This is a genomic window from Shewanella sp., from assembly GCF_013214165.1.
Lineage (GTDB): Bacteria > Pseudomonadota > Gammaproteobacteria > Enterobacterales > Shewanellaceae > Shewanella.
In genome coordinates, this window is the sequence record NZ_JABSSM010000035.1 from 1 (window position 1) to 47,341 (window position 47,341).

At 46.6% G+C, this 47,341-nt stretch carries 35 protein-coding genes and 2 pseudogenes; 27 read left to right on the top strand and 10 right to left on the bottom strand.

Annotation, left to right across the window (positions count from 1 at the left end):
• Nucleotides 1–9: 9 nt before the first annotated feature.
• Nucleotides 10–228 (top strand): ricin-type beta-trefoil lectin domain protein, encoded by a 219-nt coding sequence (locus tag HRU42_RS21170; protein ID WP_367227172.1) that lies wholly within the window; start codon nucleotides 10–12, stop codon nucleotides 226–228.
• 554 nt (nucleotides 229–782) lie between these two features.
• Nucleotides 783–1,649 (top strand): 23S rRNA pseudouridine(2605) synthase RluB, encoded by an 867-nt coding sequence (rluB, locus tag HRU42_RS11765; protein WP_295031355.1) that lies wholly within the window; start codon nucleotides 783–785, stop codon nucleotides 1,647–1,649.
• Nucleotides 1,650–1,736: 87 nt separating this feature from the next.
• Here rluB and HRU42_RS11770 read toward each other — a convergent pair whose 3' ends face one another.
• Nucleotides 1,737–2,474: a YciK family oxidoreductase gene (locus HRU42_RS11770; protein ID WP_295031357.1), complete on the bottom strand. Its 738-nt coding sequence runs from the start codon at nucleotides 2,472–2,474 to the stop codon at nucleotides 1,737–1,739.
• Between the two features lie 265 nt (nucleotides 2,475–2,739).
• Between HRU42_RS11770 and HRU42_RS11775 the strand changes: the two genes are divergently transcribed.
• Together HRU42_RS11775 and sohB are read left to right on the top strand one after the other, a co-directional pair.
• Nucleotides 2,740–5,199 (top strand): VolA/Pla-1 family phospholipase, encoded by a 2,460-nt coding sequence (locus HRU42_RS11775; RefSeq protein ID WP_295031359.1) that lies wholly within the window; start codon nucleotides 2,740–2,742, stop codon nucleotides 5,197–5,199.
• A 146-nt stretch (nucleotides 5,200–5,345) separates the two neighbouring features.
• A complete protein-coding gene (gene sohB, locus HRU42_RS11780) occupies nucleotides 5,346–6,377 on the top strand; it encodes a protease SohB (RefSeq protein ID WP_295031361.1) in 1,032 nt (343 codons plus the stop codon).
• A 334-nt stretch (nucleotides 6,378–6,711) separates the two neighbouring features.
• Here the strand turns inward: sohB and HRU42_RS11785 are convergent, their stop codons facing one another.
• Entirely contained in the window at nucleotides 6,712–7,068 is a 357-nt protein-coding gene (locus HRU42_RS11785) for a TraR/DksA C4-type zinc finger protein (RefSeq protein ID WP_295031363.1), read from the bottom strand.
• A 196-nt stretch (nucleotides 7,069–7,264) separates the two neighbouring features.
• On the bottom strand, nucleotides 7,265–8,197 hold the full coding sequence (gene dusC, locus HRU42_RS11790; protein ID WP_295031365.1) for a tRNA dihydrouridine(16) synthase DusC: 933 nt from the start codon (nucleotides 8,195–8,197) through the stop codon (nucleotides 7,265–7,267).
• A gap of 375 nt (nucleotides 8,198–8,572) precedes the next feature.
• Between dusC and HRU42_RS11795 the strand changes: the two are divergent.
• The 15 genes and pseudogenes from HRU42_RS11795 to HRU42_RS11865 form a co-directional block, all read left to right on the top strand.
• Nucleotides 8,573–8,758 (top strand): annotated as a pseudogene (locus HRU42_RS11795) (hypothetical protein); the annotation flags it as partial.
• A gap of 142 nt (nucleotides 8,759–8,900) precedes the next feature.
• Nucleotides 8,901–9,737 (top strand): DUF692 domain-containing protein, encoded by an 837-nt coding sequence (locus HRU42_RS11800; protein ID WP_295031367.1) that lies wholly within the window; start codon nucleotides 8,901–8,903, stop codon nucleotides 9,735–9,737.
• Nucleotides 9,737–10,480, top strand: a complete 744-nt coding sequence (locus HRU42_RS11805) for a DUF2063 domain-containing protein (protein ID WP_295031369.1) — start codon at nucleotides 9,737–9,739, stop codon at nucleotides 10,478–10,480. Before HRU42_RS11800 ends, HRU42_RS11805 begins: the two co-directional genes overlap by 1 nt.
• A gap of 476 nt (nucleotides 10,481–10,956) precedes the next feature.
• Nucleotides 10,957–11,325, top strand: a complete 369-nt coding sequence (locus HRU42_RS11810) for a YbaN family protein (protein WP_295031371.1) — start codon at nucleotides 10,957–10,959, stop codon at nucleotides 11,323–11,325.
• Nucleotides 11,326–11,526: 201 nt separating this feature from the next.
• Entirely contained in the window at nucleotides 11,527–12,078 is a 552-nt protein-coding gene (gene apt, locus HRU42_RS11815; protein ID WP_295031419.1) for an adenine phosphoribosyltransferase, read from the top strand.
• A 24-nt stretch (nucleotides 12,079–12,102) separates the two neighbouring features.
• Nucleotides 12,103–12,223: pseudogene (locus HRU42_RS11820) on the top strand (adenine phosphoribosyltransferase); the annotation flags it as partial.
• Nucleotides 12,224–12,331: 108 nt separating this feature from the next.
• Nucleotides 12,332–15,025, top strand: a complete 2,694-nt coding sequence (gene dnaX, locus HRU42_RS11825) for a DNA polymerase III subunit gamma/tau (RefSeq protein ID WP_295031373.1) — start codon at nucleotides 12,332–12,334, stop codon at nucleotides 15,023–15,025.
• An 84-nt stretch (nucleotides 15,026–15,109) separates the two neighbouring features.
• Nucleotides 15,110–15,439 carry a YbaB/EbfC family nucleoid-associated protein gene (locus tag HRU42_RS11830; RefSeq protein WP_287949397.1) on the top strand — a complete coding sequence of 110 codons (330 nt, stop codon included), beginning with the start codon at nucleotides 15,110–15,112 and terminating at the stop codon, nucleotides 15,437–15,439.
• 18 nt (nucleotides 15,440–15,457) lie between these two features.
• Nucleotides 15,458–16,057: a recombination mediator RecR gene (gene recR / locus HRU42_RS11835; RefSeq protein ID WP_295031375.1), complete on the top strand. Its 600-nt coding sequence runs from the start codon at nucleotides 15,458–15,460 to the stop codon at nucleotides 16,055–16,057.
• A 220-nt stretch (nucleotides 16,058–16,277) separates the two neighbouring features.
• A complete protein-coding gene (gene htpG, locus HRU42_RS11840; RefSeq protein WP_295031376.1) occupies nucleotides 16,278–18,194 on the top strand; it encodes a molecular chaperone HtpG in 1,917 nt (638 codons plus the stop codon).
• Between the two features lie 162 nt (nucleotides 18,195–18,356).
• Complete coding sequence (locus HRU42_RS11845; RefSeq protein ID WP_295031378.1) at nucleotides 18,357–19,202, top strand: tetratricopeptide repeat protein; 846 nt, start codon at nucleotides 18,357–18,359, stop codon at nucleotides 19,200–19,202.
• A 184-nt stretch (nucleotides 19,203–19,386) separates the two neighbouring features.
• Nucleotides 19,387–20,031: an adenylate kinase gene (gene adk / locus HRU42_RS11850; RefSeq protein ID WP_295031380.1), complete on the top strand. Its 645-nt coding sequence runs from the start codon at nucleotides 19,387–19,389 to the stop codon at nucleotides 20,029–20,031.
• Between the two features lie 125 nt (nucleotides 20,032–20,156).
• Complete coding sequence (gene hemH / locus HRU42_RS11855; RefSeq protein WP_295031382.1) at nucleotides 20,157–21,152, top strand: ferrochelatase; 996 nt, start codon at nucleotides 20,157–20,159, stop codon at nucleotides 21,150–21,152.
• 211 nt (nucleotides 21,153–21,363) lie between these two features.
• The gene (locus tag HRU42_RS11860) at nucleotides 21,364–22,668 is read left to right on the top strand and encodes an inosine/guanosine kinase (protein ID WP_295031384.1); all 1,305 of its coding nucleotides are present in this window, start codon (nucleotides 21,364–21,366) and stop codon (nucleotides 22,666–22,668) included.
• Between the two features lie 350 nt (nucleotides 22,669–23,018).
• On the top strand, nucleotides 23,019–24,665 hold the full coding sequence (locus HRU42_RS11865; RefSeq protein WP_295031386.1) for a methyl-accepting chemotaxis protein: 1,647 nt from the start codon (nucleotides 23,019–23,021) through the stop codon (nucleotides 24,663–24,665).
• Nucleotides 24,666–24,796: 131 nt separating this feature from the next.
• On the opposite strand, the gene HRU42_RS11870 is transcribed toward HRU42_RS11865, so the two are convergent.
• Nucleotides 24,797–26,113 carry a dicarboxylate/amino acid:cation symporter gene (locus tag HRU42_RS11870; protein WP_295031388.1) on the bottom strand — a complete coding sequence of 439 codons (1,317 nt, stop codon included), beginning with the start codon at nucleotides 26,111–26,113 and terminating at the stop codon, nucleotides 24,797–24,799.
• 215 nt (nucleotides 26,114–26,328) lie between these two features.
• Between HRU42_RS11870 and HRU42_RS11875 the strand changes: the two genes are divergently transcribed.
• Nucleotides 26,329–28,743, top strand: coding sequence for a hypothetical protein (locus HRU42_RS11875; RefSeq protein WP_295031390.1), 2,415 nt, complete (start codon nucleotides 26,329–26,331; stop codon nucleotides 28,741–28,743).
• Between the two features lie 96 nt (nucleotides 28,744–28,839).
• On the opposite strand, the gene astB is transcribed toward HRU42_RS11875, so the two are convergent.
• The gene (gene astB, locus HRU42_RS11880) at nucleotides 28,840–30,177 is read right to left on the bottom strand and encodes an N-succinylarginine dihydrolase (RefSeq protein ID WP_295031392.1); all 1,338 of its coding nucleotides are present in this window, start codon (nucleotides 30,175–30,177) and stop codon (nucleotides 28,840–28,842) included.
• A gap of 439 nt (nucleotides 30,178–30,616) precedes the next feature.
• On the opposite strand from astB, the gene topA reads away from it, so the two are divergent.
• Nucleotides 30,617–33,328, top strand: coding sequence for a type I DNA topoisomerase (topA, locus tag HRU42_RS11885; RefSeq protein WP_295031395.1), 2,712 nt, complete (start codon nucleotides 30,617–30,619; stop codon nucleotides 33,326–33,328).
• Between the two features lie 347 nt (nucleotides 33,329–33,675).
• Here the strand turns inward: topA and HRU42_RS11890 are convergent, their stop codons facing one another.
• Nucleotides 33,676–34,449, bottom strand: coding sequence for a hypothetical protein (locus HRU42_RS11890; RefSeq protein WP_295031397.1), 774 nt, complete (start codon nucleotides 34,447–34,449; stop codon nucleotides 33,676–33,678).
• 225 nt (nucleotides 34,450–34,674) lie between these two features.
• On the opposite strand from HRU42_RS11890, the gene cysB reads away from it, so the two are divergent.
• Nucleotides 34,675–35,649, top strand: coding sequence for an HTH-type transcriptional regulator CysB (cysB, locus tag HRU42_RS11895; protein ID WP_295031399.1), 975 nt, complete (start codon nucleotides 34,675–34,677; stop codon nucleotides 35,647–35,649).
• A 99-nt stretch (nucleotides 35,650–35,748) separates the two neighbouring features.
• Here cysB and HRU42_RS11900 read toward each other — a convergent pair whose 3' ends face one another.
• A complete protein-coding gene (locus HRU42_RS11900; protein WP_295031401.1) occupies nucleotides 35,749–37,125 on the bottom strand; it encodes an L-serine ammonia-lyase in 1,377 nt (458 codons plus the stop codon).
• 351 nt (nucleotides 37,126–37,476) lie between these two features.
• Here HRU42_RS11900 and nagZ point away from each other — a divergent pair, with 351 nt between their 5' ends.
• The 3 genes from nagZ to HRU42_RS11915 all read left to right on the top strand — a co-directional run bounded on the left by nagZ (nucleotide 37,477) and on the right by HRU42_RS11915 (nucleotide 39,807).
• Nucleotides 37,477–38,487: a beta-N-acetylhexosaminidase gene (gene nagZ / locus HRU42_RS11905; RefSeq protein ID WP_295031403.1), complete on the top strand. Its 1,011-nt coding sequence runs from the start codon at nucleotides 37,477–37,479 to the stop codon at nucleotides 38,485–38,487.
• Nucleotides 38,488–38,582: 95 nt separating this feature from the next.
• Nucleotides 38,583–39,122 (top strand): alpha/beta hydrolase YcfP, encoded by a 540-nt coding sequence (gene ycfP, locus HRU42_RS11910; protein ID WP_295031405.1) that lies wholly within the window; start codon nucleotides 38,583–38,585, stop codon nucleotides 39,120–39,122.
• 409 nt (nucleotides 39,123–39,531) lie between these two features.
• Entirely contained in the window at nucleotides 39,532–39,807 is a 276-nt protein-coding gene (locus HRU42_RS11915) for an acylphosphatase (RefSeq protein ID WP_295031407.1), read from the top strand.
• Nucleotides 39,808–39,905: 98 nt separating this feature from the next.
• Here the strand turns inward: HRU42_RS11915 and HRU42_RS11920 are convergent, their stop codons facing one another.
• The 3 genes from HRU42_RS11920 to HRU42_RS11930 form a co-directional block, all read right to left on the bottom strand.
• Complete coding sequence (locus HRU42_RS11920; RefSeq protein WP_295031409.1) at nucleotides 39,906–40,847, bottom strand: peptidoglycan binding protein CsiV; 942 nt, start codon at nucleotides 40,845–40,847, stop codon at nucleotides 39,906–39,908.
• A gap of 1 nt (nucleotide 40,848) precedes the next feature.
• Nucleotides 40,849–44,322: a transcription-repair coupling factor gene (mfd, locus tag HRU42_RS11925; RefSeq protein WP_295031411.1), complete on the bottom strand. Its 3,474-nt coding sequence runs from the start codon at nucleotides 44,320–44,322 to the stop codon at nucleotides 40,849–40,851.
• Nucleotides 44,323–44,398: 76 nt separating this feature from the next.
• A complete protein-coding gene (locus tag HRU42_RS11930) occupies nucleotides 44,399–44,992 on the bottom strand; it encodes a hypothetical protein (RefSeq protein ID WP_295031413.1) in 594 nt (197 codons plus the stop codon).
• Nucleotides 44,993–45,089: 97 nt separating this feature from the next.
• Here HRU42_RS11930 and HRU42_RS11935 point away from each other — a divergent pair, with 97 nt between their 5' ends.
• Complete coding sequence (locus tag HRU42_RS11935) at nucleotides 45,090–46,322, top strand: lipoprotein-releasing ABC transporter permease subunit (RefSeq protein ID WP_295031415.1); 1,233 nt, start codon at nucleotides 45,090–45,092, stop codon at nucleotides 46,320–46,322.
• A gap of 115 nt (nucleotides 46,323–46,437) precedes the next feature.
• Nucleotides 46,438–47,148, top strand: coding sequence for a lipoprotein-releasing ABC transporter ATP-binding protein LolD (gene lolD / locus HRU42_RS11940; protein ID WP_295031417.1), 711 nt, complete (start codon nucleotides 46,438–46,440; stop codon nucleotides 47,146–47,148).
• Nucleotides 47,149–47,341 lie beyond the last annotated feature (193 nt).

The following is a 47,341-nucleotide window of genomic DNA, read 5'->3' on the forward strand; positions in this document are numbered from 1 at the left end:
AACCTCTGCGTGGAAGTTTACCACGGCATTAATGCGGATCGCCAAGCTGTACAGACTAATCTCTGTTATTCTGGCGAGAGCAACCAGAAATGGATACTAGATGGTTTGTTGATAAAGTCTGCGCTGCCGGGGACGACTAGGTGCATGGATAGAAACAGTGAAAACCAGATCAATCTATGGACTTGTAATAGATCAAATACAAATCAACACTTCACACATGACCTCTAGCCTCTAAGGTTGAAAGGATAGTGAAACGGACTGTGGTTTGAAAAATATCACCTATAACTGCTAGCCTGTCCTGCTCATTGTCACTGGAATATTCCTCAAGTCAGGGTAACTTGGCTTGGGGCTTTCCTCCAAAGCCTAGATGTTGATTCGACACTCACATGGATAGTTTTATAAAATCAATGGCATGAGTCGAATAGTCGTCCGAGAAATAGTTGTGTTGACGCTAATTCTGCACTTTGTTCGCGTTATTTAGGTTATATCAAGAGTGGGTTCCGCCGTTGCTAGACCAATAATGAATATCATTAAAAAAGGTTAACGGCTAGAAAATAGCAAGGACTTTCCGGTGATCAAAGGGTTCCGTCATCCGTCATTCCCAGAGCAAACTCGCTAATTCCTCTCGGTTTTTGCGTATAGGCTACATTCCCTGTAAACTTGGGCAATTAGAAGAGGTACTTTTATCTGTGCGAGTGAAATTCGTACGCAATTAAAATTCTACCATGTTTTTATCCTTTTAAGTTGTTAAAACTTAAACAAAATCTTTAAAGAGTTTACTAATGAGTGAAAAATTGCAGAAAGTCTTGGCCCGTGCAGGCCATGGCTCCCGTCGTGAGATGGAGGCATGGATTGCTGCAGGTCGAATTAGTATAGATGGTGAAATAGCCAGTCTCGGTGATCGCATCGAAGCCGATGTAAAGATCCGTATCGATGGTCGATCCGTTTCGATTAAATCTGAAGAAGATCTGATCTGTCGAGTGATTGCCTATCACAAGCCTGAGGGCGAAATTTGCAGTCGCAAAGACCCAGAAGGTCGTCCTACTGTGTTCGAGCGTTTGCCAAAGACACGTGATTCACGTTGGGTGGCTGTCGGTCGTCTCGATATCAATACCTCAGGTCTCTTGCTGTTTACCTCCGATGGTGAGCTAGCAAACCGCTTGATGCATCCATCTAATGAAGTGGAACGTGAGTACGCAGTACGCACCTTCGGCGAAGTGAATGATGCCTGTATTCAACGTCTGAGAACCGGCGTTACTTTAGAAGATGGCCCGGCGAGTTTCGATAAAGTGAAAGCGGCTGGCGGTGAAGGCATGAACAAGTGGTGGCATGTGTCGCTCGCTGAAGGCCGTAACCGTGAAGTTCGCCGTTTATGGGAATCTCAAGAAGTACAGGTGAGCCGTCTTATCCGTATTCGTTACGGCAAGATTGAGTTGCCTAAGTCACTGCCTCGTGGTGGTTGGGTTGAGCTAACCATGGAGCAGGTGAATTACCTGAGACAAACGGCTGGCTTAAAGGAAGAGACTCGTACACTTCTAGGTACCGATAAGCACAGTGTCGCTCGCTCGAAGGTGAAGGGCTCTAAGATCCGTCGTGCCGTGCGTAAGCACAAAGCAGTAGCAAGTAAGCCAGCACGTAAGAGAACCTAGTTAAAAAGATGACTAGATCACTAGGATTTAATGCCTAGGAAGCTATCTAGTATGAATTAGAAAAGGCTGCATCTGCAGCCTTTTTTGCTACTGTGCGTTCAGCTGCTGGCCGTTAACTTCTGCAGAATCATCACCCATAAGATAAAGATAAGTCGCCATGATATCTTCCGGCTCTTTGAGTGTGCTTGGGTTTTCAGCCGGGTAAGCATTAGCGCGCATGCCTGTGCGAGTCGCACCAGGGTTTATGCTATTGACTCTCAAACTTGAACCTTCATATTCATCGGCGATAGCTTGCATCATGCCTTCGATTGCAAATTTAGAGATGGCGTATTCGCCCCAGAATGCACGGCCCTGTCGTCCGACGCCGCTAGAGGTAAACACCAGTGATGCCTTAGGCGCCTTCTTCATGATAGGTAACAGTGCCCTGGTCATCATGATTTCGGCGATGACATTGACCTGCATGACCTCTTTCACCGAATCCATTGAAATATGTTCAAATGGGCCTAAAACACCCAGCAGGCTCGCGTTATGCAGGGCCCCATCGAGATGACCAAATTGCGCTTCGATGGTCTCTGCCATGTCGACATAGTTTTGCTCGGTAGCCCCTTTCAAGTCCAGAGGAATAATCGCAGGTTTTGGATAACCTGCTTGCACTATCTGGTCATAAACGGCTTCTAATTTATTCACTGTCTTGCCAAGAAGAATAACGGTGGCGCCATGCTTAGCGAAACTGATGGCAGCGGCGCGTCCGATCCCGTCGCCAGCGCCTGTAATTAGTATCGTTTTGTTAATAAGTAGATCTTTTGCAGCTTGATATTCCAACATGAGTCAATTTTTCCTGTCGGCGGAAAAGCCCGCCACCTCTAGAGTCACTGATGTGATGAACACTTGTTTTAAACAAATGATTAATTATAGTGTGCATAATCATGGGTCGTATGTGACAAAAATGTAGCTAAGTCAATATTTTTACGTTAACTTGAGCTTAGGTAAGGACTGGTAAAAGTCCTACTTTGGTCACACGGTATTGCCTATTGTGACCAAATTTTTTGGGGAAAACAAAAATTATTACAACAAGATTTGGGGAACAAAGATGAAAAGACTCTTTTTGGGTGTTGCGATTGCATCTGCGCTAGGACTCACGGCCTGTAGTGAAGATAGTGTCGATGAGTTAAAAGATAAGGTTGAGCCTCTGATCCCTGAGTCTCATATGGTATTTGATCCTGCCAATGGCGCTGTCCCATTGCCAAACGATCTACTCTTTAGCGGTACGTTAGATGGCACCATCAATATCCCAGGTGAAGCACTCGATGGCTCCAGCGATTATACCGATCCTTCCATGGCTCTTGGCGCATTAGATGGTTGGTCGACCACGGCGCCTATTTCAATCAATGTGGACCTTGCCGTCGATCACGATGGCAGCCAATTTGCTCTGGATGAGGCATCGGTATTTCAGCCCGGTGCGGTGAGAATGTTCGAGGCTACGGTTGGCGGCGCACTATCATCCGATCCCGAATGCCAAGCAAGCCCCTCCGTTTCCGCCTGTAAAATCGGTGATGAGCTGACTTTTGGTGTCGATTTTGTTTCGAAAGCCTCTGGTAATAGTATTGCCATCGTGCCTCTCAAGCCATTAAAGGCGGGGCAGTCATATATCTACACCACCACAAACCTTATCCAAGACACAGCAGGTCAATCTGTCGCGCCATCGGCGAGCTATGGTCTACTCAAACTCGATATTGATACTCATCCACTCGAGACCGCAGACCAACTGATGTTACAAACATTAGTCAACAGTTATGAGAAAGGACTCGCGGCTGCACACGGAGTGGATCCTGAGACGATTAGCTACTCGGGTCTGTTTACCACTCAGTCGGTCCCTGATGTGTATGAGACACTGAAACTCTTGATGGCTCAACCAGGCTCGCCCTATGCGCCTAGCTTCTCTGTTCCGCCGACGCCACTAGGTTATACAGTCGCCACGGCAGCCGGTATTCCTGCCGCAGCGGGTGACATATTCAAAATGGCTGATATGGCCAATGTATTTGCTGCTGAATTAACCTTGCCGGTGTTCGGTGATTGTTCTTCTGCGGCCTGTTCTACGATAAATGGTAGCTGGAAAGCATTAGGTGACAGCCCGGTTTCTGTGTTACTTGCACTTCAAGCCGGCACCATGAGTCAGGAAAATTATGGTATGCAAGCTGCCGCGCACGGTATTGATCCTGCTACAGGCATCGCTAATCCTGCGCTGTTAGCTGGAAAAGTCTGGCTACTCGACGATGGCACCGCGGCCGATAAGGCCAAACATCTGACCAAGTTTAATCCTATTCCGGCCATTAAAGGCTATGAGAAGGTGCCGGTATTTATCACCATACCCGACGCGGCTAAGCTAGCGGCCTTTCAAGGTCCTTCCTTCGTGGCGCCTACAGCCGGCTGGCCGACGAATATCGCGCTTCATGGTCTGGGCGGCGGTAAAGAGACTGCGATGACGTTTGCAGGCACTTACGCGGCTATGGGGATTGCAACGATTGCAATCGATCATCCATTACATGGCGCACGTTCATTTGATGCCAATGGTGATGGTGTCTACGAAGTGTCGGCATCAGCACCTGAGTTCGGTGTGGCCATAGGCAAACCTGAAGCCTTTGTGAATGGTGATCCCTTGGTGTTCATCAATATTGCCAGCACCTTATCTGTGCGTGATAACTTCCGTCAGAGTGTTGTCGATCATCTTGGCGTTCGACTGGCACTGACTGGCTTATCCATGCAGCTGGCTCAGATGGACCTGCCTCAGGTATTTGATATTGGTAAGATAAGCTCACAAGGGCTGAGTCTGGGCGCTATCGTTAATACCAACTTCTCTGCCTATGCCAGCACAGGCTTAGTCAACCCAGAGACAGGTACGGCACTGCCAAACGTTTATGCACTCAATGCATCTTCACTGGTTGCGCCGTCGGGCGGTCTTGCCGGGACATTTATTGGCTCTGCGACGTTTGCGCCTATGCTTGAAGAGAACATATTGGCAACAGATGCCTTCCAAGCTTTGGTTGATGAAGCCAATACTGCAGGCTATGAACCGGGAACCGATGAATATGCGGCCTTGGTTGCAGCAGTATACGCTGAGTTTATACCTGCATTTGCCTTTGCGGTTCAGACCGCAGTGGACAGCGCCGATCCGATAAACCACGCTGCTATGCTTAAAGCAACGGCTCTTCCGGTACACGTGATTGAGATTGTCGGTGACGGTACCGATGAGAACAAGCCTGATCAGGTATTGCCAAATCGTGTCGAAGGTTTCCCTACTGCCGGGACTGAGCCACTTATCGCCGCCTTGGGTCTAGAGTGTATCGAGACCACAACGGCAAGTTCTGGGGCGGTGCGCTTTGTTGAAGGGCATCATAGTTCACTTACCGATACGTCCGGTGGCGCTGCTACGGCAGAGATGCAGCAAGAAGTTGCTGGTTTTGCGCTTACCGCAGGTAAAGGCTCTGCGACGATTGTGATTGATAATGATCTTAAACATGTGGTTCAACCCTGTATGGTTCCCGCTGGATAATACTTGTTAAGGCTAAATCTTTTAAACCCAGCATTTGCTGGGTTTTTTATTGGCTGATTTACCTATTAGCACATTTGTTATTGCACCAATGACTGATAGAATAAACTCAATGTTGCATTAAAGATAAAATTAAGTCGGAGCACACCTTGGAATTTTTGTACGAATATGGATTGTTTTTTGCCAAAGCGATCACAGTAGTGATATCGATAATTGCTGTCATTCTTGTGGTGCTAGCTTCTGCGATTAAGCAGAAAGGGGACAAGGGAGAGTTATTACTGATAAACCTGTCTGAAAACCTCAAAAATCTTAAGCATGATCTTAAAGAGGAGTTGCTGACTAAGAAGCAGTTCAAAGCTTATGAGAAACAGCTGAAAGCCGATGAGAAGGCCAAGGACAAAGCCGAGAAAGAGCAAGATGAAGCGACATTAGACCCTAGAGTGTTTGTGGTTGACTTCAAGGGCAGCATAGATGCCAGTGAAGTGGCTTCTCTACGCGAAGAGATCAGTGCCATCTTAGCTATCGCTGAAACGGGCGATGAAGTGATCGTCAATGTTGAGAGCGGCGGCGGCATGGTTCATGGCTATGGCTTAGCATCGAGTCAGCTGGACCGTCTGCGTCAGGCAGATATTCATTTGACTATTTGTGTCGATAAGGTGGCGGCCAGTGGCGGTTACATGATGGCGTGTGTGGCGAATAAGATATATGCGGCTCCATTTGCCATCGTCGGCTCGATTGGCGTGGTAGCGCAGATCCCAAACTTCAATAAACTGCTTAAGAAGCATGATATTGATTATGAGCAGCATACCGCTGGAGATTTTAAGCGTACCTTAACTCTGTTTGGTGAAAATACCGACGAGGGTAGGGCAAAGTTTCAGACTGAGCTCGAAGAAACACATGTACTATTTAAACAATTTATCGCTAAATATCGTCCTGAATTAGACCTTGAAAAAGTCGCTACGGGTGAACATTGGTATGGTCAACAGGCGATAGAATTAGGTCTTGTCGATGCCATATCGACCAGTGATGATGTGGTGATGAAGCTAGCGAAAGAGAGAACCGTGATCAAGGTGCGCTATCAGTTGAAGAAAAAGTTTGCCGATAAGATTGCCCACGCGGCGTCACTTTCTTTTACCGCTGTGTGCAATAAACTTGCCGAGAAAAACCAGCGTCTAAGCTAGTGATTCGTTTGAGGTGAGACACCCAAAAAAGCCTGCATCTGCAGGCTTTTTTGTGTCTATATCGATATGAGTCACTATCGACAATTAGAAAAGTTAAATCGAAGAGATAACTATCTTGTAAATCACCAGAAGTGTTTACATATTAGGCGAGCCGCAGGCTATAAATTACCATGAAGGGTCGACCTCAAACACACTAGCCATTACCCTCTTAGCCAGAAGCTAAACCAAGAAATGTGATCCGCCATCATTCGAAGACAAGCCGAACAGGCGATAGATAACAATGAAGATACGACCTTCAAATACTCTGCCAAAGATCCAGTATGATTTACACAGCTTAATGCGTGAGTCTTAACTCTTGTCTGTGCTCATGTTCATGATTCTGGGCGCATTGGGTGCATCTCTGTTCGACGGGGTTGATGGCTAATCGTTCCGCTTCTATCTCATTCTCACAATCGGAGCAAAGGCCATATAGACCAATATCCAGCTGACATATAGCAGCATCGACTTGGGTTAATTGGCTAAACAGTGGGTGTTTACATAAGTCTGCCTGGGTTAGCTGGGCTATCAGTTCGCAAAGCGAACTCGATTGAGTGTCTAAGCTGATGTTTTTACTCTGAGCAAGTTTACCTATCTCTATCCTTAGATTTGATTCTAGCTGTGACAATTCTTGTCTGATATGGGATCTACTCACGAGTATATGCCTGATAAATTATTTCGATTTTTAAGTCTAAACTGATGAGGCATTTTGACTATGACTGAGATCAACTCTAGGTCATGTTTAGTGCTTACATCAATAAGATATAAGCTAGAGGTGGGAAGTCTTGTCTAGGGTTCATTAGGGGGGTGATCAGGTGGGAGACTCTCGCTGATTTGAACCTAGTGTAGACTTACGCGAGTGCTCTGAGTAAAGAGAGAATCTCCGGCGTTTTTTTCAATACTCTCACTTGGGTAAACAGTTCATCGGCTTCATTGTATTGTTTTGCGATGAATTTAAGCCACTGTTTTATACGGGCGGGATAATATTTCTCTTTCTCGCTGACGATTTCGTAGTCCGAGTATTGCAAGAGTAACTGCAATACTTGAGGCCAGGGCATTTTAGCTTGGGAGCCTTTGATCACATGAGCCAAATTAGGCACGGCCAATGCGCCTCGTCCTATCATGACATCATCACACTGACTGACTTGTTGGCACTTGAGATAATCTTCACGGCTCCACACCTCACCGTTGGCTATCACAGGTATTGAGATAGCCTGCTTTATTTGCTGAATATATTCCCAGTGAGCGGGAGGCTTGTAGCCTTCTTCCTTAGTTCTGGCGTGCACGGTCAGTTCTGTGGCACCTGCGGCTTCAATCGCTTGAGCTATTTCGACGCAGCGACTCTTATCATCCCAACCTAGGCGGATTTTTGCGGTTGCGGGAAGTTGGGCCGGGATGGCATCGCGGACAGCTTTGACTACGCGGTAGATGGTTTCAGGCTCTTTTAGCAGCGCCGCTCCGCCATTGCTGCGATTGACCGTGGGAGCCGGACAGCCAAAATTAAGGTCGACACCCAGGGAGCCAAGTTCAATGGCGCGTAGGGCATTCTCCGCCATCCACTGCGGGTGTTGACCGAGCAGCTGTAATCTCACTGGAGTGCCAGATTTAGTCTTGCTCTGGTTAGCTAATTCTGCGCATAGGCGATAGAAGACTTTTTCCGGCAGGAGTTGATCCACCACGCGAATAAACTCACTGATCACCAGATCGTACCCACCAACACCCGTTAGCAGTGCTCTCATAGACGCATCGGCGACGCCTTCCATTGGGGCGAGTATTACACGCATCTTGTCGCTCTTGTCAGATTCATTCTTATCAGCTTCATACTTGTTAAGTTACAGGATCAGTCTATTTATCGGCTAGCATGGCTAAGGAGCGTCAAAACGTCAGCCCTATAGCTAGCGCGGCCAGCATTTTAGCTTATGATGAGGTGGGATTCAAAACTTGTTTCTGTTGTTTAACTTCAATAGTCTTATCTATTGAATTTGTTACATTATTTATTACGGTTAGGCTTGCGGTTTACTAAAACATGCGTCATAAATGTGATCTTATTAAAGTTTTTGAAATAAGTTTGAGCTAGATCGGGTCTACTTATGCAAGCCAGCTGACATGTAGTTTAGTTGGTAACCTAAACTACTTTACTGATTTTTAAGGAATACATTATGAACTTAGTTAAAAAAACTGCTGTTGCAGCTGCCCTTGGTACTATTGTTATGGGGTCAGCATTTGCCGGTGAGGCTCAGGCTAACCCATTTGGTTTTAGCCAGATGGAAGCGGGTTACCAGCTTGTCGATGGCGAAGGCAAGTGTGGCGGCGACATGAAGAAAGGCAAAGAAGGTAAGTGTGGCGGCAACATGTAATATTATCTGTTGAGGCTTAGCCTTTACGATAGTGAATAGACAATTAGGGCCGGTGTATACTGGCCTTAATTGATTTTATCCAAGTATAAAACTGAAATTTTCTATAGTCGTAAGCTTTTTGGGAGTGATTATGATTGAGCGAGCCAAGGTGGGATTAGGCTTGAGGCGTGAGATGTTGGATGAATTTTGCGACTCTATTCCAGATGCTATCGATTTTTTCGAGGTTGCCCCGGAGAACTGGATGACATTAGGAGGGAAATACGGTCGACAACTTAGGCAACTTACTGAGAGAAAACCTTTCTTTTGTCATGGCTTATCCTTGTCTATCGGTGGGCCTGCACCCTTAGATATTGTGTTCATTAAGAATGTGAAAGCCTTTCTGGACGAGCACAATATCGAGATTTACTCTGAACATCTTAGCTACTGTTCGGGTGCTGGACACATGTATGATCTTATGCCAATCCCCTTTACCGAGGAGGCGGTCAAGCATGTCGTTAAGCGTGTAAAGCAAGTTGAAAATATTATAGAGAGGCCGCTTATCCTGGAGAATGTATCTTTTTACACGGCGCCAGGCGCCGAGATGAGTGAACTCGAATTTGTCACTGCTGTGCTCGGTGAAGCAGACTGTAAAATGCTTCTCGATGTAAATAACATCTATGTGAACTCAATTAATCATGAGTACGATGCCGATGAGTTCTTAAGAGCCATGCCGACAGAGCGGGTCGCCTATCTCCATATCGCTGGCCATTTTGAAGAAGCAAAAGATATCATAGTTGACACTCATGGGGCCGATATAGTGTCGCCTGTATGGCAGTTACTACAAACCTGTTATCAAGTACACGGAGTACACCCTACCTTGTTAGAGAGAGATTTTAATATTCCTGAGACACAGGTGCTGCTTAAGGAGATAGATAAAATTCGTCGTTATCAAGAGACAGGTTTGTCGCAGTTTTCAAGGAGCACATGATGAAGTTTGATGTGATTCAACAGTCATTTATCGATTATATCAAGCAACCTTCACGGCCATTACCTAAGGGCACAGAAGCCAGGCGAATGAAGATTTATCGGGATTTATTTTTCAATAATATCAATGGCTTTGTTACCAGTGCCTTCCCCGTATTGAACAGCTTATATTCTGACAAAGATTGGCTCGCGCTGATCCAAGAATTTTTTGTGAGCCATGATTGTCAGACACCGATATTTATCGAAATAGCCGATGAATTTGTCATTTTTCTGCAGTCTGAATATCAGTTAACAGAGCGTGATCCTGCATTCATTATCGAACTGGCTCATTATGAATATATGGAGTTGGTCGTGGCAGTCGCTAAAGATAATCCCTTGCACCAGGCCATTGAAGGGCCGATAGCACAAGTGGCACTGTGTTTGTCTGATACGGCTAAAGTGTTGCAATATAGCTTCGATGTTCAGCGAGTGAGTGAAGATTATCGACCCGCTACCCCCGCCGAGAGTCCGCAACAATTTTGCTTATATCGCGATGTTGAAGAGGTCGTTATTTTTCTGCAACTCAACCCCTTAACAGCACAAGTACTGGGTTACCTGTCCCAATATGAAGCTGTCAGTTTTGACCATCTGTTGACTTGGCTAAAACAGACTTACCCTCAGATGGCTGATGGGGTATTAACTCAAGGTTGTGAGCAGATGTTAGCCGATCTCGCCGCCAAGGGAGTGGTGAGACAATACTTGGCTTAATGGACTCGAATGAGGTGATTTGGATTAGTTCATTGAACTACAGCAGCCGATTGATATTAAGAGCTGTCATTATTCTTAATAAAATCATAATTCAAGACTCTTGAGTCGGTAAAAGGGTAAATGCACGCTTCCTAAACTATAGCCAAGTCTCTATACTGTTGCCAAAAATTGATCTAGATCAATAAAATTACCCAAGTGATTGAGCGAGGAAGTTATGAGTCAGCCATTTAAAGATCCATTTAACATCATCTATTTCATTGGTTTCATCCTAGTCATGATGATCCCAACGTTACCTGCGACCTTATCTTGGTTGAAAATTTCCGGACTTATCTAACGGGTATAACTTGTCTCTTTAGCGTAATACAAGTCTAGATACCCGGCACTTGTTTGGGTAAACTAACCACTCTATGGAGTGGTTTTTTTTGGGTTTTTTTTGATTCCAATAAAATTAGTTAAATAAATAGCTAAGGGAAATAATGGCTTTTAAACGTGGTTTTTATTTGATTTGTGGCTTATGCAGTTTGGCGCTTGGTTTGCTGGGGATCCCGCTGCCAATACTGCCGACCGTACCTTTTATCTTACTAGCCGCCTTCTGTTTTGCTCGTTCTAGCGACCGGCTACACCATTGGCTGATGACTCATCCCTGGTTTTCAGTAGCCTTGAATGATTGGGCGCAGAACAGAGGGATCCGTAAAGGGCTAAAGAAGAAGGCCTATATTGTCAGTGGACTCAGTTTTGCCGTTAGCATTGCCATAGTGCCATTAATATGGGTAAAAGTGATCTTGCTTTGCTTCGCCCTAGGCCTAGGTTTTTTCCTCAAGCAGATCCCCGAACTAGACGATTAAGTCTACAACCCTGCTTCACACGTCATCTTTATACAGAAAACTCAGTATCGACTTTCTCATTAGAATATATTGCTAAATGGTGACCCAATGCGTAATTCTTGTCCTATTAATAGGGGAGATTGTTGCAAGTCTGGCCAAAGACACATAAGCTTTAGCCGGATTTTTAAAGCTGGCGAGATTCGTCGGCCAAACCTAAAGATGATGGTCATGAACAAAGACAGCTTAGCATTGATAAAACAGAGCATAAAAACAATTCCTGATTACCCCAAAGCCGGGATCCTTTTCAGAGATGTAACGAGTTTGCTAGAAGAGCCTGCGGCTTACAGAGCAAGCATAGAACTCCTGACTGAGGAGTACAAAGATCAAGGCTTTACCAAAATCGTGGGTACAGAGGCTCGTGGCTTCCTGTTCGGGGCGCCTTTAGCATTGGCATTAGGTGTTGGTTTTGTACCTGTACGTAAACCGGGTAAATTACCACGTGAGACGATTTCTCAGAGCTATGATCTTGAATATGGTCAAGATGTTCTGGAACTGCATATCGATGCCATCTCTGCTGACGATAAAGTGTTAGTGGTCGATGACTTGCTCGCAACGGGCGGTACGATCGAAGCGACTGTCAAGTTGATCCGTAAACTAGGCGGTCAGGTTAACCATGCAGCGTTTGTTATCTCTTTGCCCGATCTAGGTGGTGAGAAACGTCTCGAAGCCATGGATCTTAAACTGGTTAGCTTGTGTGAATTTGGCGGTGAATAATTCAAGGTACAATTTATTTCAGAGCTAGCGGGTCAGGTTAACCATGTTGTCTTTGGTTATCTCTTTGCCCGATCTAGGTGGTGAAAAACGTCTCGAAGCCATGGATCTTAAACGGGTTAGCTTGGGTGAATTCGAAGGCGATTAATCCAGCGTAAAAATCCTCCTCAGTAGCGCCGTTAAACATGACATGTTATGGTGCAGTTTACTGAGGAGCGTGCTCCCGAAATTACTAAATGACACTTTGGGGAGTTCCATGTCGTATCAGGTGTTGGCCAGAAAATGGCGCCCTGCCACATTTGAACAAATGGTTGGTCAGTCTCACGTTTTACTTGCATTAACCAATGCGCTCACTCAGCAAAGATTACATCATGCTTACCTGTTTTCCGGCACTCGAGGTGTGGGGAAAACCAGTTTAGCTCGGCTATTTGCTAAAGGGTTAAACTGTGAACAGGGGATCACTGCCTCTCCATGTGGTCAATGTTCCAGCTGTGTTGAAATTGCCGAAGGGCGTTTTGTTGATCTTATCGAAGTCGATGCGGCTTCGCGAACTAAGGTCGACGATACCAGGGAACTGCTCGATAATGTGCAGTACCGCCCTAGTCGAGGCCGATTCAAGGTGTACCTCATCGATGAGGTGCACATGTTGTCGCGCAGCAGTTTCAATGCGTTGTTAAAGACGCTCGAAGAGCCGCCTGAGCATGTAAAGTTTCTGCTAGCGACCACAGACCCTCAGCGTCTGCCGGTGACGGTACTGTCTCGTTGTCTGCAATTTAATTTAAAAAGCCTGACTCAGGACGAAATTTCAGCGCAACTGTCTCATGTACTTACCCAGGAACAGCTCCCCTTCGATCAAGCTGCAATGACCCTGTTGGCTAAAGCGGCCAATGGCAGCATGCGAGATGCCCTGAGTCTGACGGATCAGGCCATCGCATTCGGTGCGGGTTGTGTACAGCTGACTCAGGTACAGACCATGCTTGGCAGTATCGATGAGAAACATGTGCTTTCCTTGCTCAATGCCTTAGTCCAAGGGGATATCGAGAACTTGATGCGGGTGATTGGCCAGGTGTTATCCTTTGGCGCCGACCCCGAAGAAGTGCTCAGAAGCCTACTGGAATTATTACATCAAATAACCTTAAGTCAGTTTGCCCCCGCGGCGGCACAACTTTCCATTTATAGTGAGCAGATTCAGGCTTTTGCTGAGCAGCTTAGTCCCGAACAGGTACAACTCTATTATCAGTTGTTGCTGACGGGGAGAAAAGATCTCCCCCATGCGCCAGACCCAAAATCTGGATTAGAGATGGCGCTGCTTAGGGCCGTCTCCTTCGTGCCTGAAACGCCGGTGACCCGCTGGGTCGTAGATAAACCTGCTAAAGTCATCATCCCCGAACCTGTAAAGACAGCAACCGGACAGGCTAATCCTGAATCGGCGCAAGCTAAAGGCAAGCCTGTGAGTCAAGCGACTTCAAATAGCCAGCCAGCTGAAGTTGAAGAAGAGCCCGTCTCTGAGCCAGTTCCTAGGCTTGTATCTAAGCCTAAGGCCGCAGTAGCGCCTCAAGCTGATCAAGACGATGAGACCGATGATTTACTGGCGCTTAATAGCGAGCAAACCCTCATTTTGAGTCAGGCATCGAGCCTAGGAAGAGAGCAGAGCAGTCTTAATACTGCCGAGCCTGATAGCCAAGCCGTGACGACTCGCTTAGACGATAGAGCAACTGAGAGGTTAACTCCTCCTGAGCAAGACTCCAGTAAGATAAATCCTCCTGTCTGCAATCAGTCAGAATTATCTCAGCCTCAGTTGAGCCCTGAGCAGCGAGCCCAAGATGCAGCCTTCGATGCTCAATATGGTTTTCAACAAGACGAACAAGAGCAGGGGGATTACCAGGCTTTTGACAGTCTGCCCGCAGCCGATGATGCACAGCCTATTGAGCAGACTGTGGTCCCTTCACCTCAGTTAGGTGTAGGCTCTGAGATAATAGCCCAAGGGACAAGTTCTCAAGCTGGAACCGAGTTGGAAGACGATATCTTAGACGCCGTCTTAGCGGCGCGAGACTCACTGGTCACCGAATTGGCCAAAACGCCTGAGGAGAGTGGTGGAAAAAAGCCTGCAGCTCAGCGTAAGGACTTTGCCCCTCCTAAGCGCAAACCTCGAGCCGAGAATGACGATGAAGCTTCTAGTGAAGCTGCGTCTTCTTTAGATGGCCAGGCTATAGCAGAAGTTAACTCAGACGCTAAACCTGAACGCCGGCCTCAGCCTGTTTTAGCGACGGACATCGAAGACAGGCCTCCCTGGGAGGAACCTGTCGAAGTCGCGGCTAGTGAGAATGTCCCCTCTTCAGTTGGCGATGAGCAAGGCACAGATGCTCATCCAATGGTATCGACCCAAGTAGAAGCACCAGTAGCAGAGCAGGTACAAGAGCCCGTTCAAAGCGCAATACAAGCTCAATCATTTGACCCGCTTCCCCCTCTGGGAGAAGGTGAGGTGACAGGCCATGAGGTCGATCTCAAGTGGTATCGATTGATGTCTGCTATCGATGTCGGCGGCAGGGTACGTCAATTAGCGGTGAACTCAGTATGTCATGAGTTTACCGAGCCCTTGTCGCTGTTATTAAAACCTATCCAGAAGCACTTGGCTGCTGAGATAGCCATTGTGCAGTTAGAGGAAGCCTTAGGCAAAGCGTTAGGCGGCGAGAGTAAGGTCAGCATAGCTGTCGGAGTCGATGGCGACAGAGAGACACCACTAGAAGTGCGACAGCGTTTTCATCGGGAGATCCAAGCCCAGGCGCACCAAGGCTTGATAACCGATACCAATGTCCAATGGCTAATGAGCCAAATGGGAGCAGAGCTTGAAAATGATAGCTTAAGTTATGCACCTGAGTTATTGAGTTTAAAAGGAAATACCATTGAGCTCATCGATAAGTCGAACTTTAAGGCGTTACCTCAGTCATAAGTTTGTACGGCTTTGATTGATTATCGACATTATTTAAGTAAGATGAGCCAACTTTATTCGCCCCTTAATTGAAGAGAAATAGATATGTTTGGAAAAGGCGGTATGGGTAACCTGATGAAGCAGGCCCAGCAGATGCAAGACAAGATGGCTAAGGCCCAAGAAGAGATCGCGCGTATGGAAGTGACCGGTGAAGCCGGTGCTGGCCTGGTGAAAATCACCATGACAGGTTCTCATAGTGTACGTAAAGTGGATATCGATCCTAGCCTGTTAGCTGACGACAAAGAGATGCTAGAAGACCTTATCGCTGCAGCATGTAACGATGCCGCACGCCGTGTTGAAGAAAGCCAAAAAGAGAGAATGGCTGAAGTGACAGGTGGCATGCAGCTACCACCTGGCATGAAGATGCCGTTCTAATTTGAGTATTACTAGATAATGAAATTTAGTCCCCTGGTTGATGAGTTAATCCAAGCTTTGAAATGTTTACCTGGCGTCGGACCTAAATCCGCTCAACGTATGGCGTTTCAGTTACTCGAGCGAGATCGTAAAGCGGGTCAATCACTGGGTCAAGCACTTGAAAAAGCCATGAGAGATGTGGGGCATTGTCAATCCTGCCGCACCTTCACCGAAGAGGTTCATTGTCCGATCTGTGCCAGTCACAAACGCGGGCTATCTCAGGTGATTTGTGTGGTTGAAACCCCTGCCGATGTGCTGGCTATCGAAGCTGGTGGACATTTTTCCGGGCGTTACTTTGTATTGCTTGGCCACTTGTCGCCTTTAGATGGTGTCGGGCCAGATGAACTAGGGTTAGCTTTGTTGGAAGAACATTTAGCCTCTGGTGAGGTAGTCGAGTTGATTTTAGCGACCAATCCCACGGTGGAAGGGGATGCAACGGCGCATTTTATTGCCGATATGGCCAAGAGTCATGAAGTGATAGTGAGTCGTATCGCTCACGGAGTCCCTGTCGGCGGTGAGCTTGAGTATGTCGATAGCACCACGTTAGCGCTTTCTTTTAATGGTCGTCTTCCGCTGTAACTCGTCGTTTTTCCACGGTTCTGGTTTTCAGAGCCTGCTAAATCCAGTATTTGTTGCGGCAATACTGGATTTTTTTTTAGCCATTTAAACGTCAGTGACCTCTTTCCCCTTGAAATGCAAAATTCCAGCCCCATCTCTATTTTCATAGAGCACTTTGCGCCGTATAACGCTTAAGTTCATAAAGAATTAGATTTTGTGAAATACAATAAAGGAACATCCCATGTCACAACAAGAAACTCATGGCTTTCAAACTGAAGTCAAGCAACTACTAAATTTGATGATTCACTCTTTATATTCTAATAAAGAGATTTTCTTGCGTGAATTGGTCTCCAACGCTGCCGATGCCGCCGATAAGTTACGTTATGAAGCCCTGACTAACGATGCCCTCTACGAAGGCGATGGTGAGCTGAATGTGCGTATCAGTGCCGATGCAGACAAGGGCACTATCACGATCAGCGACAATGGCATAGGCATGACCCGCGACGGTGTGATTGAGCACTTAGGCACTATCGCTAAGTCGGGTACTGCGGAATTTTTCAATAACCTATCCGGTGATGATACTAAAGATTCACAACTCATAGGTCAGTTTGGTGTGGGTTTCTATTCTTCATTCATCGTTGCCGACAAGGTGACTGTGCGCACTCGCGCCGCGGGCCACAGCGCCGACGAAGGCGTGTTGTGGGAGTCGGCGGGAGAAGGTGATTTTACCGTAGAAAACATCACTAAAGAGACTCGCGGAACCGAAATTGTCTTGCATCTTCGCAAGGACGAGCAAGAGTTCGCTCAAGAGTATCGTTTGCGCTCGATAATCACTAAATACTCAGACCATATCTCTGTTCCTGTTGAAATGTTCGAAGAGGGTACGCCTGCGATTGAAGCGTCAGATGATCAAGAAGCCGTGGCCGCTGTGGAAGGTTCATGGAAGCCGATGAACAAGGCGACTGCACTTTGGACCCGTAATAAAAGCGATATCTCTAAAGAAGAGTATGAAGAGTTTTATAAGCATATTTCTCACGATTTTACCGACCCATTGTTGTGGAGCCACAACCGAGTCGAAGGTAAGCAAGAATACACTAGCCTGCTGTATATCCCAGCCAAAGCGCCTTGGGACATGTGGAACCGCGACCGTAAGCATGGTTTGAAGCTATTTGTTCAGCGCGTGTTCGTGATGGATGATGCCGAGCAGTTTATGCCGAGTTACCTGCGTTTTGTTCAGGGCATTATTGACTCAAACGATCTACCATTAAATGTGTCGCGTGAAATATTGCAAGACAACAAGGTGACCACAGCGCTTAGAACCGCAGTGACTAAACGTGCCCTCGGTATGTTGGAAAAGCTGGCTAAGAATGATGCTGACAAGTACCAGACATTCTGGACTGAATTTGGTCAGGTGCTTAAAGAAGGCCCAGCCGAAGATATGGTTAACAAGGAGCGAATTGCTGGCTTGCTACGTTTCGCATCGACACATACTGAAGATGCGGCACCGACTGTTTCTCTCGCCGATTACATCGGCCGTATGCAGGAAGGTCAAAGCAAGATCTACTACATAGTCGCCGATAGCCATGACGCGGCAGCTAATAGCCCGCATCTTGAGCTGTTACGCAAGAAGGGTATCGAAGTCCTACTGATGTCTGAGCGCATCGATGAATGGTTGATCAACCACCTTACTGATTTCGATGGCAAGCAGCTGCACTCGGTGACTCGTGGTGATCTAGAACTTGGCGATCTCGAAGATGCTGGTGAGAAAGAAGCCCAAGAGAAGCTGGAAACTGAGTCTGAAGGCTTGGTTAAACGTGTTAAGGATTCACTGGGTGACAAGGTGTCGGCAGTGAAAGTGACGACTCGTCTTACCGACACCCCAGCTTGTGTTGTGGCGGGTGAAGGCGAGATGTCGAGCCAGATGATTAAGTTGATGGAGGCTGCCGGACAAGCTGTACCTGAAAGTAAGCCTACATTTGAGATAAACCCAGAGCATCCTCTGGTTGCGCGTCTTAATGATGAGCAAGATGAAGCCGTATTTACTCAATGGACCGAGTTATTGCTGCAACAGGCCCAGTTATCAGAGAAAGGTAGCTTGGCAGACCCTTCAGCCTTCATAAAGCTGATGAACCAGATGCTGTTGGCTAAACTTAAGTAATAAGCGATTGTAATGAGAAGGCAGAGCATCTAGTACCTTAGTCAGTATTAGGGTTCTGCCTTTTTTATATCTGCTGCATCTATCATTCATCTTTCTGAGCGCTCGAACCGTGTGCAGACGAGAATGAAATTGATATACGTATAAAAAGATAACAGGATTGTTATGGAAACTGTTCTAGATCTAACGAAAGAGAATATTCAGCAAATCGTCGATGCGTCGGCGGAGCAAATTGTTGTGCTTTGTTTCTGGTCTAATCAAAGTCCGGAAAGTATTGCCTTGAGTCAGACATTGGCCTCCATGGCCCACAAGCAAGCTGGCCGTTTTGTGTTAGCAAAAATTGATTGCGACAGCGAGATGGAGATCGCCAATTATTTTCAAATTAAAAATCTCCCCACGACCTTAGTGCTAAGCGAAGGCAAGCCAATAGATGGTTTTTCGGGTGTGCAAGAAGAGAGGCAGATAACCGAGATGTTAGATAAGCATCTTCCGGCGCAGTGGCAGCTTAAACTAAATCAAGCCAAGGCATTACTCGTGGATGAAGACGTGCAAGCGGCGCTTCACCTGCTAAGGGATGCTTATAGCGAGTCGCCAAATGCTGAAATCGCGTTAGTGTACGCCGATGCCGAGCTGATGGCGGGTGATTTTTCCTTAGCGGCTGATCTGTTAGACAGTGTGGGTCTGGCCGATCAGGACGGCTACTATCAAACCCTAAAAGCGAAATTGGCACTGGCACTGGATGCTGCCGATACCCCGGAGATCCGTCAATTACAACAGGCTTGTGATGCTGAGCCCGACAATGTGTCACTATTATTAGACTTAGTTAAGGGGCTTCATCAGGCAAAAAGAGATGAAGAAGCGCTGGCACTCCTGTTTGCTCCTCTATCTGAAGATATTTCGATTGAGAATGGTGATGCTAAAAAGTTATTTCTGGAAATTTTGACCGCATTAGGTCAGGGACATCAGTTAGCGAATCAGTATCGTCGTAAGCTATACAGTTTATTGTATTGATATCGAATTTACGTTCAGTACGAAAATTAAACGGAGTGAGTGGATCCTATAGAGCCTGATTAAACATGTCTGTCTATCAGGCCAAAGTCTAAGGCTAAAACGGTTTCTCCTCTTCAAAATAGCGGCTAATTATGCGAAAATCGCCGCCAATGATAAAACTATGTGAAATAAGAGGACTCTCGAGATGCGCATCATGTTATTAGGTGCCCCAGGTGCCGGCAAAGGTACCCAGGCCCAGTTCATCATGGAAAAGTACGGTATTCCACAAATTTCTACCGGCGATATGCTGCGTGCAGCGGTTAAAGCTGGAACGCCTCTTGGCTTAGAAGCCAAGAAAGTGATGGATGCTGGTCAATTGGTCTCAGATGAGCTCATTATTGGGTTAGTAAAAGAGCGTGTCGCTCAAGATGATTGTGCCAAAGGTTTCTTACTCGATGGTTTCCCTCGTACTATCCCACAAGCCGACGCTATGGCGGACAGTGGCATCAATATCGACCACGTGGTAGAGATCGATGTGCCCGACGAAGATATTGTTAAGCGTATGGCTGGTCGTCGTGTTCACCCAGGTTCTGGCCGTGTATATCATATTGTTTTCAACCAGCCAAAGGTTGAAGGTAAGGATGATGTTACCGGTGAAGATCTGGCTATCCGTCCTGATGACGAAGAGTCTACGGTACGTAAACGCCTAGAGATCTACCATGAGCAGACTAAACCTCTTGTAGAATATTACGGTAAGGTAGCAGCCTCTGGTCAGGCTACATACAACAAGTTTGACGGTACACAGGCAGTGGCTGCAGTCAGTAAAGAGATCGTTGCTGCGTTAGGCTAAAGGTATCTGATCCTTATCAGTAGATGAGCTAGTTCTCATATTTTGAAAAGCTCACTTAGGTGGGCTTTTTTTATATGATTTTGAATGTTAGCCTTGTCCGTAATCGACAGTATAAGAGAATAATTTTGAACAAAACACCCCCCCCATTTGGTGTGCTTCTGGTTAACTTAGGGACGCCCGATACACCCACGACAAAAGATGTACGTGCATTTCTAAAGCAGTTCTTGAGTGATCCAAGAGTCGTCGACCTTAACCCCCTTATTTGGAAGCCTATTCTCAACGGCGTCATACTTAATTTTCGCCCGCCTAAGGTAGCAAAACTCTATCAATCCATATGGTGGGACGAAGGATCGCCCTTGATGGTGATAAGTCAACGTCAGAGAGAGCAACTTGCCAGCATGTTAGCGCAAACATACGGGCAGAACATACCCGTCGAGCTGGGCATGACCTACGGTAACCCTTCACTGGCTCTGGGGCTGGATAAGCTCAAGTCTCAAGGGATCGAAAGAATAATTGTTCTGCCGCTTTACCCTCAATACTCATGCTCGACCGTGGCGGCGGTTTCCGATGCTATTGCCACCGAGTACAAGCGATGGAGAGAAGTGCCTGAAACCCGTATCAACAAAGAATATTATCGGCACCCAGGCTATATTTCTGCCCTGGCCTGTTCAGTAAGAGCCCATTGGCAGCGCCATGGTCAAGCCGACAAGCTGTTGATGTCATTTCATGGTATTCCGGTTAGATATGTGACCGAGGGCGATCCTTATCAGCAGCATTGCGAGAAAACGTCAGAGCTTTTGGCCACAGAGCTGGGGTTAAACCATGACCAATGGCAGCTTTGTTACCAGTCGATATTCGGTAAAGAGGAGTGGCTCACACCGCAGACCGATAAGACATTGACTTCTTTGCCGGCTCAAGGGGTGAAGTCAGTGGATATTATCAGTCCGGCTTTTTCGGCTGACTGTCTGGAAACGCTCGAAGAGCTTTCTATCGGTGGCAAAGAGATGTTTATCGAAGCGGGTGGAGAGCGATATGAGTTTATTCCCTGTCTCAATACTGATCCCGCTCACATAGCCCTGTTAGTTGAATTGGTGAAGCAGCAGAGTCAAGGCTGGTACTAGAAGTGATTAAAATTCGCCTGACTCTCGACATCTGTGCATAAATAGGAAATATACCCGTCACCATACTGGCGTATATCACTGCGTGTGGTAGGATCTGCCGCCGTTTATATTGGCCCTTATTTGATAGGGCCAATTGTTTTGAACTATATTCCCATATGGCTGATTTAATTTAATCGGCCTCCAGTATGTTGCCAAAGGTTGAGAGTACACAATGAAGTTTCCAGGTCAACGAAAGTCCAAGCACTATTTCCCTGTCCAAAACCGTGACCCGCTATTGGCTCAACTCACTCAACAACCGCTTCGTTTTCCAACGTATATCACAGGGATCGATCAGACCTTGGTAGACATAGAAGCTAAGGTCGCCGATGAACTACTCGAGCGATATAAACTTCCCAAAGGCAACTCGACTCTGATTGATGATGTCAGTGCTCACGCCTTGTATTCAGAATTGAAGCAGTATGGCTTAATCAGCGATGAATTTGCCGGTGGCACCATAGGCAATACGGTACACAACTATTCGATTCTTGCCGATGATAGATCTGTCCTATTTGGCGTCATGAGTAATAATATCGAGGTAGGCAGCTACGCCTATCGTTATCTGTGTAACACCTCATCGAAAGTCGACTTAAATTACCTTCAACCCGTCGACGGTGCCATAGGCCGCTGCTTCACCCTCATCTCTGAGTGCGGCGAGCGCACCTTTGCCATCAGCAAGGGCTCTATGGATAAATTAACCCCAGAGTTCATAGATAAAGACCAGGTGCAAGGAGCATCGGCGCTGGTGTTAACGGCTTACTTGATGAGAGCCAGCGGTGACGATCAGATGACCAAGGCGGCATTAACAGCAATAGAATATGCCAAAGAGGTCGGGGTCCCTGTGGTACTGACGTTAGGCACTCGATTCTTGATAGAAGAAGATCCAAGCTGGTGGAGAGCTTTCATCGAAGAGAATGTGACTATTCTGGCAATGAATGAGGATGAAGGCGAGGCCCTTACTGGTTTTAAAGATCCGCTTCAGGCCAGTGAAGCCGCCCTGGAATTGTGTGATATGGTATTGACCACAGCTGGGCCTATCGGACTCTATACCGCAGGCTATACCGAAAATTCAGAGAAACGTGAAACCAGCAACACCTTGTTACCCGGCTCTATCCCTGAGTTTAACCGTTATGAATTCTCACGTCCTAAGCTTAAATCTGCCTGTGATGAGCCGATTAAGGTCTATGCTCACATCTCACCCTATATGGGCGGTCCGGAGAAGATCCGTAACACCAATGGAGCCGGTGATGGTGCACTGTCTGCACTGCTGCACGATCTCGCATCGAACACCTTCCATAAGGCCAATGTGCCGGGTTCGAGCAAACACAAGCGTGATGGATTATGTTATTCATCGTTCTCACAGATCTGTAAGTACGCTAATCGCGTGGCCTATGAAGTGCTGGCGCAGCACAGTCCGCGTCTTTCTCGTGGCTTGCCAGAGCGTGAAGATAGCTTAGAAGAGTCGTACTGGGAGAGATGAGTCACCTCTTATTACTAGCTACAAGCTAGGTGTTAAGCCGTCCATTGAGTGGTTTATCGACCGCTTGGCCTATATTTTACCTGTTAATAATCCGAGTCCTATCTCCAGGCCTCGGATTTTTTATGCGTGTTTCAACGCCCTTTATGCTGCCTTAGATACTTTCGACATACGACTGCCTGGCTATTTTGTTCCATATAAAATATCTATCACAGAAGTTGTTGGTATTTTGTTTTTTTAAGCGCATTAGTCACATTTAATGTAACAATTTGTTTCCGTGAGTCTACTATTTGTTATGCTTATCTGTAGAAACAAATGGAATAAGAGTTCTTGGAACACAAAGAGGCGATAAAATGACGCAATTGAGTCACGCAACACCTAAGTTAAAAATAAAACAAAAAATGACGCTAGGTCAGTTAGTCCCGTTAACACTCTTGATCGGTATCTGCTTCTTAGCAATCAACATGATGGGGAAAATAGAAGCAGGAGTCGTGAGTATTTATAACGACAGGGTCGTTCCCCTAGAAGGGCTTAAAATCATCGGTGATGACTACGCCGTTTCGGTTATTGATGCGATCAACAAGGCCAATCTAGGCATATTTAGTGCGGCAGAAGCCGCACGGGCATTGACTCAAGCTCGCCGCGATATCAGTCGTAATTGGGCTGTCTATATGGCGACAAGCTTGACCCGAGAGGAGTCTATATTAGCGGGTGAAATCAATCTGTTATTTGGACCCGCTGACCGGGAGGTCACTAGACTCATAGATAAACTCAATGACTTACAAGGCTCACCTCTGGGGATGTTAAATAATGATATTGTGATCCTCTATGACGTGATAGACCCTATCAGTAGCAAAATTTCTCAGCTAGTCAACTTTCAGTTGCGGGTTGCCGAACAGGATAAAAACAGTCTCGAAGATATTTATGCCGCCTCGATTAAGATTTTTATCCTGGTGGCGCTAGTTGCCATCGTTGTCAGTATATTACTTGGTCTCTGGATCACCAGGGCCGTGATGCTGCCCATAGATAATATTGTCAGCACATTAAACACAGTACGCGTCGATTCTGATTTAACCGTGAAGTTTAAGACATTTAATGATGATGAACTGGGGCTGATATCGACCAACCTGACCCTAGTGATCGATCACCTTTGCGGTATCCTTAATTCCATAGTGCTTGCCGCCAACACCATCGGAGATTCGACCTTAGCCTTGAATGATTTCACTCAGAAAACCAATGGCAGGATGGATCAACAGCAATCGGAAACCGAGTTGACTGTCACGGCAATGAACGAGATGACGGCAACGGTCGCTGAGGTGGCACAAAGTGCCACCTATGCCGCAGATTCAGCCAGAGACGCCGAAAGCAATGCCACTAAGGGGGAGGTGATTGTTCTACAATCTGTTGACAGCATGTCTCAGCTTTCACAGCAGATAGAACAAACATCAGCAGTGATCGGGCATCTGGCCAGTGAGAGTCAAAATATCGGTAGTGTGCTGGATGTGATTAAGGGCATAGCAGAACAGACAAACCTGCTGGCGTTGAACGCTGCTATCGAGGCGGCTCGTGCTGGTGAGCAAGGACGTGGTTTTGCTGTGGTGGCCGACGAAGTGAGAACCTTGGCACAGAAAACCCAGGAGTCGACCTTAGAGATTGAATCCATGATAGACAGTTTACAAAAAGGGGTTCAGCAGGCCGTCAGTGCCATGAAAGTCGGCACAGAGCAGGTTTATGATGCGAATGAGAAAGCCAAGATGGCTGGCAAAGCCTTTAATGATATCGTGCTCTCCGTCGATAATATCAGTAGCATGAATAGCCAGATTGCCACCGCTGCAGAAGAGCAGAGGTGTGTAGCCGAAGAGATTAATCGCAGCATTATCGCCATCAGCGATATCACGCAGACCTCGACCATGGAAGTTCAAGAACTGACAAGCTCAGTGGCCGAACTGACCAGGCTGTCGGCGACGATGCGTGAACAGGTGAGTCAATTTAAACTTTAGCGCGGTTAAGGCATGTACACGCTAGGATTCAGAGACTTGAGATGCCAGTCTAGGCTGGCACAGCTTGATTAATCAATCAAACAAAAAAAGGTGCCCTCCAGGGCACCTTTTTTTGTTAAAACGTGTAGCGGTTAGGCTTCTTGTCCCTTCACCTGTTCTCTGAAACTACCCGCTGTCTTGCCAGCTTTGGGATCGTTGAAGATTTCTTCATTGAACTCACCTTCAGACTTAGCGATGACCACAGTGGCAACCGTGTCGCCGGTGACATTGACTGCGGTGCGGACCATGTCGAGTAGCCTGTCGACACCTATGATCAGCGCGATACCTTCCACAGGAAGACCCACCTGATTAAGTACCATGGCCAACATGATAAGACCAACACCAGGCACGCCCGCTGTACCGATAGAGGCAAGCGTCGCTGTCACTACGACCATGGCATAATCTGTGATGGTTAAATCGACACCATAAACCTGAGCGATGAATACCGTGGCAACACCTTGCATGATGGCCGTGCCGTCCATGTTGATGGTAGCGCCAAGAGGCAAGGTGAATGAAGCGACTTTATTATCGACACCTAGTCTGTGCTCCGCTGTTTCTATGGTCACCGGTAGAGTCGCATTTGAACTGGCTGTGCTAAAAGCAAACAGCTGCACATCACGCATCTTACGGATGAAGGTTATCGGATTTAATCCTGAGAACAGTTTAAGTAAAGTCGGATAGACGACGAAGCCATGAAGCAGCAACACACCCAATACGACGAAGAAATATTTCACTACACTGCCGAAGGTTTCAAGACCTAAGGTGAGTGCCAGTTTGGCCATCAAGGCAAACACACCATATGGTGCAAGCTGCATGATAAGGGTAACTACACGCATGATCACTTCGTTAAGGTCGTTAAACAGCGCTGCAACGCGTTTACCGCGCTCGCCTATATGAGAGATAGCAAAACCAAAAATAACCGCAAACAGGATGATCTGGAGCATATTGCCTTCGCTCATCGCTTGCATTGGGTTTGTGGGGACGATATTGATGATCACCTCAGCCAGGCTTGGGGCTTCTTTGGCATTGAAGGTAAGACCTTCAATGACCATGGACGCGTTACCCGGATGGACCATGATGGCAATCAAGATTGCCATCGACAGGGCAATAGCCGTGGTGAATAGATAGAAGGCGATGGTCTTACCGCCGAGTCTGCCTAATTTCGATGGGTCACTCAATGAGCATGTGCCGCACACCAATGAAATAAACACTAACGGCACGACCAACATTTTCAGACCGGACACAAATACCGTGCCGATAACGTTTAAGAAACCTTGGGTGATGTATTCGTCGATAAATGTACTTTCGGGGAAAAGGTTTCTGAGTAGCAATCCAAAAAGGATACCTCCACCCATACCAATAAGAATTTTACTCGTGAGTCCGAGTTTTTTTGCTTGAGTTAAAGCCATAGTGCTTCCTGTGTAATTATTATGCTTTCAATATGCGCTGTAAGCCTAGCAAGAAACTAAGATTGATGAAACGGTACAATAGTTAAACTTTTTCGAGGTTATAGCAAAATAAATCAAGATAGTTATGGATAAGTGACGTTAAAATTATGTAATCTTGGCCGATAAGTGATGATCGCCTCGTTTAACATTACATATCGAGTAACAGGGAGTCTGACATGAAGTCAGTTTATAAGTTTTTTATCGTATTTTTATGGTCGTTTTTCATGGTTGCCTGTAGTGGCGGGGGGGACATCTCGGATCCACTCGATCCCGATGAAGAGACCGTTTTAATTTCATTGTCAATTACCAATGCCGACATAAGCGAGCTGACACCCGCGTCTGTATCTGCCACCGTGACGAGTTCAAAAACAGGCTTAATGTCGGGAGTATTGGTTACTTTTACGCTTTCCGATCCAACTCTTGGCTCATTTACCCCAGGAACAGGCACTGCACTAACTAACTCAGATGGTGTTGCAACCATAAAGCTGGCAACATCAAATGTACAAGGTGCTGGTAATGTAGAAGCTCGCATCGCCAATATAAGCAGCGATCCGGTCACCATAGGCTTCAATATGGCCGGTGACGGTGGAGAAGCTGGTGATGGTGCCTTAGTCGTGTTAACTCTGACAGATGCAGCGGGTAATGCTACCGATACAATATCGACAACAAAGCCAGGTAAGCTTGTTGCTACTGTATCGGGAATCAGTAAGCCTGTGATTGTGACTTTTACATCGGCAAAAGGCGAGATACCGGTAGATGCTGCAGTAACCATTGATGGTGTTGCTATTGTCGATATCTATGCCGGAACGGATCTCGGTGCCGGAAAAGCGGTTGCTTCTCTTGAAACCGGTGAAGAAGGTGATGCCATTATTGTTGTTGGTGCTACTAACGTCTTAATGGGCAGTGGCGATCCATTTGTCTCTGGAATCGCTTCCATTTCTGCGACTCAACTGTCTGCGGGCGGGACAGCGACGGTTTCTGTGCTGCTTCAAGATGGCGAAGGAAATCCATTTACACAACCTGTTGAAGTGAATTTTACTTCGACTTGTTCCTCTTCCGTAACTCCTCAAGCAATCTTAAGCACGCCAGTTACAGCTGTTAATGGCGAAGCATCGAGTACGTATTTGGCACAAGGTTGTAGTGGTGATGATCAAATTAACGTGACTGCAAATGCAGGTGGACTCAATTTATCTGCCAGCACGAGTATTAATTTACTACCAGCAAGTATCGGTAGCATTGTTTATATATCAGCAACACCTCAAAAAATAGGGATTATAGGGACTGGATTGCCTGAGTCGTCTACGGTTATTTTTAAGGTTCTGGACACAAATGGCCTGCCAGTTAGTAATCAATTGGTCGATTTCAGTCTAAATACTAACGTCGGTGATATTAAATTAGACCCTTTATACGCAACGACGAATGATCAAGGTTTAGTTCAGACTGTGGTTGGCTCTGGCTCTATAGCAACTGTTATACGAGTAAGTGGAACCATTAATGATTCAAATCCGGTAATTTCTAGTCAATCTAGTCAGTTAGTGGTGACAACTGGGATCCCAGATCAAGATAGTTTCTCGCTTTCTGCCTCGAGCTATAATCTTGAAGGTTGGAGTAGTGAAGGTACATTAGTGCAGATCACAGCTAAACTTTCCGATGCATTCAATAACCGGGTTCCAGATGGTACTTCAGTGACGTTCAGAACAGAAGGAGGTGATATTGTTGATTCATGTATCACCACTGATGGCGATTGCACTGTAGATTGGCAGAGTAAAGATCCGCGCCCATTCGGTGATACAGTACAGCCATTACCTTTAGATGGGCAAGGACGTCAATATTGGGATGTTCGTCGAAACTACTATCTTGGCCAACCTATGGGTGGGAGAACAACTATTACTGCAACAGCGATAGGGGAGGAATCTTTCGCCGATACTAATGGTAACGGGCGTTTCGATGCTAATGAGGTAACAGCTTTCTTAGGAACAAATATCGCTGGTGAAGATTTTGATTTAGACGAGCCGTTTGAAGATTTCAATGAAGATGGCTTGTTTAATCCTGTAGAAGGTATTGGTGCTGGCGGTGGTAATTTAGAGGAGTTAATTGACTTTAATTTTGATGGTAATTTTGATACTCAAGATGCTTTATATAATGGAGTCTTGTGTAGTGAACCAGCTCACGCTGGGTGTGCATCCTTTACGGCTAAAAGTACCAGCACATATGTAAGACAAAATCTTGTTTTGGTTATGTCAGGTAGCACAGCTATAGCATCACAGCCTGTAGTGACAGATAGCGCAGCAGATACCGGGATACACGTGTTGGATCTAGCACCTAAATCTATCGGTTCTGTTTATATATGTATTTCAGATTTTCATAATCAACAAATGCCATCAGGAAGTAAAATAAATTCGGTGACTTCGGTTGGTAGTGTGGCGACGACTAATCCTATTATCTGGCCTAATACCAACATCAATGGCGCTCGTTGTGAAACAATCTCAGTCAAAGGGCCCGATGAGCCAGAGGATGGAGTGTTGACTATAAATGTAACAACTCCTAGCGGAGTTATTTCAACCGTTGCGAGTATTGATATAAATATGTAAAAAGCATATTTAATAGTGACGTTAAGTCATTTTATAAAAAACCACCGGTGAAGGGTGGTTTTTTATTTTTAAAGTATACGGCCTTTATACATCTGGTTATTTCTGAAACTGATAAACGCTACCCAGCCGCATCAGCTGAGTCAGCTCATCCAGTGCGGTGCGTGATTCGATAAGCACTTGTGGATCGGCTAGATCTTCGACGCTGAGACGATCGCGGTAGTGCTTGTCTACCCAGTTATTTAGCTCACTGAATAACACATCATTCATCAGGGTGTGCTGATTAACCGCAGCCACTTCGGTGTCATTCATGGCGACACGTAGTCGTAGACAAGCCGGACCGCCGCCATTTTGCATGCTCTGCTTCACATCGAAGTAATGCACCTGCTTGATTGGGGTGCCAAGGGTGACGACTTCCTGAAGATAAGCGTACACCGCTTCGTTCTCCTGACAGTTTGTCGGCGCAATAATCGCCATCTCACCCGATGGGAGGGTGATGATCTGGGTGTTAAAAAGATAAGTCTTCACCGCATCTTGAATACCGACTTTATTGGTAGGTACTTCGATGAAGTGAAGTGGTGAGTCACCAAATTTCTGCTTTATTTCGTTTAACTTGTTCTGCGTATTCAGAAATGCCTGCTCGTGATAGAAGAGTACATTTTGGTTACCGACGGCGATCACATCGTTATGAAACACGCCTTGATCGATCACATCTGGGTTCTGTGAGATAAATACCGTGTTGTCATCATTGAGCTGATGCAAGCGAGCGATGGCTTGAGAGGCTTCTAATGTCTGTCTGGCCGGGTATTTTGTCGGCCTAGGTGCCGCAGGATTGGTTGCTTGCTGACCGTAGACAAATAATTCCACCCCAGGATCGCCGTACTCACTGCACAGACGAGTGTGGTTCGCCGCGCCTTCATCGCCAAAACTGGCGTGCTCAGGCAGATGCTGATGATGACTGAAATGCTTGTCGTTATTGAATGTCGCCGCCAGGATATTACCCGTAGTGATAGGTTCTATGCTGCGGTGCAGCTTGTCTACTAGGTTAGCCGGGGTGAAATGCAGTTTTCCGTCACGGCAATCGGCACTGGGCGAGACCGTTGCCGCATTCGCGGTCCACATGCTCGATGCACTACAACAGGCACGTAACAAAGCAGGAGCCTGTTTAGCGGCTTTATTTAATACTTCGGCGTCAGAGCCTGTAAAACCAATTCTGCGCAGCGTATGAAGGTCTGGGCGCTCTTGAGGGGCTAGCATGCCCTGAACCATACCCATATCGGCAAGTGCCTTGGCTTTTTTTAATCCTTGTTTCGCTGCGGCTCTTGGATTTGAAACGGCTGCTGCATTACTCAGTGATGCCACATTACCAAAGGAGAGGCCCGCGTAATTGTGGGTTGGTCCAACAAGACCATCGAAATTCGCTTCAAAATGCTTCATTAGTTTTCCTTATCAGGGTAGCGATACCTTTTATTATTAATTGGTTTATTCTTTGGCTTCATCCATGAAATTGGCTTCTGCTGTTGCCAGTTACTCCAAATACACTAGAGTTAAGCTAAGATGCAGTGTGAGGCTGAAATGAGCTCAGTATACTTAAGCTTCAATTGTTCACAAGTAAGCCAAAAGTGGCTAAATTTGTGATATTTGCATCGAAATGCACATGAATTCCTTGCTAGATGACAAATATGACTAATAATGGAATATTAGTTTTTAATTAAGCATTTATTTCTTTCACATTTTTTTTAGAAATAGTTCCAAAATGGTTAAAAATGGCACTCCAGTACAAATAAAAGAGGGATTAGCTTGAATAAATTGAGACAACCCTCTATATATGGAGCCAAATTACAGTATTTTGAGACTTTTTGGCGCAGATCATTCTATGGGTAAATCGCTAGTTATTGTCGAATCACCGGCCAAAGCCAAGACTATTAATAAATATCTCGGCAAAGATTACATTGTTAAATCGAGCGTAGGTCACGTAAGAGACTTGCCTACATCTTCCAGTCCTGACTCTAAAGTGGCGACGAAAACGCCCGCAGAAGTACGAAAGATGGCTCCTGAAGAGAAAGCCATCTACAAGAGCAAGAAAGCGAAACAAGCGCTTGTTGCTCGTATGGGAGTAGATCCGGAGAACGGCTGGAAAGCCAAGTATCAGATACTCCCAGGTAAAGAAAAAGTGGTTAAAGAGCTGCAGGCGTTAGCCGAGAAAGCTGATAAAATCTATCTCGCAACCGATTTGGATAGAGAGGGAGAGGCCATTGCATGGCACTTGCAGGAGATCATCGGGGGGGATGAATCACGCTTTCAGCGTGTCGTCTTCAACGAGATCACCAAGAGCGCTATTCAAGACGCATTCAGCAAACCCGCGCATCTAGATACCAATATGGTTAATGCTCAGCAGGCGCGTCGTTTCCTCGATCGCGTCGTTGGTTTTATGGTATCGCCTCTGTTATGGAAGAAAGTCGCTCGTGGATTATCCGCCGGTCGAGTTCAGTCTGTGGCAACGCGTCTAGTGGTTGAGAGAGAAGGTGAGATTAAGGCTTTCGTTCCCGAAGAGTTTTGGGATATTCATGCGCAATTGGATACTCAGGCTAATGATCTGCTTAAGATGCAGGTGGTTAAGTTTCAGGGCAAGGCATTTAATCCTGTCAATGAGAAGCAAACCCTAGACGCGGTTTCTTTTCTGTCTCAGTCAAGCTTTGTGGTTGCTGCTCGTGATGATAGAGCGACTCAGAGTAAGCCTTCGGCACCCTATATCACATCGACCCTGCAACAAGCGGCGAGTACCCGTTTAGGTTTTGGCGTCAAGAAGACCATGATGATGGCTCAACGTCTCTACGAAGCGGGTCATATTACCTATATGCGTACCGACTCGACCAATTTGAGTCAGGAAGCCTTGGATAACGTGCGCGAGATGATCGCTAAAGAGTTTGGTGATAATTACCTGCCAGAAGCACCTATCCGTTACGGTAGCAAAGATGGCGCTCAAGAAGCTCACGAAGCCATTCGTCCATCAAATGTCAAAGTACTTGCAGCTTTGATGACTGATATGGAGAGAGATGCACAGCGTTTGTATGAGCTTATTTGGCGTCAGTTTGTCTCCTGTCAGATGACACCTGCAAAATATGATGCGACTCGCTTAACGGTTAAGGCCGGTGAGTACGAGCTCAAAGCCACTGGTCGAACTTTACGTTTCGACGGTTGGACTCGCGTTCAAACGAGCATTAAGAAGAAAAATGAGGAAGACAATACCCTACCTCATGTCGATAAGGGCGATAAGCTAGCGCTTAAAGAGCTCGATCCCAAGCAGCATTTTACTAAGCCACCGGCGAGATACAGCGAAGCGTCTCTGGTTAAAGAGCTCGAAAAACGTGGTATTGGTCGTCCATCGACCTATGCGACGATTATTTCGACTATTCAGGACCGTGGTTATGTGCGCGTCGAAAGCCGTCGTTTCTATGCAGAAAAGATGGGCGAGATAGTCAGTGAGAGTCTGGTCGGCAGCTTCAAGGAGCTAATGAGCTATGACTTTACCGCGGGTATGGAACAGACACTCGATGATGTCGCCAAGGGCGAGCTCGAGTGGAAGAAAGTACTCGATGGCTTCTATAAAGATCTCACTAAACAGATAGAGCAGGCCGAGCTGCCACCGGAAGAGGGCGGAATGCGCCCGAACGAGATGGTGCCCACCGATAACATCAAGTGTCCGACTTGTGAGCGTCCTATGGGGATCCGCACCGGCACCACAGGTGTGTTCCTCGGTTGTTCCGGCTACGCTTTGCCGCCTAAAGAGCGCTGTAAAACCACCATGAATCTGACTCCCGGTGAAGAAGCCGTGAGTGAGAACAGTGAAGATGTTGAAACAGATGCGTTACGTGCCAAGCATCGTTGTGATATCTGTGGTACTGCCATGGACAGCTATCTTATCGATGAGACTCGTAAGCTACATGTTTGTGGTAATAACCCAATATGTGTTGGTCATGAGGTCGAACTCGGTCAGTTCAAGATTAAGGGTTATGAAGGTCCTATCATTGAGTGTGATCGCTGTGGCAATGACATGGAACTCAAGAACGGCCGTTTCGGTAAATACTTCGGCTGTACCAACAGCGAGTGTAAGAATACCCGTAAGCTGTTAAAGAGCGGTGAAGCTGCGCCTCCAAAGGAAGATCCGATCCACCTACCTGAGCTTAAGTGTACTAAGTCTGATGGCTACTTCGTGCTTAGAGATGGTGCCGCCGGAATCTTTATGGCTGCCAGCACCTTCCCTAAATCACGTGAAACTCGTGCGCCATTAGTGGAAGAGTTGGTGAAGTATCGTGAGCTATTATGGCCTAAGTATGCCTATCTAGCCGATGCACCAGTTAAAGATGATGATGGCAATAAGGCATCGGTTCGCTTCAGCCGTAAGACGAAGGAGCAATACGTTGCTACCGATGTCGATGGCAAGGCAACCGGCTGGACCTCGAAGTTTATCGACGGTAAGTGGGTGACAGAGGCGAAGAAGAAAGCCAAGCCAAAAGCGAAAGCGACGACGGCAACTAAAGCTAAGCCCAAAGCTAAGCCTAAAGCGGCAGCAAAGACTAAAGCATAGAGCAGAACGCTTCAGTCAATGTTGGTCTATAGATAGCTAGTCCATAAAAAGCCTCGATTTATCGGGGCTTTTTATTGTCTGCTGTTTACGAGACACGAGACACGAGACACGAGACACGAGATACTAGGTTTGAGTTAGAAGCTAAGAGTCGTAAGCGAGAAGTGTTACGTGATAAGTAAGAGTTGAGTCTTCGCCGTCATCCTGAACGTGTTTCAGGATCCAGTTCGAATGCTGCTATTAAAAAAGCCCCAACATGTTATGAAGGGGCCTAGTTTGAGCAATAATTCTATCTAGCATCTAGCATCTAGCATCTAGCATCTAGCATCTAGCATCCAGCATCTGACCTATTACCATTTCTTCTTCGGTTGGAACAGTACGTCGATGTCTTCCTCTTCCTTCACTTGTTTAACGACTGGATATGACTGTTTCTGTGCGCCCACGATCTCATCTAACATGGTTTTTGCTTCATCGACTTTTTTCGCGATAAAAGGGTCATTAGGGGTTTGCTCCTTGATGGAGTGTAAGGTCGAAAGGGCCTTAGTCACCATCAGCTTTGAGGAGCCGTATTGCTTCATAAAGCTGGCGGCTCTTGCTCGGGATAACATGGAATCAACATTAATTCTCAATTGGAGGCTATCTATCCTGCCTTCCTCTTCACTGAATATTGTCGGGTCGACCTTGCCCTTGTTATGCTCGGCGCGAAGAATGGCTTTTAGCTTCTTGAGTACTTTTACTAGGGTCAATATTTGCTTATCGTTATCGGGCAGACGGAAACTTTCTATTGAAGGAGCCTGTTTAGGACTCGCTGCTAAATTCTGGACCTGAGCACTGATATCGGCCTGTCTTCTTTGGTAATCACCGGCTTGATTGGCGGCATAGTTAACGGCTAAGCCTAGCGCGTCTTCGACACGCTTATACAACACCTGAATTATCTGCGAAGAGCAGGGAAACATACCTGTATGAGAAAGCACTTCTTCGGTTTCATCGATAATGGCCCTCTGCCTGGCCAGTTCGGTTCTGCGCTCTGCCTCAGCACGCTCTTTCTGCTGCTGTATGACATTAATCCCGATCACGAGTAATAAGAGTGCGCCGATACTGATCAGAACCAAAGTAAATATCATAGGTCTACCGTTAATTATGCAATTCTATTAATGCTACTATAAATCAACATTCTATCATAGCTATCTTCATCTAGCTTTTGACTAATGTCGTGTGATTGGTATGAACTCTATGTTATATTCCATATTGATTTAATTTTCACGTTGTACTATAACTATTTCTTATACTTAATCTCTCATTCCAGACCCATTAAAGCCTTAAACAGAGACCGAATCGAAGGATAAAAGATGAAGCTGCAGCAACTCAGATACATTGCAGAGGTGGTGAATCATAACCTCAACGTTTCGGCTACCGCTGAAAACCTCTATACATCTCAGCCAGGGATCAGTAAACAAGTACGTATGCTGGAAGATGAACTTGGTATACAAATTTTCGGCCGTAGCGGCAAACATTTAACTCATGTGACACCGGCTGGCGAGCAGGTCATCAGCATAGCAAATGATATTTTAGGTAAAGTCGAGAGCATCAAGAAGGTTGCGGAAGAGTATACCAAGCCTGATCAGGGTGAGTTGAATATCGCAACGACAGATACCCAGGCAAGGTATGCCCTGCCTAAAATAATCCGCGGATTTATCGATCGCTATCCTAAGGTTAATTTGCACATGCATCAGGGTACGCCTTCTCAAATCAGCGAGTTGGCGGCGAGAGGCGCTGCGGACTTTGCTATTGCGACCGAAGGTATGCATCTTTATTCCGATCTGATCATGTTGCCTTGTTACCATTGGAACCGCTCGATTGTAGTGAATCGAGATCATCCGTTAGCGACTCGCAGTAATATTACGATTGAAGATCTGGGTCGTTTTCCTTTAGTGACTTATGTCTTTGGTTTTGACCGCGAATCTGAGATTGAAAAATCATTCAATCGTGCGGGATTAGAGCCCAGAGTGGTGTTTAGTGCGACCAGTGCCGACGTGTTGAAGACCTATGTGAGACTCGGTTTGGGAGTCGGAGTGATTGCATCAATGGCAATCGATCCTATTATGGACAGAGACTTAGTGGCTATCGATGCCAGCCATCTGTTTGGGCATAGCACCACTAAGATAGGGTTCAGGAAGGGCAACTTCTTAAGAACGTATATGTATGAGTTCATCGAGCACTTTGCCCCGCATCTTACCAAGGAAGTGGTCGAAAAAGCTGTCGCGCTTAGGGACCCTCAATTGATAGAAAATATGTTTGCCGATATTGACCTGCCAGTAAGGTAATACTTGCCAGCGTCTCAGTTAGTGGATGCAAGACATAAAAAAACTCGCCTAAGCGAGTTTTTTTATGGCTGATGATGCTGATGATTTAATCAGCGTCGTTTAGCATTCGACGATATTAACAGCCAGGCCACCCTTGGCGGTTTCCTTATACTTGCTGCGCATATCTTTACCGGTTTCCATCATGGTCTTGATCACTTTATCCAGAGAGACCTTGTGATTACCGTCGCCGCGTAACGCCATGCGAGAAGCATTAATGGCTTTTACTGCGCCCATGGCATTACGTTCGATACAAGGAACCTGGACTAGGCCGCCAACAGGGTCGCAGGTCAAGCCAAGGTTATGCTCCATGCCTATCTCGGCCGCATTTTCTACATGTTCGACTGTGCCGCCCATGATCTCGGTTAATGCTGCGGCCGCCATCGAGCAGGCTACGCCGACTTCACCCTGACAGCCGACTTCGGCTCCCGAGATAGAGGCATTTTTCTTATAGAGAATACCTATAGCTGCAGCGGTTAACAGGTAGCGGCAACAGATATCGCTATCCACTTCTTGGACAAACATGTTGTAGTAGCTTAATACTGCCGGAATAATCCCCGCGGCGCCATTAGTCGGGGCGGTGACGACTCTATCACCAGCCGCATTTTGTTCATTAACCGACAAGGCGAACAGATCGACCCAATCGAGTGCGGTAAGCGGATCGACACTGTTTTTTCCTTCGGCCTTTAGTTGTCGATACATGGCCGGAGCGCGGCGCCTCAGCTTGAGCCCACCAGGCAGTAATCCTTCCTTGTGATAACCACGCTCAATACAATCTTTCATTGTCTGCCAGATGTGCCACAGCTGCGCTTTGACATCGGCCTCTTCGGCGATACTCAGCTCATTTGCCATCATCAGGGCTGAAATACTCAAACCATTGCTATTACAATATTCGAGCAGTTGAGCCGCGCTGTTGAAATCGTAAGGCGCAGACTCGATGGGCAGGGCTGGGGATGCATCTTGAGCTTGAATTTCATCCTGATCTAAGATGAAACCGCCACCCACAGAGTAGTAGGTTCTCTCATAGATGCATTCACCGGCAGAATAGGCATATAAAGTCATGGCGTTCGCGTGGGCGGGTAAACTTTTGCGTCTGTGGTAGATAACGCCGGATTCACGACTGAAAATAACGTGTTTGCCATTTGCCATCAGCAATTGCTGGTTTTGGCTCACGTCCGTTAATATCCCATCTATGCTATCAGTATCGACGCTATCGGGCGCTTCGCCCATCAAGCCTAAGATCACGGCTTTACCTGTGCCATGGCCTTTACCCGTTTGCCCCAGGGAGCCAAATAATTCTGAGCGTAGCTCATCTGTACGTTCAAGCAGGCCTGCTTTATCGAGATCCTTGATAAAGATGTTACCCGCTTTCATTGGACCCACAGTATGTGAGCTAGACGGTCCAATGCCTATTTTGAACATATCAAATACACTTATCATGCTTAACACCCTGTTTGTTATTGTTGTTTTACAATACTATCTAGTATTAATATTAGTCTAAAATCCATTGGACTCATCAAGTTTCAATGGATTAAAGCCCTGGTATGTTATTCTTCACTTGCTTGTTTAAATCTATTCTACTGAATTTAAATTCATGATCCGAAAGTATCCCATACTTTCCTAAATGACTTATCATGAGTTTTTTTAATCGAAAGTTTCAGATTAGCTGAGCTAAGGCAATGATTTCATGTTGCTAGCCATCGGTAGAGCATTTTATACTGTATTTGTTTGGATTATTTCTTATGGATAAAGATGAGGAATTCTTATTATTAGGTGCCTTGAGGAGTAAGCGTGAGCTATTTAATGTTAGACCTTTTATCGACCCAAGCCAGTGAAGCCGAGCTTGAACAACTTAAGCATCCCATGGTGGGGGGACTGATCCTATTTACACACAATTTTGTCGATAGAGAACAATTGCTCGCGTTAATACAATCGATAAGAGAGGTGAGATCCGATCTTATCATAGCCGTAGATCATGAAGGCGGGCGAGTGCAGCGCTTTAGGGAAGGTTTCACTCTAATACCCGCTATGGGCGATATATTATCTCGTGCCGATGGCGATATGCTAAAGGCCCGATCTTGGTCTGTAGAATTAGGTTTTCTCATGGCAATTGAGCTATTGGCTTGCGATATCGATCTCAGTTTCGCGCCAGTGCTGGATCTGGACCGAGTCAGTAGCGTCATAGGCAAGCGGGCATTTAGCGCTGAGCCTGAAATTGTGACTTGTTTAGCCGAGGGTTTTATCTCAGGCATGAATCAAGCCGGCATGGCCGCCGTGGGCAAACATTTCCCGGGTCATGGCAGTGTTGAGACAGATTCACATTTAGCCCAAGCGATAGATGAGCGCTGTGAGGCGGACATACGAGCGCTGGATATGCTGCCTTTTAAGACGCTGATCGAGCAGCACAAGCTTCAAGGTGTGATGCCTGCCCATGTTATCTATCCCAAGGTCGACCCTAACCCTGCAGGTTTCTCACCATACTGGCTCAAGCAAGTGTTGAGAGGCGAGCTGGATTTTAAAGGGGTTATTTTCTCGGATGATCTCGGCATGAAAGGTGCGGGTGTCGTGGGAGGCTATAAACAAAGAGCTAAAGCGGCATTAGATGCTGGTTGCAACATGATCTTGGTGTGTAACGATGCCGCCGGCGCAACAGAAATACTCGATGAACTCGATTGGCCCAATGAGGCACCATACAGAGCGGCTACCATGTTAAAGCCAGATGCCGGCATCGTCGTCCAAGCATTACAGCAAGATGAGCGCTGGAAAAAGGCTAAGGCCTTGGCTGAAACATTCAATCAGTAAAACTTACTCCTTTTACCGAGATATTTGATATAGCTCAACTCATTGACCAGTTAAGTTAGCTACAGTGAAAATTCTACATTATCACTGGTAGCAAAATGATCCTCTATTTACATGGCTTCGATGCGACGAGCCCTGGTAATCATGAAAAGATGCGTCAATTGCAATTTATCGATAAGGATGTGCGTCTGGTGAGTTATAGCACTCAGCACCCCAAGCACGATATGCAGCAGTTACTCAACGAAGTGAGTCGTCACCTCCAGCAAACAGACGATCCTGCGCCCTTAATTATGGGGGTGGGTTTAGGCGCATTTTGGGCCGAACGTATCGGATTCTTAAACGGGCTTAGAGCTGTGCTAATTAACCCTAACTTGTCACCTGAGCTTGACATGGTCGGTAAGATAGACAGGCCAGAAGAATATGCCGATATTAGCAGTAAATGTATTGTCAGCTTCAGATCTAAAAATGAAACTAACGCCTTAGTGATTCTTTCCCGTTCGGATGATGTGAATAACAACGCTCAGGTTTATGATGCACTGAATGAGTATTACCCAGTGATTTGGGATGAAGAACAGCCTCATAAATTCCCGGTGTTGGCGAGCCATCTAACCAATATAGCTGCCTTCAAACTAGGCTAGTTATTATCTCGCTATGTCTGGATCCCATCAGGCGTTTTCGAGCGGATTTCTTATGTCTGCCATCGAGTCATCTTATTCATATCTAAGGGTTACATACAAAATGGTCAACGGGTACGTCAGTGCTAGGTGCCGTTTTTCCTTATATCAGGTGATCTCGATCACAGCGAGTGTGAAGGTTAGATTAAAACGCTGGTTTTTGTTTGAATGTTATCTTTGTCAGTGTAGAGTGTCGAGCTGGTAATAAATGATACAAATTGATACTGTTGAAGCTCAGTCTGTTTAAGACTCACCCATTTGCGTATGTCGCCCGATACAGCTAGCCAATTTTAGTTAGCTGTTTTTTTTGTCTGTATTTTGCCTAGTCGACAAGTTTGGGTTATCTTCAAAGAGGGAACTTGAGGAACTCAGCATGAAAAGAGTCAAGATAAATGTGCAAGGAAAGGTGCAAGGTGTCTGTTATAGGCGTTACACCTTATCGAAAGCCAGAGCCTTAGGCTTAACTGGCTATGTCTCAAATGACGATGATGGTAATGTCACTATTTTAGCTCAGGGGGCCTTCCCCGCGGTGAATTACCTGATCGATTGGTGCCAAATAGGCTCACCTCAATCCCATGTTTCTCAAGTATTTGTTGAAGAAGATGAAGCCGATGAGATCTATTTAGATTTCTCGATTGTTCAATCTTGATGGGCCGGTATCAAGATTGTTCAGCCAGATAGACGGATCCACCTAGGTTCTTTTGTCTGTCTAGGTGTGATGTTTGCAGCGGCTTAGACCGATAGGCACTATTGTTCTACCTGTGCCTCGAGCCTATCTATGGGTTGCTGCATCTTTCTTATCTGCAGAATTATTCCCATTCTGGGATGATCGAAGTAATGAATTTCCTCGCTTCTGACCCGTCTGTTTTGCTTCATAGGGAAGGAATACAGGAAGGGGGTAGACAGATTGACTTCACTCGAATTGTATCGGGCGTTATCCCGCATCACGTCTAAGGTTTTAGTGCCTTCTTCTCTTAAATTTAATGCCGTTTCGACATAAAGGTAGTGATCCAGGTAGATGTTGATTGTCCCATCGAGTGTCCAGACAGGCTTATGTTCGACTAGTCCAAAATTTCCTCCTAGAAAGTCAAACTGAGGCACATCCGATTGAGTCGTTTGGCTGAGAGTCGTTAGACCATTGAGCTCAAATTGTGAAGAGTGATCTTTTCCCGAGAAGAGCCTAACGGCTGTAGCTCTGTGTCTGGGCTGCATCGCTTGCTGCCAGGTCATGTGTAGCAGACTCTTATGGCCTCTTTCTCTGGACAGTTTACTGATGATGTCTTTGAACTGATTTTGATCACTGGCTAACAGGACGGGAGCCCCGCCCGGTACACCATATTGCGTCGATGGGGCTGTTATACTCCATGGGATCTGCGAAGGGTGATTCATCTGGGTAGATGAACTGAATTGTTGGTTACATTCATCGGCCTTAGTGGCCCAATCATGCGCAGAACAAGCATCTAAACCTAGGCTGGCACCGGTAATATTGGTGCTGAACTGTGGCGAGATCAGATCCACCATCTTGTTTGGGTTTTGAACAGACACCTGCTCAGGCGCTTGCTCTTGAGACTGACCATAGGTGCTCTCGAAGAGATAGACCTCAACTTCAAACCAGCGCTCATCCTGGGCGTAGGCCGGCTGAGACACAGAGAGTAGGCCTACAATGATTAAAAAAGTTTGTCTTAACACATTATTCTCCAAGGCGATGTTGTGATAATTGCCCTAATAGCAATTTTACCAGTGCCAGTCTATCCTTGTGTGACTCGGCTGGAATGAGGAATTTTAACTTACTCGGGCCATCCATTCGATAGTTTTGTGGCTGACTCTGGAGTAAACCGATAATAAAGCCCGGATCGACGCAGTGATCGTCGTTAAATTCCAGGCTACCACCCTTAGCGTGCATCTCAAGTTTCTTAATGCCCAGACTGGTGGCCAGATGTTTGTACAGGGTTAGCTCCATCAGGTTCTTAGTGGCGTCGGGTAGCATACCAAAGCGATCGATAAGTTCGACTTTAAGTTCATCGATGGCATTGTCAGAATCACAGTTGGCAATGCGTTTATACAGAGACAAGCGAATATTGACGTCATGGACGAAATCCTCGGGAAGCAGGGCCGGAATGCGCAGTTCTATCTCACATTGACGTCTGAGCATCTGACTGAGGGAGGGCTCTTTGCCCTCTTTAAGCGACTTAACCGCATCTTCTAGCATCTCCATATAGAGAGTAAATCCTATCTTGGAGATGTGGCCAGATTGTTCATCGCCTAACAGCTCGCCAGCACCGCGGATCTCGAGATCTTGGGTGGCCAATAAAAAGCCTGCGCCTAAATCTTCTAAGGCTCCGATGGCTTCCAGACGTTTGCGTGCATCGGATGAAATGCTTTTAGGGTGCGGCGTCATCATATAGGCATAAGCCTGATGATGGGAGCGGCCCACACGTCCTCTCAGTTGGTGCAGCTGGGCTAAGCCAAACTTATCGGCTCTCTCTATGACTATGGTGTTAGCCGAGGGCACATCGATGCCGGTCTCGATAATGGTGGTACAGACGAGTACGTTGAACTTTTGATGATAAAATTCAGACATGACTCTTTCTAAGTCACGTTCGCGCATCTGGCCGTGAGCCGTCACGACTCTAGCTTCAGGCAGGAGTTCACGTATTTCGTCAGCGCGTTTCTCTATGGTCTCGACCATATTGTGTAGAAAATAAACTTGTCCGCCACGGAGAATTTCACGCAGTAAGGCTTCACGTATGGTGGTGGGATCGTACTCCCTGATGAAGGTCTTTACCGCGAGCCGCTTGGCCGGTGGTGTGGCAATGATCGACAGATCCCGCATGCCGGACATCGCCATATTTAAGGTTCTGGGAATAGGCGTCGCCGTTAAGGTTAAGATATCTACATTAGCCCGCAGCGCCTTAATTTTTTCTTTCTGCCTAACACCGAATCTGTGTTCCTCATCGATGACCAACAAGCCTAAGTTGTCAAAATCACCCTCTGAATGCAGTAATTTATGGGTGCCTATGATGATATCGACCTTACCCTTACTGAGTTCTGCCATGATCAGCTTCTGCTCTTTAGCCGTCTTGAAGCGAGATATCACCTCAATTTTAACCGGCCAATCGGCAAATCTGTCTTGGAAGTTCTCGAAGTGTTGCTGGGCCAGCAAGGTGGTAGGCACTAAAATAGCGACTTGCTTGCCATCGTTGACCGCGACGAAGGCGGCTCTCATTGCCACCTCGGTCTTACCAAAGCCGACATCGCCACAGACGAGCCTATCCATGGAGATGGGAGAGCACATATCTGTTAACACGGCATTGATAGAAGTCTCTTGATCGACGGTCTCTTCGAAGGGAAAACTATTGGCGAACTGGGCATACTCTTGTTCATCGATCTTACACGCCGTGCCTGGCCTAGCCTGTCTTCGTGCGTAGACATCGAGCAGTTCGACGGCAACATCGCGGATTTTTTCTACCGCTTTCTTCTTAGCCCTGGCCCATGTTTCATTGCCAAGTTTGTTTAAGTGAGCTTCCTCGTCCGGTCCGACACTGTAACGGCTAATGAGATGCAGTGATGACACAGGCACATAAAGTTTATCACCGCCGGCATATTCCAACTTGAGGTATTCGGCCACAAGGCCACCGGTATCTAAGGTTTCCAGTCCCTGATATTTTGCGACGCCATGATCTAGGTGGACTATGGGTTGGCCGACTTTGAGCTCGGCTAAGTTTTTGACTAGGGCGTCACTACTTATCTGTTTCTGTTTGTCCCGGCGACGTTTCTGAGATATGCGATGACCGAATAGCTCGGTCTCACAGATCAGGCTAAATTTTCCACCTCGGCTATTCTCTATGATGCAGCCGTTGGAGAGAGGGGAGACGATGAGTCCAAGCTTAGTCTTCGAGGCAGTAAATTGCGCTAAACTGTCGAATCGTTTCGGCTTGATATCTATCTTAGCCAGTAGCTCGAGTAAGGCTTCCCGGCGACCCTCGGATTCCGCGCTGAAGAGTATGCTCGTCTCTTTAATCGCATATTCTTGCAGCTGGATCAGTGGCTGCTTCAGCTTGTGATTGGCTGTCAACTCAGGCAGTTTTTCAAGCTTAGCCTGCTGACCCTTATCCGAGTCCTCACCAATCTTGAGCAGACTCCTTGGCAGGGACTTAAAATTAGCGAACACCTGCTCGGTGAGCAGATAAAGCTCTTTCGGTGCCAGTAGCGGGCGTAACGGATCCACGCGCCTATCTTCATATCTCAGCTCTACTTCGGCTAAATGTGCCTTAGAGGCGGCTTCAAGGTCGCCGATATTGACCAGTTGAGCATGTTCTGGCAGATAATCGAACAGGCTGGCTGTCTCGTCGAAAAATAGTGGCAGATAGCTCTCGATCCCCGCAGGAAAGATTTTTCGACTGACCATCTGATAGACAGATTCTGGCTCTTTAACCAAGCGTTCGAACCGTCGACGATATCTTTGTCTAAAGCCTTCAATTGCCTGATCATCGGTGGGGAACTCTTTTGCCGGCAGTAAACGTATTGCATCAATTTGCCCACTGGATCTCTGGCTCTCCGGGTCGAAGTGTCTGATGGACTCGACTTCATCATCAAATAACTCGATGCGGAAGGGTTGCTCCGAGCCCATAGGGAATAGATCGATTATCGAGCCTCTTACAGCAAACTCACCATGTTCATACACTTGCTCGACCAGATGATAGCCTGTGTTCACCAGTCGCTGTTTGACATCCTGAAGACAATAATTATCGCCTTTTTTCAATATGAGCACATTGCCGGCTAAGAAGGATTTAGGCGGTAAGCGCACCATCAAGGTGCTCAAGGGCACGATAACCAGTCCCTGTTTGGCATTGGGCAGGCGAGATAAGGTCTCTAATCTTTGGGATACCAGATCTTGGTGAGGAGAGAAACTGTCATAGGGCAAGGTTTCTCTGTCCGGGAACAGCCACACCGGAAAATCGCTACCTTCGAGCAGATAATCCAGCTCAGATTCGAGTAACAGGGCTGTGGGGGTGTCGTGAGTCACAGCGACAGTGATGCCGGCATGGTTTTGAACCAGGTTCGCTAAGGTGATGGCTTGAGAGGCACCACCTAATGTATATAGTGTTTGCGCTTTTGATGCACTTTTGACTGCGGGTGGAGTCAATATTGAGAAAGATTTCATTCAGATCTGGCATAAAGAGTAGCGTCAAAGATGCCTGATATTGTAGAGGCTTACCGCCTCTTGTGCTAGAGAAAACTTATGCGCGGCTTTTCGCCTGTTTACGCAATTTAAGCTGCTTTTGTTGCACGCTTAGACTGGCTTTGACCAATTGTTCCACATCAGTCTCCAGTATTTGAGTAAACTCAAGATTGCTGATGTATTGGCTGCTAGCTTGATTGTCATCTGTATCTAACGGCTCAGAGGCTGTGACTGTGACGAAGCATAACAGGGCGACTAACTCATCTCGAATGTGCAGAGTGATCTTAAATTGCTCATTTTCAACCAGCTGAGTATCGCTGATGACCCGAATGCCACTGCCGCCAAAGTAGGCGCCTCGATATTGTTCTCCTTGGTGTTGCTCACGCTCTAATACATATTGCAGCACCAGATCTATCTTACGGGACTGGAGTTTAAGGTAATCCACTACAGTCTTAGCATCGTCGTCTAGGTGTCTCAGTTGCAGTAAACAGTCAGATTCAAGGGTTTTGACTTGGTTGATGAGCAACAATCCCGTAGGTAACATGGCTCTTAATTCGTGTTCAGTGGGCAGAGCCTGCTCTTTGGGCCAGGGAGAAAGATAGGCCGTAAAGTCATGCTTGACACTAAAATAGGGAGTTGAATCTGTGAACAAGGGATTTCCTCTTGTTTTTATATAGCTATTACCCCTATTATCGTGCGCATCTTAATGATTTAGCAAGGCTGATTATTTATTGGGCCTGTAGGACACTATGAATCTTGCGTTATCTTCACATATAGGCTTTCGTTATTGGCGTGCGAGAAAGGCTAATGGCTTCGCCTCTTTCATCACTTTTTTTGCGGTTTCCGGTATCTTACTCGGCGTGGCCGCATTGATCATCGTCAGTTCTGTTATGAATGGACTCGAAGGTCAGTTGAAACAGCGCATATTAGGCGCTGTGCCTCAGTTGACTGTGCATTCGACGGCACCTATCGAGCAGTGGCAGACTAAGATTGCCGCACTGAGCAAACTTCCGGGGGTTATCGGCGTCACTCCCAGCATTGCCAATCAGGCCATGATCCAATCCAGCAGCAACATAAGTGCAATCCAGATCTATGGCATCTATCCTGATTTTGAACACGATCTCTTAGCCACTATGCAGCGCAGTTTTAACGGCAGTTTCGAACAGCTTGCAGCGGGTAAGTATCGCATCGTTTTAGGCTCATTGCTTGCGAGACGTCTGGATGTGTCATCCGGGGATAAGGTGAGACTATTGAGCGGCGAAGGTGTCATCTATTCTCCCTTAGGTCCGGTGCCGAGTCAGAGAAACTTTGTGGTTGCCGGTGTGTTTGAGATGGGATCTCAAGTCGATGCGAATCTGGCTTATGTTCATTATGAAGATGCCCAGAGATTGATGCGGCAAAATCCCGGTGAGGTCAAGCATCTGAGGTTCTACCTCGATGATCCCTTCAACGCCGCCAACCTGAGCGCCGGCGTGATAGCCGAATTTAGCAAAGATAATCTAAAGGTTACCACCTCGGACTGGCGTGAAACCTATGGACATCTTTTCGGTGCGGTGAAGATGGAGAAGAATATGATGTCTCTTATGCTGAGCCTCATCATCGCCGTCGCCGCATTTAACATAGTATCTGCCCTAGTGATGATGGTGGTCGACAAGACTAGCGACGTCGCCGTACTCAAGACGCAGGGATTGATGACAGCCGATGTGATGGGGATATTTATGATCCAAGGCTCGCTCAATGCCATCATTGGACTCATCTGTGGTCTGGTCGTTGGGATTGCAATCACATTGAATCTCAATACCATCTTAAATACATTTGGCATTTCGGTGCTCGGGGCGGGTCAGTCCCTGCCGGTGCAACTGGAATGGAGCCAGATGAGTCTGATAGTCTTAGGCACCTTACTCATCTCATTTTTTGCCACCGTCTATCCGGCGATGAGAGCCGCCGGGGTGCAGCCAGCCAATGCGCTAAGGCATGAATAAACAAGATTGTTTACGTTAATGCTGAGTGGTCAATGGCCTGACTAGCATGAATTGAGCATGAGTGAATTGAAGAATTAATGAATTAATGAATTAATGAATTGAAGAGTTGAACAAGATGCAAGAGTTATTACTGGAAGTAAAAGGTGTGACTAAGCGCTACCAAGAGGGCAGCGTCGATACTCAAGTGCTTAACAATGTGGATCTACAGGTATTTAAAGGCGAGCAGCTGGCTATCGTAGGCACATCGGGTTCGGGTAAGAGTACATTACTGCACATCATGGGCACCTTAGACAGCCCCACGAGTGGCAGTGTGACTATGTTAGGCGAAGATCTCTATGCATTATCGAGTCGGCGACAATCGGAGATACGCAATCAAGATCTAGGTTTCATTTATCAGTTCCACCACCTGCTACCGGAATTTACCGCATTGGAGAATGTTGCCATGCCGGCGCTCATTCATGGCGTGAAGCGAGAGCTGGCGCACCAAGATGCTAAGGCACTGCTTGATCGAGTGGGGTTAGGCCATAGGCTAGATCACACACCAGCGGAGATGTCTGGCGGCGAGCGACAACGCACGGCCATTGCCAGAGCCTTGATCAATAAGCCCAAACTCGTGTTAGCCGATGAGCCTACGGGTAATCTGGATGCCGCCAGCGGCGAGGCCGTCTACGAGCTTATTCAAGAATTGGCGACTCAGTTAGGCACGGCATTCGTCGTGGTGACCCATGATAGTAAGCTCGCCTCCAGAATGGACAGACAGTTACACATGGAAGATGGCAACTTGCGCGTTTTAGACTTAAATGAGCTAGCAAGTGAGGCTTCATGAGTCGTTTATTGTTATCTTGTGTCTATCTCGCTGGCCAATCAGATCACCTCGTAAGTGAGGCTGCATGAGTCGTTTATTATTATCTTGTGTGGGGTGGCGCTGCTATCTTGTTCGTCAATCAGATCACCTCGTAAGTGAGGCCGCATGAGTCGTTTATTATCAAAAATTTGTGTGGGGTGGCGCTGCTATCTTG

Bases quoted from the DNA above. Each gene is read 5' to 3' on its own strand.
- cysB (WP_295031399.1), top strand. From the start codon at position 34,675: ATGAAGCTGCAGCAACTCAGATACATTGCAGAGGTGGTGAATCATAAC.
- lolD (WP_295031417.1), top strand. From the start codon at position 46,438: ATGCAAGAGTTATTACTGGAAGTAAAAGGTGTGACTAAGCGCTACCAA.
- dnaX (WP_295031373.1), top strand. From the start codon at position 12,332: ATGTCGTATCAGGTGTTGGCCAGAAAATGGCGCCCTGCCACATTTGAA.
- HRU42_RS11900 (WP_295031401.1), bottom strand. From the start codon at position 37,125: ATGATAAGTGTATTTGATATGTTCAAAATAGGCATTGGACCGTCTAGC.
- rluB (WP_295031355.1), top strand. From the start codon at position 783: ATGAGTGAAAAATTGCAGAAAGTCTTGGCCCGTGCAGGCCATGGCTCC.
- ycfP (WP_295031405.1), top strand. From the start codon at position 38,583: ATGATCCTCTATTTACATGGCTTCGATGCGACGAGCCCTGGTAATCAT.
- HRU42_RS11830 (WP_287949397.1), top strand. From the start codon at position 15,110: ATGTTTGGAAAAGGCGGTATGGGTAACCTGATGAAGCAGGCCCAGCAG.
- recR (WP_295031375.1), top strand. From the start codon at position 15,458: ATGAAATTTAGTCCCCTGGTTGATGAGTTAATCCAAGCTTTGAAATGT.
- HRU42_RS11935 (WP_295031415.1), top strand. From the start codon at position 45,090: ATGAATCTTGCGTTATCTTCACATATAGGCTTTCGTTATTGGCGTGCG.
- HRU42_RS11865 (WP_295031386.1), top strand. From the start codon at position 23,019: ATGACGCAATTGAGTCACGCAACACCTAAGTTAAAAATAAAACAAAAA.
- HRU42_RS11770 (WP_295031357.1), bottom strand. From the start codon at position 2,474: ATGTTGGAATATCAAGCTGCAAAAGATCTACTTATTAACAAAACGATA.
- HRU42_RS11845 (WP_295031378.1), top strand. From the start codon at position 18,357: ATGGAAACTGTTCTAGATCTAACGAAAGAGAATATTCAGCAAATCGTC.
- HRU42_RS11805 (WP_295031369.1), top strand. From the start codon at position 9,737: ATGAAGTTTGATGTGATTCAACAGTCATTTATCGATTATATCAAGCAA.
- astB (WP_295031392.1), bottom strand. From the start codon at position 30,177: ATGAAGCATTTTGAAGCGAATTTCGATGGTCTTGTTGGACCAACCCAC.
- HRU42_RS11870 (WP_295031388.1), bottom strand. From the start codon at position 26,113: ATGGCTTTAACTCAAGCAAAAAAACTCGGACTCACGAGTAAAATTCTT.
- HRU42_RS11800 (WP_295031367.1), top strand. From the start codon at position 8,901: ATGATTGAGCGAGCCAAGGTGGGATTAGGCTTGAGGCGTGAGATGTTG.
- HRU42_RS11860 (WP_295031384.1), top strand. From the start codon at position 21,364: ATGAAGTTTCCAGGTCAACGAAAGTCCAAGCACTATTTCCCTGTCCAA.
- mfd (WP_295031411.1), bottom strand. From the start codon at position 44,322: ATGAAATCTTTCTCAATATTGACTCCACCCGCAGTCAAAAGTGCATCA.
- HRU42_RS11890 (WP_295031397.1), bottom strand. From the start codon at position 34,449: ATGATATTTACTTTGGTTCTGATCAGTATCGGCGCACTCTTATTACTC.
- HRU42_RS11775 (WP_295031359.1), top strand. From the start codon at position 2,740: ATGAAAAGACTCTTTTTGGGTGTTGCGATTGCATCTGCGCTAGGACTC.
- HRU42_RS11810 (WP_295031371.1), top strand. From the start codon at position 10,957: ATGGCTTTTAAACGTGGTTTTTATTTGATTTGTGGCTTATGCAGTTTG.
- htpG (WP_295031376.1), top strand. From the start codon at position 16,278: ATGTCACAACAAGAAACTCATGGCTTTCAAACTGAAGTCAAGCAACTA.
- dusC (WP_295031365.1), bottom strand. From the start codon at position 8,197: ATGCGTGTAATACTCGCCCCAATGGAAGGCGTCGCCGATGCGTCTATG.
- topA (WP_295031395.1), top strand. From the start codon at position 30,617: ATGGGTAAATCGCTAGTTATTGTCGAATCACCGGCCAAAGCCAAGACT.
- HRU42_RS11915 (WP_295031407.1), top strand. From the start codon at position 39,532: ATGAAAAGAGTCAAGATAAATGTGCAAGGAAAGGTGCAAGGTGTCTGT.
- apt (WP_295031419.1), top strand. From the start codon at position 11,527: ATGGTCATGAACAAAGACAGCTTAGCATTGATAAAACAGAGCATAAAA.
- adk (WP_295031380.1), top strand. From the start codon at position 19,387: ATGCGCATCATGTTATTAGGTGCCCCAGGTGCCGGCAAAGGTACCCAG.
- HRU42_RS11875 (WP_295031390.1), top strand. From the start codon at position 26,329: ATGAAGTCAGTTTATAAGTTTTTTATCGTATTTTTATGGTCGTTTTTC.